Below are 57671 nucleotides of genomic sequence, written 5' to 3'. Positions count from 1 at the left end.
CGAGGCCGCAGCGATCCTCGGCCGGCACCACGCCGATCCGACGATCGCGGCTCAGGAGCTTCGTGGGCTGGGACCACGGGCGGCCGTGGTTACCGCAGGAGCTCGCGGTGCCGCCTACAGCACCGCCGAACACGCCCGGCTGGTCCCCGCACCACATGTCCACGCCATTGACACCACCGGCGCAGGCGACCACTTCCTCGGCACCCTCACCGCCCGACTCACCCAGAACACTCCGCTGGGGCAAGCCATCACCGACGCGGTCAACGCTGCGACGGCAGTGGTAGGTGGCGACTGAGGGCCAAGACCAGCCGCCGGCCTCGCCGATGCCCCGACCGTTTGGCGAGCCGGCTGCAGTCCGGCCTGCTGGGAGTTGTTCGAGGAGGACACGTGAGGGTGGCGGGCATAACCGATGAAGTGTCGGTCGACGACGCCGTCCGCGCCTCGGTGAGCTACGACCAGCTACGTGCCGGTGACGACGGCGTGTATTGGCTGGAGACCCGCCCCGACGCGGAGCAGGGGACGACGGTGACGGGCTGGCGGGCAAGCGATGGCAAGCGTGACGTCAGTCCGAAGAACTTCGATGTCGGCAGCGGAGTGCACGCGTACGGGGGCGGATCGTTCGTTGTCGCCGAGGGAACGTTGTGGTGCGTCGGCGGAGATCGCCTTTACCGGAGGCGCCGGGATGACGACGAACTCGAATTGGTCGGTCACGGGTGCTTCGGTGATCTGACGATCGGTGACGGCGAGTTGCTGGCCGTGCGGGAGTCGGAGCAGGGTGACCAGCTCGTGGCGGTGCCCCTCACCGGCGCTCCGCGGATGCGGACTCTGGTCTCGTCCCCGGCGTTTCTCGGCGCGCCTCGGCCAGGCCCGGGTCGGTTGGCTTGGACCGCCTGGAGCGAGCACGACATGCCGTGGGATGCCTGCGAGGTGTGGACCGCCGCCTATTCGCCGCACGGTGAGGTCGAGAATCCCGTGAAGCTGGCCGGTGGTCCGGAGGAATCGGCGGTGGAGCCGCGATGGGGACCCGACGGAGCGTTGTACTTCGTGTCGGACCGCAGTGGTTGGTGGAACCTCTACCGGTGGGACGGCCTCACGGTGGAGGCGGTGGCACCGATCGCGGGTGAATGCGCTGCGGAGCCCTGGGAGTTGGGCTACGCGTCGTACGGCTTCCTCGACGACGGTCGGATCGTCATGGTTGTGCAGGAGGGGCCGCGACACCGCCTTGTCGTCATCGAACCCGACGGCACTGTCCGTCCGGTCGACCTGCCGTACACGTCGATCAAGCCGTACCTCGCTCTCCGAGGGACGACGGTGGCGTTGATCGGTTCGTCGCCGACCGCAGCCCCGCAGGTCGCACTCGTGGACCTGGCTGATATCGATCCCCCTCAGGTGGAGGTTCTCGCCAGCCCGGAGCATGCCGCGCTCGACGGCGTGCGGGTATCCACGCCGACGGAGCTCCGCGTACGGGCGGCCGGTGGTCGGGAGGTCATTGCCCTGGTGTACGCGCCGACGAACTCGACTGCGGACTGGCTCGCACCGGTGATCGTTCGCGCGCATCCCGGGCCTACCGCCTCGTGTCTGCTGCGCCTGGACTGGCAGGCGCAGTTCTTCACCAGTCGTGGGTTCGCCGTCGTTGATGTCGATTACCTGGGTAGCACCGGGTACGGCCGGGCGTTCCGGGAGTCGCTCTACGGACGGTGGGGCCTGGACGACGTCGACGACTGCACTGCTGTGGCCGTTCACCTGCTATCTACAGGGCGGGCGTTGCCGGGGCAGGTGTTCATCCGCGGCGCCAGCGCCGGTGGATACACCGCTCTGCACGCGGTGGCACAGGACGGCCCGTTCGCCGCCGCCACCGCCGTGTCGGCGATCGTGGATCCTGACCGGTGGGCGCGGACGGTGCCCCGGTTCCAGCGGGCGCACGCCATGCGGCTACGCGGGGGCGCCGGTGCGGTCCGTGCCGCCGAGATCCAACGGTCGGTGCTGCTCATCCACGGCACCGCCGACGAGGTGGCCGAAGCCGATGATGTGCGGGAACTCGCCGAGGAGCTGACGTCTCTCGGCATGGCGCCCAGGGTGTTACTTCTTCCTGATGTCGGCCACTACGTGGCGTCGTCCCGTCGAGCGGGCGCGGCGTTGGAGGCAGAACTGGCCCACTACCGCGCGGTGGTGGCGGATGCCGCCAAAGATCAACAGGGGTTGCGCAGCGGCCAGCGGTAGCCGGTGGAGACGCGAGTGCCATGTACGCGGCCGGGATGTGGCGGGGTGCCGGTCGAGGTTCTGGGCGAGCGCTCCGTGCTCCTTCCGTGGCGACTGCCGCAGTGGGTATGGAGGCGAGGCACTAGTGTCCTGCGCCTGAAATTCGCCTTATAACTAGGTGTAGCGTCGTGGGATGCCGAGGACCGGACGCCCCACTGCACCGTTGACGCTGTCGGACGAGGAACGGGCGACGTTGCTGCGATGGGCCCGACGGGCGAAGTCGTCGCAGGTCCTGGCGATGCGGGCGAAGATCGTCCTGGCCTGCGCCGACGGGCTGTCCAACGTTGAGGTGGCGGCGAAACTGGCGGTGCATCTGTCCACCGTGGGCAAGTGGCGGCGCCGGTTCCTGGCCGAACGCCTGAACGGCATGATCGACGAACAACGGCCGGGCCGGCCCCCATCGATCACTCTTGACCAGGTGGAACAGGTCGTGGTCGACACCTTGGAGCAGACCCCGCGTGACGCCACCCACTGGTCACGAGCGTCGATGGCAGAGAAGTCCGGACTGTCGAAATCGACGATCGGCCGGATCTGGCGCGACTTCGGCCTCAAGCCACACCGGGCGGATACCTTCAAGTTGTCGACCGACCCGCAGTTCATCGAGAAGGTCGTCGACGTCGTCGGCCTCTACCACCACCCGCCCGAACGGGCGGTCGTGCTGTGCGTCGACGAGAAATCCCAGATCCAGGCACTCGACCGGTCCCAGCCAGTCCTGCCGATGATGCCGGGCATGCCCGAACGACGCACACACGACTACCACCGCAACGGCATCACCAGCCTGTTCGCCGCCTTCAACATCGCTGACGGCACCGTGATCAGCGAACTGCACCGCCAGCACCGGGCCACCGAGTTCAAACAGTTCCTGATCGCCATCGACAAGCAGGTACCCGCCGGCCTGGACGTGCACTTGGTCTGCGACAACTACGGCACGCACAAGACCCCGGCGATCCGGGCCTGGCTCGCCCGGCATCCCCGCTTCCACATGCACTTCACACCGACCGGATCCTCCTGGATCAACCAGGTCGAACGCTGGTTCGGCCTCCTCACCGACCAGAAGATCCGCCGCGGCGCCCACAAGAGCGTCCAGGCACTGGAAGCCGACATCCGCGCCTGGATCGCCGACTGGAACACCCACCCACGCCCGTTCATCTGGACCAAGACCGCCGAGGAGATCCTCGAATCACTCGCCCGATTTTGTAGCCGAATTTCAGGCGCAGGACACTAGTTGATCTTCGATGATGTGCGCGACGTGTGCTCGCCAGCGGATGCCAACCCGGGTCACCCGGTGCCGACGCGGGTCACCGCAGCCGCTCGTGGTCGCAAACGGGGGTTCGTGTGCTCGGGCTGTGGTCCTGGGCTGGGCGAACGGGGGTCCGGGTGCTGCGGGTCAACGTAGGCCACTCCCTGCCACCCCAGGTGAACCCGCAGGTCGCTAGACTAGGCGCTCGCGCCCTCGTAGCTCAGGGGATAGAGCATCGGTTTCCTAAACCGTGTGTCGCAGGTTCGAATCCTGCCGGGGGCACCTCGAAGATCAGCAGAAACGCCACTTGAGCAGCGGATACGTTCCCGCATCGATTGATCATCCTGTGCAGCCGGATGCCACCCTGAGCCGCCGTTTGTAGCCGTCCGTGCAGAGTACGTGCAATGATCTTGGCGACCTGGGGGTCCACGTATCCGCAGGTCACAGATTGTCCCCGGCGCTCGGGCGGCCCGCTTCGCCGTGGCTTGCCGACCGCTCGCGCTGCATGAGTCGGCGCTCCTCGACGAAGTGCTCTCCCAGACTGCCGAGCAGACGGGCGCGGGCAGCGTTCAACCGCTCCGCGTAGTCGGGGCTGAAGACCTCGGCGAGTGAGGTCCTCAGCGCACCACTCAGGGCGTACAGCGGGGACCAAACGGCAGCGTCCCCATCCGCAATGGCATCGAACGGCGTTGTACCTATGACGCTGTCCAACCAATCTGACAGTACGAGTGCCTGGTCCTGGCTGAGCTTGATCGTCAAGTTGTCCATCACCGCTTGAGAGTATTTCGAGAGCCGATGGCACCGGATCGTGCTCGGTCTAGACATGCGGCGCAAGCACTGCCTCGATCCGCTCGTTCATCCGGCTACGGTCCCCGTCGAGGCACTTGGCGTACACCTTGAGCAGCACGTCCACCGAGTGGCCGGCCCGCTGCGCCACCTTGGGTGCCGGCAGCCCGGCGTTGAGCCAGAGCGACACCCCAGCGTGCCGCAGGTCGTACGGGCGACCGGCCAGGGGAGAGGCGACCCGGTCCGGCGGAAGGCTCACCCGCCGCGCCTCTTCCCAGACCCGTGAGTACGTCGACGACGCCACCACGTTGCCCCGGTCACTGCGGAACAGCCGCCCGTCGACGCCCACGCCGAACCGGTCGACGTGCGCCCGCAGGATCGCTACCAATTCCGGCGGGATCGGCACCTCCCGCGCCTCCGTCTCGCCCCGGTGCTTTACCCCCGGTCATCGTGGACCTCGCCGCTGTCGGTGTACCGCCTCCCCGCCGGCGGCCGTGACTTCTCCACCGTCAGCAGTCCCCGGCCCGTTGCCGGAAGGCGGCAGTCCCGCTCCCGCAGGCCAAGTGCCTCACTCGGCCGCAGCGCCGCGAAGTACAGGCAGGCGTAGAAGGCGACCAGGCGCTCACCACGCCGGCCGTTCTTCCCCCGCTGGCCGACATACGTCACCCCGATCAGCAGTTCCCGCGCCTGGCGGATGTTCACCACGACGTACCGAGCCTCCCGAAGCCGATCACGCGCCGCACCGGACAGGTAGGTGCTCACCGGGGCGCGTTCTCCGGCAGGAGCTTGCTCGCGCGGATCAGGATCTGTGCCTGTTGGCCTCGCCGACCGGTCCGGCCGAGCCTGAGCCCTTCCACCCAGATCCACTCGTCGTGGGGTGGGCGGTGGGCCACCAGCCGTACCCCGGTCACCCACAACGTGACCGGTCCGTCCGACGGCATCAGTCGTTCCGCCGCACTGATCTCCAACACCGCACCGAGCCGTACCCGAATGTCAAACACCGCGTCCCCTCCTGACCGGCCCCGCGTTCCTGCGCGGCGGCGTGCTTGCTGTCGTTCGTGGCAGAAGTTGAAGGCCGGCGATCTGCACGAAGACCTCACGTCGCGCCAATGCCTCGCCGGTGGTCCGGTTGATCGAGTAGCCGGTGAGCCACACCCACCCGTCATACGTCGGTCTGTCGTCCACCGATGTCACCCGCAGCCACAACGCCCGTTCGCCGGCGAACTGCACCGACGCCCGGTGGTCGATCAACACCAGGTCACCCGGTGCGGGCACACCCGGCCGATGCGGGGACGGTGTGCGAGGCACCGGGGTGGGCGGGCCATTCACGGGACGGCGTTCGGGTCGTCGCCCCACACCAGCACCCACCCCGGGCCAGCCTCAGCACGACGCCATACGACCGGAACCCGCGCAGTCCAGGCAGGACCGCCGGGCCAGGGAACGCGTCCGCTCAGTCCCGCGCGCCGTGCCCCGGATGGCGGTGCGGGCAAGGGTGTACTTCCAGCCCACGCCCGAGCAGGATTGGCAGTTGGTCGATGCGCTCAGCCCCGTCATGCAGACAGGTTGTGGCACGAACCGCCCACCGACCCGGAAAATCCTTCCGGGGTCGCGGCATGATGAGGGGAGACAGTGGACCGATGCGCGGGAGAACGAACAACCTGACCATCGGCGAACGCGTCGCCTGGTACCGCTACCGACGCGGCCTGTCCCAGGAAGTCCTGGCCGGACTCATCGGCCGTACCGCCGACTGGTTGGGCAAGGTCGAGAACAACCGGATCGAGCTGGACCGGCTCTCCGTCATCAAGTCCCTCGCCGAAGTCCTGGACGTGCCCCTCGGTGACCTGCTCGGCGAACCCGCCCTGCTCGACTGGACCAGCGACAGCGGCACCGCCACCGTCCCCGCACTCCGCGCCGCCCTGATGAACTACCGCGCTCTCGGCCCCTTCACCAACGGCCCGGACCAGGAACCCCGAGCGTCGCCGCACTCAAGAAGGAGGTCGGCGCACTCTGGGACGCCTACCAGGACTCCCGCTTCGGGTACGTCACCGGCCGCCTACCTGACCTGCTCCACCGCGCCCAATCCGCCGCCGACCACCACCACGGCGACGACCAGGACCAGGCCCGCCGACTCCTCGGTCTGACGTACCAGCTCGCCGCGACCCAGCTGACCAAGCTCGGAGAGAGCGACCTCGCGTGGATCGCCGCCGACCGGGGTTTGGCCGCTGTTCGCCCCACCGGCGACCCGCTCATCACCGGCAGTCTGTTCCGGTCCGTCGGTCACGCCCTGCACGCCACCGGCCGGTACGCCGAAGCCGTCCGCCTCACCGAGGACGCCGCCGGCTACCTGGAGCCTCACCTCACGCAGGCCACACCGGAACTGCTCTCCGTCTACGGCACCCTGTTCCTGTCCGGCTCCATGGCCGCCGCCCGCGCCAACGACCCAGCCACCACCCGCACCTTCCTCGCCGCCGCCGACCGCGCCGCGAGCCAACTCGGAGCCTACGCCAACCACCTCTGGACCGCGTTTGGCCCGACCAACGTCGCCATCCACCGCGTCGCCACCGCCGCCGAACTGGGCGACCTGCAAGTCGCCATCGACCTCGGCCCGCGCGTCGACACCACCGGCCTACCCATGGAACGCCGGGTACGGCACGCCCTCGAAGTCGCCCGCGCCTACAGCTCCTGGAACCGCCTCGACGACGCCCAAGCCGCCCTGCTCGACGCCGAACAGATGGCACCCGAACAGGTCCGCCACCACTTCCTCAGCCGCCAACTCGCCCTCACCTGGATACGCCGACAACGCGGCAAGCCCACCGCCGAACTGGTCGGACTGGCCCAGCGCCTCAAGGTGCTCGACTGACCGCAACCCCGTCTACGCTGCCCAGGTGACGACCAACGAGATGCCACCCGTGGCAACCCCACGCGTCGCCGCAGGCGCCCTCTTCTTTGATGCTGAGGGCCGTGTGCTCCTCGTGCGCCCCAGCTACAAGGACCACTGGGACATCCCCGGCGGCTACGTCGAACCCGGCGAGTCACCCCGAGCCGCGTGCGTACGGGAGATCAGGGAAGAACTCGGCCTCACCACCGCCGTCGGCCCCATGCTCGTCGTCGACTGGGCACCCGCCGAGGGCGAAGGAGACAAGCTCCTCTTCATCTTCGACGCCGGATCTCTCACCACGAAGCAGGAACAGGCCATCCGCTTCGTCGACGGAGAACTCACCGAGTGGCGTTACGTGCCACCGGAGGACCTGGACCGGCACGGGCCGCCGCGACTGGCCCGCAGGCTCCGTACAGCAATCGCAGCGCGCGACGGCAGCAACACCACCTATGCGGAGCACGGCACTACACCGCCGGGCACCACGTTGCCGAAACGATCTCAGTAGGGATCAAGGGCCGCGCAAGCGCGGCCCACCCGCCGTGCTCGGCCTGCTGGCGGCCTCCGGCCGGCATCGGCCGACACGACGGGCAGCTTCGATCTACGCACTCTCAGGAGGCAGAATCCGCGCCGGGTCGGAACCCGGTGGAAAGAAGGCAAGGCCACTCGGGTCTCGGTCCGAGCCATGGTCTTCCTGCCAGCCGAAGGACCCAGTAACGACGTAGTCCATCGATGCCCCGGTCAGCAGCATTAGCACCCGACCACTACCCATGCTGCCGGTCTCAGAGAGGATCCGCTTCTCCTCCTCGACGGTAGCCACCCGGATGACGAGACCGTCGTAGTCGTCGCGGACCTTGATCGCTTTGACCGGCTTGAACAGAAGGTCTAACCGGGGCAGGTTGCCGCCTGTGCGGGTGCGAAACAGCAGCTGGCTGTGGCTGACCGTGTAGGCCCAGAGCGCGAAGCTGCGGGTTGACGAGAAGAGCGTTTCACCGGGAACAAGCTGGCGATCCTTGAACCATGCTCTCTCTTGCATAAGAGTAGATCTTGCCATGCGTGAGTACGCGGAGGGCGGACACCAGAGGCCGGACGATCGCGTGGGCGCTCACCGCCGCTGCGGGTGGGGGCGATTGGCTGCCGCGCCGCTTCGCGGCTTGCCACTGGGTACCGGGGTCCAGGCGCGCGGGGAGCCGGCGACACGGCAAGCCGCCCCCGGCCCGAGAGGCCGGGGGCGGTAAGCCGCACGCTCCCCGGACAGCCGCGCACCCTCCGCGCAGCCGTGCCAGCCACGTGCCAGTAGCCGGTGTTCCAGACGGTCCTCAGCGGTCATGATCGGGCACTACGACCCGGCCGCTGACCAGGCGATCCGGGCAGATCACGACAGCCGAGAACGATCTTCCAAACTGCGGTTGCCGAAAGACGACTGCACGCGTGTCGACTCGTCAGCGGCCCGGGAGAGAATCGTCCAGTGACGATCGTCGAGCCGCCGCAGGTAGTTACAGAGCAGGCAGTCTTGCAGCTCCTGCACTTGGCCTTCCTGGAGATCCGCTTCTACACGGCTCCGGTGGACGACGAGTCGCTGGAGACCTTGCTGAAGCGGCGTGAGCAGATCAACGAACTTGCCGACCTCTGCCATGGGCTACCCGGCTGTGTCGCCCCGGAGCGACGGCATCTGCTGGGCGACAACTTGAGGTACCTGTGGCGTACCTCCTCTGTCCGGAAGCAACGATGGATGCGTTCTCACTGGGATCATTTTGGCTACGACCACCGCTGGCTCACGGACTCGGATGTACCTCGTCGGGCGGACGCAGCAGTCGAAGACGCCGGACCGGGGGCCATGCAGAGTACGTGCAATGATCTTGACGCGTCCGGCAGATGACCGACACGGACGTCCAGGTCAAGGACACGCTCACCAACCCACCGCAGTCGCCTTCCTAAACCGTGTGTCGCAGGTTCGAATCCTGCCGGGGGACCAGCTGAGGTCCAGCGGGCAAAGTACCGATCGTCGATGAACTTCGACCGGCTGCGGGACAACCCCTGTCGGATCGCCGCCCACGGTGAACCTGCTGCCCGAACTCCGTCGACGCCGTCATGGCCGCGATGCGGGTCATGACGGCGTCGACGACGGCGGTGTTGCGGGCCGTTGAGCGGTCCGTGTTGTCGCGGGCGGATCAGAGGTATGGGTCGCTCGCGGCGTAGATGCCCAGAACGATCATGAGGGTGCCGGACACTGCCGTGAGGACCTGCCCGGCCCTCGGCGTCATGAGCTTGCGGGAGACCGCTCCGACTCCCACCAGCAGCCCCTGCCAGCCCGCCGAGGCGGCGAAGATGCCGGCTACGAAGAGCACGCCGGCACCCCAGGACATCGTGCCGCCGATGCCCACCGCCGCCGAGGCGAAGTAGCCGATGGTCAGTGGGTTCGCTGCGGTGAGGCCCAGGAGGAGCAGGTAGGCGCGCAGCCCGGTGGTCGGCATGCCACGATCCGTCGGCCCACCAGGGGTCGTCGATCCTTTCAGCCGACGCAGGGCGAGCAGTTCCCGCGCCCCCAGGAGTACCAGGACGGCACCGGCGATGATCCGCATCAGTGTCAGGAGCGACCCGACGGCGGCGGCGACGCCGCCGCCGACCGAGACCGCCAGTGCGGCGAAGACCAGGTCGGTCGTGGCGACGCCCAGCGCCGCCGCCAGGCCCACCCGTAGGCCCCGGGCCTGACCGGTGCGGATGACCAGCAGCCCGATGGCGCCCAGTGGCACCGCTACTGCCAGCCCGGCCAACAGCCCGGCCAGCAGGTATCCCATCATGACAGACATCGCAGCGTCCCCCGTCAGTGCGCGCGTTACGACACTGCGGGACACTACCAGGTATGGGCTATTCCATAAGCTCAGATATCCCGAATCTGACCTCGTCGCCGTCCGCCGGGCTCAGGTCCTCCCGGGTGTAGAACATCTCATAGACGTTGGTCGAATACAGTTGACCTGCCCTGGTCAGCTCGTATCGGTCGCCCTCCAGGCGTAGCCAGTCCTTGTCCACCAGCTCCTGGAGCTCGCTGCCGAAAACCGACTCCATCGGTACGCCGAAGCGCTGCAGGAACTCCGTCTGGGATACCTCACACATCTTCAGGCCACGGATCATGACCCGCCGCATCTCCTGCTCCTTGGTGAGCACCGTGGCGAAGTCAATGGGAATCCTGCCCTCGTCCACCATCTCGTAGTACCGCTTGAGGGGCTGGACGTTGACGTAGAGGCGGTCATGGATCACGCTCTTTGACGACACCCCGAAACCGATCATCGGCCAGGTGCGCCAGTAATATTCCAGGAAGCGGGACAGGTCGGGGCACCGGTCCGGGTGGAAGTACCCGGTGGAGCTGCGCCGACGGAACCCGGCGGCCTCCAACGCGTCGATGGCGTACTCGTACATCATGGCTTCCTCGGCCGGCGACGGCAGCTGCATCTTGCCCGAGCCGATCAGGGTGTGGAAGGCCGTCTTGGGCCAGATCTCCAGGCCGTACGCGGTGATGCAGGCCGGTTCCAGCTCGATGGCCCGGTCCACGCTGCGCTTCCAGTCGTCGAGGGACTGGTCCGGCAGCGGGAAGATCAGGTCGATGTTGGTGTGCCGGAACCCACCGTCGACCACCATGCGGTACGCGTTCTCGGCGGTCGCCACGTCGTGCGAGCGGTTGCAGATCTCCAGGAGCCGGTCGTCGAACGCCTGCACCCCCACGTTCACCCGGTTGAATCCGCCGGCCACCAGTGTCTCGACCTTGTGCGGGTCGACGGTCGACGGGTCGAATTCGAGGGCGATCTCACAGCCGTCGTTGAATTCGAACGTTTCCCGGCACGCGTCGAGCAGGCGGACCAGTTGCTCACCGGTCAGGATTCCGGGCGTCCCACCGCCGAAGTACACGGCGTCGATCGAGAATCCGGGAAAGGTGCGGTTGGTGGCGAAGTTGCGGATTTCCTTCTCCAGCGCGTCGACATACCGCGCGAAGTGTGACTCGTTCTTGTTGACATAGACGGTGTAGTCGCAGAACCCGCACTTCTTGATGCAGAACGGCACGTGCAGATAGAGCACCGCGCTCTGCCGCCGGAAGTAGTCGTCGTAGTCCACGTAGCGGTACTTGAAGGGGTAGGTGTGGATGTTGCGGCGGATGATCTGGCCCTCGGGCTGATACATCTGCGATTCCTCCGCTTCGCTCAGTAAATCGGCGTGAACGGTTGCGTGGCTACGTCGGGCAGCGCATTGCTGACCCGACCGTTCGGGACCACCGGCCTGCCGCACGACACGAAAAGGTCGTCGAAGACCTCGCGCCGCCGGTCCCGGTAGTCCGAGCCGGACCGGCCCACCAGCCGGACCATCTCCTCGGCGAGCATCAGCTGGTACCGGCAGGACTCCTCGTTGAGCACGTTGAGGTCCCCGCTCGCGACGAAGTTCTCCTGGCGGCAGCCGCCACCACACAGGTAGCGCGCCCAGCACTGGCCGCAGACGGGATGCTCGTCGACGGTGCGACGCCATTCCGGGTGCGGCACGGTGAGCCCGTCCTCGCCGGTCCCCACGTCGAACGCCTCGTCGCCGACGAGACGGTGGCAGGGACTGATGGTGCCGTCCGGCGAATGGGTGTAGTAGGTCCGCCCGCCGGAACAGAACGACAACGCGGTGAGACCCTCGATCATCATCTGGGCGGTGCGTTCGTACTCGAGCACCCCGGCGAAGCGGTTGTCGGGCGTGAAGAACGACGGGTAGGCGTGCAGGAAGTCGCGGAACTGCTCGATCATGCCGGGCCGCAGGAAGTGGTTGACGTAGGTGACCTGGCGTGGACTGCTGAGCACCTTGTCGCCCAGGGTCAGGGTGAGGGCGACGCTGCGCCCCTGCTGGTCGATCGGATAGACGCCGGGGTAGATCTGGAAGAAGTCGAACAGGTTGAGTTCCCACAGCTCGCGCACGCTGTCGAGCAGGGTCGGCGTCTCCGTCGCGATGGTCATCCGGGCCACGAGGATGACGTTGTCGCCCGCTTCCCTGCGTAGCGTCCACAGGTTGCGCATGATCCGGTCGTACGAGCCGCTGCCGTTCTTGGACGGACGGTTGCGGTCCTGCACCTCCCGGGGCCCGTCGAGGGAGACGGAGACGATGAACCGGTGCCGGCGGAACAGGTCGATGACGCCGGTGGGCATCAGCGTGAGGTTGGTGGAGATGCGGTGGACGAACGTCACCCCCCGCTCGTCGGCCACCCGCTCGGCCCGCTCGCAGATCTTGCTGATCAGGGCGAAGTTGGCCAGCGGCTCGCCGCCGAAGAACTCGAAGCGCACCCGCTGGCCGGGTGCCACGTTCTCGTCGATGAAGCGGAAGATCCACGCCACGGAGTGTTCGCCCATGGCTTCCTTCATCCGGCCGTAGTCGCCGCCCTCGGCGAAGCAGTACGTGCAGGCCAGGTTGCAGATGTTCGTCAGGTTCACGTTGACCGCGAAGTCCGCACCGTCGGCCAGCGAGCTGGCGCGCAGCGTCTCGGCGTTGCTGTCGGCGTCCGGGGTCAGCGTGAAAGCCTCCCAGGCGGAGTGTTCCTCGGCACGCAGGTGCTCGATCCCCTGTTCCAGGCGCTCACCCACCTCCCGTGGCATTCGGGCGATGCGGTGGTTGCCGGTGACCAGCACCGCGGACTCCTGCTCGTCGAGGTGCACGACGAAATAGTCGGTGCCGCTACGCACGGCGGGTCTCCTGGAGTCGGATCGCGGCCTCGGGGACGGCGTCGCTGGAGTGTTGGATCTCCAGGACCGTGCTGATGGGGAAGTGCGCCCGGTCGTACACCTCGTAGAGGTTGGCGTGGACGCCGGGGGGCAGCTGCACGCTGACGCCGCGGTCGTCCGAGGCGGACTTGCACGCGATGAAGCGGTACTGGGAACCCGGCAGGATGGGCACCCGCTTGACCTCGCGGCCGTGGGAGGCCCCGCCCAGCACGCGGACGGTCACCTCGTGCGCCGCGGACGCCTCACTGGACAACTCCACGTGTACGGCCTTGACGTCGCCGCGCCACTCGTGCTCGATGTGGTGCAGGTCGGCGGCGTCGACGTCGAGAATGTCGAGCGCGGTGTTGTCCGGTGCCGCCAGCAGCCGGAACGGCAGGGGCTTGGCGCACCCCTGGCAGTGGGCCTCCCCGGTGAGCCCGACGGGGGACGCGATCAGCCCGTACCGCTCGACCACCAGCAGACCGCAGTGCGGGCAGTAGGAGTTCGTCGCCTCGTTGTCGTAGACGTTGCCGAGGTAGCAGTAGCGGACCCCCTCCTCCAGCGCGATCTCCCGGGCCCGTTCCAGCCGCTCGACCGGGGTCCGGTCGACGTGGGTGTACTTGTAGTCGGGGTGGAAGCGGACGAAGTGCACGGGCACGTCGGGGCCGAGCCGGTCGAGCACCCAGCGGGACAGTTTCCGCGCGTCGCCCTCGGTGTCGTTGGCGTCGGTGACCAGCAGGCTGGAAACCTCGACGTGCTTGCCCCGGTCGAACACGTAGGCCGTGGCGTCCAGGACGGGCTGCAGCTGGCCCTTGGTCACCCGCTTGTAGAACGTGGGGTCCATCGACTTGAGCGAGATGCTGAAGATGTCGATGACCTCGCAGAGTTCCTTGGCCCCTTCGAGTGAGATGTAGAACGCCGACTTGAAAAGGTTGACCAGGCCGTGCTCGCGGGCGAGCCGGGCGGTGTCCAGGACGAATTCGTGCCAGACGACCGGGTCGTTGTAGGTCCAGGAGATGACCTGGATCCCTCTTTCGAGGGCGCTCTGCACGACCTGTTCCGGGGTGTAGTAATGCACCGACTGGTCCTCTACGAACCGCGCCTGCGAGGTCTGCCAGTTGTGGCAGTAGTCGCAGTTCATCATGCAGCCGATGTTTCCCATCGAAAGGATGCGGGCGCCGGGGGCGTAGTGGTAGACGGCCTCGGTTTCGATCGTCTCCTCGGTCATGGCGACCGACTTGCCGTAGTTGAGCGTCACCAGTTCACCGCCGCGGTTGGCGCGTACCCGGCAGAACCCGACCGCTCCTGGGCGGATGACGCAGTTTCGGGGGGAGAGGTGGCACTGGACCGTTCCGTCCGGGCGGGAACTGTAGAGAACGGCGGGATGGGTGTCCTGCTGCCAGCTCCATTGTTGCTGATCCTTTGGCACGGTGCGTCCTTCCGTGGCGGGATGGCGGGAATTCAGCGTGAACTGCGGTGAATGTGCGCAGGTGCCGAGGGCGCGGGCGGGGTGACCCGTGCCGGGAAGGTGTCAGGCTGTCGCGCGCCAAGATCTGTGATCATTGTATCGCTTACGGTGACGACCCCCGAACGAACGGTATGTCTTGACATGTGTTGGCGTCAATACTTTCGGCATAGGACGGTGACGTGAAGTGGTCTTGGCCGGAAGAGATGGGGCGTGCCTGATGCGCAGCGGAAGATCAGTTATCCGTTGCGTCGGTGGAGTTGTTCTTGGGGCAACGGATAACTGATCTTCCGGCTCTCGGCGTGGGACGGGTGACGACCGCCGCCGCCGTCCACTTCGTGGCCGCGGTGCCGCGCGTCCGGCCGCCGCTGCCGCGTCCCGGCGGCGGCGTCGGGGTCATCCGTTGGCCCGCGTGCCCGCAGGGGCAGGAGGAACTGCCCCTAAGGCGGCCGGCGGTCGCGTACCCCGCGGGCGGGTGCCCGGGGCAGGGTGGCCGGGTTGACTGTCGCCGACGTGAAAAGAGCGGTCATGACCTGGCGCGAGAACTACTGGGACGATGCCACGCAGAGCCCGGACTACTTCGAGTCCGTCGAGTTCGCCACCGTCCTCGACGGCGACTACGGCACCCGGATGTTCGGCCGGTGGATCGCGCAGATGCATCCGGACCGCCACGACCTGATCCGCAGCCTGGAGTACCTGCTGGTCACCTACCGGCACGGCGATGACGTGCAGGCGACGCTGGACACGTTCGAGCGCCAGCTTCCCCGGCCGTGGGACGACTGGGCGATGACCACGGCACTGACGGAGACCGCCCGCCGCAACCCGGACGTGCCGGTCGAACTCCGCGACGACGACGACTTCGCCGCCCTGGCCGAGCAGTTGCGCGACGACGCCCAGCTCTTCGCGCTCTGGCGGGAGGAGGTGCAGCAGGCCGCCGTCATGGCGCTGTCCGTCCCGGAGGTGATGCCCGCCTTCGTCACCTCCTGCCAGACCCTCGCGGCGGAGGCACACGGCTACGGGGACAGGGGCAAGGAGGAGGAGAGCGAGCAGGAGAGCGAGGACGAGGAGGAGGCCAGCTACGACTACTCCGGGTACGACCGGGCGTTCGGGCACATCGCGTCCGACGACGACCTGGTGGTGGCCCCCGGCCCGGAGAAGTCGGTCCGGTTCGCGGAGCCGCTGGTGCAGGGGGAGGACGCGCCGCAGTGGCAGCACGGCGAGTTCAAGATCGGGGTGGCCTTCACCCTGAACCCGGAGGCCAACTCCAACCTGGCCGGCCTCTACTCCTGGGCGCAGACGCAGGCCCTCGTCGGCCTGTGGGGGGTGGACGTGGACGAACTCGCCACCATGATCGGCTCGGCGATGGAGCGGATGCCCCGGATGTACCGGGACGACCGGATGACCATCCACGTCTTCCCGCAGTACGTCTTCATCACGGTCACGATCGACTCGGCGCTGAACGCGCACAACACCGGGATCATCGCCACCCTCACCGACGAGGGGGCGTACGCGCACTACGTGCAGTTCAAGGACCTGGTGATGTTCTACACCGACGAGAGCGACATGGACACCCCGATCTACAACGTGCTCAAGACGTTCGGGGACCCGTGGGCCGGTGGCACGGCCGAGAGCTACGTGGTACGCCACGGCCGGGGCCGCAAGGCGTACTTCACTGTCGACCCGGTGCGGACCAGCCACGAGCAGAGCGTGGCGGCGGTGGTCCGGCGCTGCTCCGGTGGGCTCGACGTCCGGGTGCTGTCGGCCCGGCCGCAGTAGGGTGACGACCGCCGGCGGTGGTGGGATGGTGCCCGAAGGGGCAGGCGGGACTGCCCGGAGGGCTTCCCGTGGGGTTGCGGCCGACCCGGGCGGGCCGCGTTCACTGGCCCCCATGGCTGCATCAGCGTCCCGGTCCCTGCGCGCCACGTCGGCGCTCGCTGTGGTGGCACTCCTGGTGGCCGGGGCGCCGCCGGCGGCGTACGCCGAGTTCTTCGCGGCACCGCGACCGGCCGGTGGCCCGGCGCTGCGGATCAGCGTGAGCGACGGCGCCGCCCCGCTGGTCGGCGAGCCGGCCGGGACGACCCTCGGGCTGACCCCCGGTGGCTCGGCGGTGGTCACCCGCACGGTGACCACCGCGACCATCCCGCCCCGCCCCGACGTGGTGCTGCTCGCCGACACGACCGGCAGCATGCAGGCGGCGCTGAACGACGTCCGGGTCAACGCGAAACGGATCATCGGCGACATCAGCGCCGTCCAACCCGACGCCCGCTTCGCGGTCGCCGAGTTCCGGGACGAGGGCGACGAGTTCGTCTTCCGGCTCAACCGGGACCTGACCGCCGTGCCGTCCGAGGTGCAGGACGCGGTGAACGTCTGGACCGCCGCCGGCGGCGGCGACGGCCCGGAGGCCGGCCTGAACGCCCTGTACGCCGTCGCCACCGGAGCGGTCGGCCTGCGGACCGAGAGCAGCCCGATCGTGGTGATCTTCGGGGACGCGCCGTCGCACGACCCGAGCGTCGGCCACGACCTCGCCGGGACGATCCAGGCGTTGACCACCCGGGGCGTGCGGGTGGTGGCCGTGGACGTCGGCAACCCGGGCAGCTACTCCCTCGACGAGTCCGGACAGTTCACCGAGATCACCCGGCAGACCGGGGGCGTGCTGCTCGACGCCGCCGGCCCGGCCGAGGTCTCCAACGCCATCCTGGCCGGCATCCGCGCCATCCAGGCCACCGTCAGCGCCCGGACCACCGACTGCGACCCGCAGCTCTCGGCCTCGGTCACCCCGGCCGAGCAGACCGTCGACAGTGGCGGCACCGTCGACCTCACCGTCTCCGTCGCGGTCGATGCCGCCGCCCGCAACGGGGAGTACGCCTGCCACCTGGAAGTCTCCGTGGACGGCATCGTGCAGGGCGAACCGGAACGCCTGGTGGTGAACGTCAGCGGGGCGGCGCCGGACGTACCGGTGCTGCACTCCGACGCCGCCGCGCTCGACCTCGGGGAGGCCCCCCTCGGCGTGCCCTCGGCGACCCGGACGGTGACCCTCACCAACAGCGGCGACTACCCGCTGACCGTGGCCGCCGCCCTCGCCGAACAGCCGTCCCCGGCGGTGTTCGCGGTCACCGCCTCGACCTGCGGCGGAACCCTGGCCGTCGCCCGGTCCTGCACGGTGGCCCTCACCGCCACCCCCCGGGCGATCGGGGCCGCGACGTCGGTGCTCAGCCTCGCCAGCGCCACCGACACCGGCGGGGTCGCCGCCCAGTCGCTGGCGCTGAGCGTCTCGGGTCGCAGCCCGACGTTGCAGTTCAACCCCGGCGTCGGTCGTCCCGGCCAGGTGGTCACCGCGCTCGGCCAGGGCTTTCCGGCGGGGGCCGAGGTGCTGGTCACCTGGGTCGACGGCACCGGCGCGGTGCCGGTGGTCGCCGACGCGTCCGGCCGGTTCGCGGTGCCGATGGTGGTCTTCGAGGAGGGGATCGCCGGTCCCCGGGCCGCGCTCGCCTCGGTGCCGGCGGTCGGCCAGGTGACCAGCGGTACGTTCCTGGTGCAGTCGGCGACCGCCCAGCCGGGCCCCTTCACCCGCCGTCGCTGACCGGCCCACCCGTCGGGGCGCACCGGTCCCGGGCCACGGCCGGTGCGCCCCGGGACCCGGGCCACCGCCGAGCCACCCCCGGCGGGATCGCCGAGGGCCCGTACCCCGGTCAGCCGACCAGCACCTGACCGGTGGCGATGATGCTGCCGGCCGGCAGGGGAGCGGGGTCGTTGCAGGTGTTGACCTTGTCGCCGTGCCGGGCCGCCGGCTTACCGTTGATCAGCACCAGGGCGCTGCCGGCGATGATCGTGCCCTGGTTGTTCGGTGGCGTCTGGAACGGCCCCCCGGTCGGCAGGTGCGGCGGGGAGTTCACCGCGACGCTGCCGACCACGGCGGCCGGCTTGCCCTCGATCAGCACGTCGGTGCTGCACCCGTTGGCGATGGTCCCGGCGAAGGGCATCGGGGTGGGTGTCGGCACCGGCCCGGTCGGCGAGGGCACCATGATGATGTGCGTGTCGGTGCCGACCACCTTGTCACCGAGCTTCGCGGCAGGTACGCCCACGATGGAACCCTCCCTTGGGCAGCGGAACCGGTCAGATCAGCCCCTCGCGGATGGCGTGCGCGACCGCCTGGGTGCGGTTGCGGACACCGAGCTGGGTGGTGATCTCGTGCACGATGTTCTTGATGCTGCGTTCCGAGTAGGACAGCTCCCGGGCGATCGTCGCGATGTCCGCCCCGGCGGCGATCATCCGGAGCACCGCGAGCTGGCGCGGTGACAGCGGCAGGATGGTCAGCCCCCGGGGGGCGAGCACCTGCCGCTGGGCCCGACCGACCCGGGTCAGCAGCGAGCTGAGCAGGTCGGTGGGGAGCCGCGCCTCGCCCCGGGCGGCAGCCCGGACCACGTCGCGCAGCAGGGTGGCGGTGCTCTCCGAACGGCGTACCAGACTGAGACCACCCGCCTCGATCGCCTGCAACCCGGCGGTGTCGTCGAGCTGCCCGACCACCAGCACCGGTCGGGGAGCCGGCCGGCCGGTCAACGCGTCGAGCTGGGCCAGCAGCCACCCGTCCACCGTGTCGGCGACGATCACCAGGATGTCCGGGGTGTCGTCGGGTTCGGCCAGCACCACCGGTCGCGCGCCGACCGGGTCGTCGGTCGCCGCAGTGCCGAGCTGGGCCATGACACCGGCCTGGGAGATCGGGTCGCGGGAACGGACCGCCGTACGGATCGGTGCCGGGCCCGGGACGGTGCCCGCCCGGTGGGCGCTGGCGGCCGGATCGGTGGTGTCCGGACCGGGGACCTGCCCGACGGTGGGGTGCGGGTCGCTCATCGGCTGGGGGAGGGGCTCGGGGTGGGCGCGACCGGCACGAGCTGTCCGGCGAAGTACGCGGCCGGGGTGCACGCCGTGGTGCCCGGGTTCGCGCACTTCACCGCGACGGTCACCGGCTGACCGGCGGAGAACCGCAACGGCTGGACGAAGTGGTAGTCCAGGTCGCGGAAGTTGTTCAGGCCGGTCTCCAGCAGCACGGTGTCGCCCCGCCGCACCTGGAGCAGCCCGGCGTCGCCGTGCGGATTCTGCAACACGATGTCGGTCACCCAGAGCACCTTCTTGTCGGCCGGCCGGTAGGTGGAGAGGGTGAACTCGTTGGCGGTGGTCGGCGACGCGCTGGTCGCCACCCGGAAGTCGGCGGCGGTCTCCGGGTCGGCGTTGTCCAGCGTCCCGCCCTGGGCACCCGGCCCGTTGCCGTTGCCCTTCCCGGTCTCGGTCGTCGGGCTCGGGGCCGCGCTCGGTTTCGGGCTGGCGCCGGCCGCGACGATGGCCACCTTCTCGGCCTTCTCGGCGGTCTCCGCCGCCTCGCTGGCCTGGGTCTTCACCTCGGCCACCTCCTGGGACAACTCCTTGGTCTCCACCTTGGCGGCCTCCTTCGCGGTGGACTGCACGGTGGGTTTGAGCACCGCGAACCAGAGCCCGACCAGGGCGACCGCCACCGCGGCGGCCACCAGCACCACCCGGGGCGACCAGGCCGGCAGGACGGACCGCTGCACCAGCAGTCCGTCGCTGGTGATCGGCTCGGCGTCGGGACGGGTCACCGCCACCTGGAACGGCAGGTTGCGGTCCGGGCCCAGCAGGAACCGCTTCCGGGGACGTACCCGCAGCTTCACGAACGTGGCCGTGCCCGGACGCAGCACCGGCGCGACCGGCAGCACCCGGAAGGTCAGCAGGCGGTCCGGATCGGCCGGCAGCACCTCGACCGTGGTCTCGACGTTGCCGGTGTTGTCGATCACCAGCTGGTGCCGGGCGGCGCGACGCGCCTGGGAGGTGCGGGGCACCAGCTCCGCCGCCAGCTCCACGAAGGGCTGCACGGTGACGGTGCCCTCCTCGACCACCGAACCCTCGGGATTCTCCCGCCCCCGGACCCGTACCCCGAAGGCGACGCTGCCGGCCGGCACGGTCGCCGCACGCGGCGGTGTGAACGTCACCCGGGCCTCCTGCTCGGTGCCGGGCAGCAGGTTCATCGTCGCCGGCTCGACCTCGGCCCACGGTGCGGCGTCGCCGACCACGTCCAGGGTGAACCGGTCGACGACGGCGGCGGTGCTACGCACCCGGACGGTGCAGCCGACCGTGCCGCCCGCGGCGACGGTGAGGTCGGTCTCGACAAGTCCCACAGCGACACTCATGCGGGCAGTCTCGCCGCGCGGATGGGCCGGCAGAACCACGAACGAGGAACACCAAGGGGCAGCCGTGGCTACCTGAACGGGCAACGGAAAGCCTGATCGGGCAACCGGCGACCCGGCGGGACAGCCCTCGCCCGGGTGGCCGGGGACCGGCAGGGCGGGCCGGGCGACCGGGAAGACGGCGGGGCGTCAGCGGGGCTCGCTGATCCCACCCCTGGGCCGGGGGCCCGGCGGGCCACCCGGACCGCCGGGGCGGCCACCGCCACTGTTGACGCTGACCTCACGCGGCGGCGGTGCCAGGTCGGTCTGCGGCTCGGGCACGAACGGCACGAGCAGTTGCAGGTGCAACCCGGTCCGGGCGGTCCCGCCGTGCGCCACCCAGGCGGAACCGGTGTCCCCCTCGCGCCGGGGCGCGGAGCGCACCACCACCGGCTGGTTCGCCCGGGCCACCGCACCGGTCAGGAACCGGGCCGGCAGGGCGGTGCAGCTCGCACAGCCGACCAGCAGTTCACCCAGCAGCCGGTGCTCCCGCTCGGTGTCGGTGGCCCAGGCGGTCAACAGGTAGCTGAACCGGTACCGGCGGCCCGGTGGGCGACGCCCCACCAGCTGACCGTTGGCGTCGCGCAACTCGTCCCAGGTCGCCGAGACGCCCGCCGAGTCCTCCTCGACGTCCAGCAGGAAGGCCGAGACCAGGTCACCCTCGCCGCGCCGCGCACACCGGTCCGGCGGGTCGAAGACGACCGGCACGTCCGACGGCAGGTAGTGGCCCAGCCAGGCCCGGACCGACAGGTCGACATCCCAGATCATCCACCCACCCTGCCCGCTGCCCGGACGGCACCGCGCCCGGCGGCCGGGCAGGCCGTCGGGGCGGATCGGTTGCCCTTGGGGGCAGAACTGCCTACCCCGGCGGCGGTCCGGCGGGCAGCCCTCGCGGCCGGCCGGCGTTGGCAAGCTCGGCCCCATCACACCGTCGTACAGGAGGTTCGATGCCGACGTATCTGTCGCCGGGCGTCTACGTGGAGGAGGTTTCCTCCGGGTCGAGGCCGATCGAAGCGGTCGGGACGGCCGTCGCCGCGTTCGTCGGCTTCGCCGAGAAGGGGCCGGTCGACGAGCCCACACTGATCACGAACTGGACGCAGTACACCCGCACCTTCGGGGGCTTCGTGGCGGGCAGTTTCCTGCCGCTGTCGGTCTACGGCTACTTCCTCAACGGCGGCGGCTCCGCGTACGTGGTCCGGGTGGGTGGTGGTGCCGGCGCGGACTCCGCCGCCGCCGAAGCCGCCGGTGAGTCGTACCCGGCCGCGGCCGTACCGGCGGCCGGCGACAACGGGCGGCTCTCCTTCACCGTGCGGGCCGCGCTGCCCGGCCCGGCCGGGCAGGACCTCTCGGTCGAGGTCGCCGACGCCTCCGAGGGCGGCGACGACGCGTTCAAGCTCGTCGTCAAGCAGGCCGGCAAGCCGGTCGAGACGCTGGACAACCTGACCACCAAGCGCGGTGCGGGCAACGTCGTCACCGCCGTCCGCCAGCAGTCCAAGCTGATCCAGATCGAGGAGGCGAAGGGCGCCACCCTCGCCCCGCCCCGACGCGGCGCCGAGGTCACCCTCGCCGCGCCCGCGCTGCCGGCCACCACGACCGGCACCGGTGACCTGCGGGTACGCGCCGAGGACTACGTCGGTGACGTCAGCGACCGGACCGGCTTCGCCGGGCTGGAGGCGATCGAGGACATCACCATGCTCTGCGTGCCCGACCTGGCCGCCGCCCACCAGCAGGGGGCCATCGACGACGAGGCGTTCAAGGCCGTCCAGTTGGCGATGATCGCGCACTGCGAGCTGATGGGTGACCGGGTGGCCATCCTGGACCCGCCGCCCGGCCTGCACCCGCAGCGCCTCAAGGAATGGCGGATGGACGTCGCCGGCTACGACTCCAAGTACGCGACCCTCTACTGGCCCTGGGTCAAGGTGATGGACCCGGCGCAGGGCCGGGCGGTCTTCATGCCGCCCAGCGGGCACGTCGCCGGGGTGTGGGCCCGCAACGACGACACCCGGGGCGTCCACAAGGCACCCGCCAACGAGATCATCCGGGGCGCGCTCGCCCTGGAGAGCGGGCTGACCAAGGGTGAACACGACCAGCTCAACCCGATCGGGGTCAACTGCATCCGGGCCTTCCCCGGGCAGGGCATCCGGATCTGGGGCGCACGGACCCTGTCCAGCGACGCCGAGTGGCGTTACCTCAACGTCCGGCGGCTGTTCAACTGGATCGAGAAGTCGATCCTGCTCGGCACCAACTGGGTGGTCTTCGAACCCAACGACCCCCGCCTCTGGGACGCGGTACGCCGGGTCATCACGATGTTCCTGCGCCGGGTCTGGCGCAGCGGCGCGCTGATGGGCGACACCTGGTCCGAGGCGTTCTTCGTCAAGTGCGACGCCGAGAACAACCCGCCGGAGAACCTCGACGCCGGCATCCTCACCGTCGACATCGGCATCGCCCCGGTCAAGCCGGCCGAGTTCGTGGTGTTCCGCCTCTCCCAGCTCTCCCAGGGCTCCGGCGACTGACCGGCCCGCGGCGAGCACCCGACCTGAGCGACGACGAGACCAGGAGAACCGAGCATGGCCGGTCAGGGCACCCAGGACCCGAAGCAGAACACCCAGATCATCAGTGCCGCCGTCTTCCGGCTGGAGGTGCCGGGCATGTCGGCGATCAACTTCGCCGAACTGGTCGGGATCAGCAGCGAGGTGGAGAACGCGGAGTACATGGCCGCCGGCACGACCGGGCCGATCTTCTCCCGGCACTTCGGTCGGACCAAGCCGCCGACGGTCACCCTCAAGCGGGGCCTCGACCTCAACGGCGACCTGTGGCTCTGGCACCAGAAGGTGCGCAACATGATGTACGACGCCTACCGGGACTGCGCGTTGAAGCTCTACGGCCCCGGTGACGACCTCAACGGCGACGCCCGGCTGACGTACATGATGACCAACGCCTGGCCGTCGCGGGTGGAGGTCAGCGGGGTCAAGGCCGGAGCCACCGACATCGTCTACCAGACTGTCACGCTGATGTGCGACGACCTGTTCGACTTCAATGCGCGCATCTAGCCTCGCCGAGCCCGCCGCCGGACCGGCGGCGGGCCTGCGGACCGAGTACCCGTTCGTGCTGCCGCGCGGGCTGGTCGACGACCGGGGCGGGGTGCACCGCGAGGGCACCATGCGGCTGGCCACCGCCCGCGACGAGATCACCCCCCAGGGCGATCCCCGGGTACGCCACAATCCGGCGTTCCTCACCGTGCTGCTGCTCGCCCGAACGGTCACCCGCATCGGCGGGGTGCAGGCCGTCGACGTCGACGTGATCGAGCACCTCTTCGCCTCCGACCTGGCCTTCCTCCAGGACCTCTACCGGCGGGTCAACCAGCAGGGGCACACCGGGGCCGAAGTGGCCTGCCCCAGCTGCGGGGGGCGCTTCGCGGTGGACCTGGCCGGCGGCCGACCGGGCGACTCCTGACCCACCCGGCAGCCCGACGCCGCACACCCGTACCGGAATCTGAAGGAGGTGGGCATGGCCTGGTCGTTACGGCCCGGACAGCCGTTCTGGCCACGTCGTCGCCGGACGGTCGGGGCACCTGTTCCGGTCACGTCGCCGGTGCCGCTCGCGTCGCCGGTGCCCACCGACCGGTACCCGGTCCTGCCAAGCCTGCCTTTGCTGACCGTGGCACCCGCCGCGGCGATGGTGACCATCCCGCAACCGGGGACCGCCACGGACGACCCGTCGTGGCCCCCGACCTCCGCTCGCCGCCCGTTTCCCGGCCCGGTCCCGGTGGTCTCCGCGCGGTCCGTCGGGCCGGCTGCGGTCACCGACCCGACCCCGATCCGGTACGACACCGGTGCGGCCCACCGCCCGCCGACCGCTCCGACCCGGTGGGGCAGCCACGGTCCCGCCCTCGACCGTGCTCTGACTCCCGATCACGGTTCGGCCCTCGACCGTGGTCTGGCTCCCGATCACGGTTCGGCCCCCGGTCATGGTCTGGCTCCCGATCACGGTTCGGCCCCCGGCCGTGGTGTGACTTCCGGCCACGGTTCGGCCCTCGACCGTGGGCCGGCGGTGGTGCCGGGGGCGATTCCGGGTCCGGCGGGAGACAGCTTTTCGTCGCCGGACGTGGGATGGAACGTGGCCGGTGGTCCGGCCGTAGACGAGGGTTCGACGGTGGGGCACGGCCCGAGCGGGACGGCGGGCAGGCCCGGCGGAGAGGGCGCCTTCCCGGCACCGGGTCCGCCGGCTGGGCCGGAGAATCCGCAGGGACCAACGTCCGCCGGGCGATCCGACGAGGCCGGCGTGGATGCCGCAGCCGCCCGGACGGCAGCGCAGTTCGCCGCCGCCGGTCTGCCCACCGCGCAGGTCTGGCCGCCACCGGGATTCGAGGTCGCCTACCTGGCGGCGGAGGCCACCCGGGCCGCCGAGGAGTCCCGGGCATCGGGCGGCAGCGGGCGTGCCCGGCCGGCGCAGCCGGACACCGGCCGGGGGGCGGCCACCACCGCCCCCGGTCACGACGGTCGGAGCGACCCGGAGGGGACCCCGCCGTCGGCCGGTGAGGTGCGCCCGGTCGAGGTGGCCTTCGCCGGACGCCGGGGCCGCACCGCCCGACCGACGACCGCGCGACCGGGCCAGGAACCGGCCTCCCCGGCGGAACAGGGATCAGCCGATTCGGGTGGCACTACCGCCCCGCCCACCGCCGCCCCGGGGCGACCCGTCGGGCCCGCCACCCAGGAAGCCGGGTCCGCCACCCGGGACCAGCCCGACCCGGGCGGCCGGGTCGGCCCGGACGATGCCACCGGCAGTGGCCGCGACGCTCCCGCCGACCGTGGGCGGGACGGCTCGCCGCACGTCGGGCAGGACCGGCCGGCGGGCGGTGGGCAGGACCGGCCGCCGGGCGTCGGGCAGGGCCGGCCGGCGGGCGTCGGGCAGGGCCGGCCGGCGGGCGTCGGGCAGGACCGTCCGGAGTATCCGGCGCAGGCTACCGGGCCGGCGGACCACCGGGGCGGGACCCTCGACGAGGCGGGTGCCGTGGTCGGATCGGAAGCCGCACCGCTGGCGCACCCGCCCGGCGGAACACCGGACGGCGTGACCTCGCCGGTCGCAGGTGCCACGGCACCGACCCGGGGCACGGAGCCGGCCGGACGACCGGGGTCCGAGAACCTGCCGGTCGCGGACCCTGCCGGGCGGCCGGCGTCCGGGAGTCGGCTACTCGCGGACGCTGACCATTGGTCGGCGTCCGGGAGTCGGCCACTCACGGACCTTGCGGAGCGGCCGGCATCGGAGGGACGGCCAGGACCGGCGGGGCCCGACATCGTGGACGACCGGCCGGGTCCGGCGGCAGCGCACGACACCGGGGACTATCGGCCCGCCCCACCGGTGGGGCGCGACACCCACCGCCCCGAGCCGGTGTCCCCGCCGTCGTCCTTCTTCCTCACCCGGCGTCCGGAGCAGTCCACGCCGGCCGGCCCTCCGTCGGGTGTGGACCGGGAGCACGGCGGGGCCGGGCAGGGACCGCCGGCCGGCCCGGGACAGGCGGAAACGGTGCCGTCGGTCGTCCCGCACCCACCCGCACCGTCGGCCGAGCGGGTCGACCGGCCGACGGTCGTACCAGCCGTGGACGCGCAGGTCCCGGCGTACCCCATCGGGGTCGTCACGGCCGTGCCGACGGTGGCGGCCGACCGGCCGGGCCCGGCACCGAGCACCGGGCAGGGGCCCGGGTCGCTGGCGCACCGCGCGGGTCCGCCGCCCACTGCGGTGGGCGACCCGGAGCTGCCGGAGCAGGTGCCGGCCGCCCTGGTGGACGGCTTCCGGCAGCGGTACGGCGTGGACGTCGCGGCGGTGCCGGTGTGGCGGGGCGCGGCGGCCACGGAGGTGGTGCAGCAGGCTGGGGCGCGGGCCGCGACCCGGGGTGGTGAAGTCCTGTTGCCGGCCTCGGCCGGGCCGCTGGATGCGCCGCCCGCCCGCGCGCTGCTCGCCCACGAGCTGGCCCACGTGGTGCAGCAGCGGGCGTTCGGTGCGACACCACCGGCCGAGTCGACAGGCGTCGGCCGGGACCTGGAGGCGCGTGCGCTCGCCGCCGAGCACGCCTTCGGCGACGGCGGCGGGCCGGGCGTCGGAGGTCCGCTGCCACCTGCCGCGCCGACGCCTGCGGGTGCCGCGCCGACACCTGCGGGTGCTGCCGGCACCTGGGGGATCACCCCCGGCGGTGGGCTGACCTGGCAGGCGAAGCCCGGTGCGGGGGGCGTGCCCCCGGCCGCACTGACCGGCCCGCCGGCCGCACTGACCGGCCCGTCGGTTGCGCTGACCGGCCCGTCGGCTGCGGCCCACCCGCTCCAGCGGGCGTCGATGGACACCCCGGCCACCCTCGACGACCTGCGGGCGTTGGTGCGGGGCGAACTCGACCAGCAGCAGGACCAGGCCGCCGATCCGCCAGCCGGGCCGCCGTCGGACGCCCTGCGGGCCGAGGTGGCCGCCGCGACCGCAGCGCCCGCGATCGACCGCAGCGCGGGCCGGATCGCCGAGGTACGCGACGCGGTGGAGCGGCTCCGGGCCGAGCTGCGCACGGTGGCCGACCGGGGGCGGGTCACTGCCGCCCGCCTGGACCAGGAGGCCGACCGGGTGCCGGACCGGTCGCCGGGCCGGCCGGTCGACCTGGAGAACCCCGACGACCTGGAGGAACTGGCCGGCCGCCTGTACGGGCGGTTACGGGGGCGACTCCGGCAGGAGCTGCTGGTCGACCGGGAGCGCAGCGGGCGGCTGACCCAGTTCCGCTGAGCACACCAGGTGACACGAGGCACGGCAGGCGGCAGGACGCACGGCAGGTGGCACGAGGCACGGCAGGTGGCACGAGGCACGGCAGGTGGCACGACCGCACGGACGCAGGTCCAGGACGAGGCGACGAGGAGGGCGAAACGATGGCAGGCGGTCTTTCCACCGCGGCCCGCTTGATGGGCGGCTTCTTCGAGGTCACCGGCGTCAACCACCGGTACCTCGTGGTCATCGACGACGAGCGGTACAACCTCGGCTCCTGGTCCCGGGTCTCCGGGCTGGGGGTGACCTGGCAGGTGTGCGAGTACCGGGCCGGGGACAGCAACGACGTCTTCACGTACGTGGGGGAGCCGACCTACAGCCGGATCAGGCTCAGCCGGGCGGTGTGCTTCGACTCGCAGGTCGTCCAGGAGTGGCTCTGCCAGCAGGCCAACCGGTACCGCCCGCTCAGCGGCACGATCCAACTCGTCGACAGCGTCGGCCTGAAGATCGTCGGCTGGGACCTGAAGCACTTCTTCCCGGTCGGCTGGTCGGTGTCGGAACTCGACCCGAGCCACAGCGGGGTGGCGGTCGAGACCCTGGAGTTGGCGCACACCGGCTTCCTGCACGACGACGTGAAGTTCTCGCTCTGATGGCCGCCATCTCCGCAGGTCAGCTCGGCGGGATGCTGGGCGACCCGAGCCAGACCGCGCAGGGGCTCGCCTCCGGTGGCCTGCTGCAGATGTTCCGCGACGGGCCGGGGGTCAAGCGGACCCTCAAGCTCGGCCTGGCGATGCGTTTCCAGGTGACCATCGGGGACGTCCCGATCGGGCTGTGGCGGTCCTGCCGGGGGCTGCGGGCCGACTTCCGGCCCGAGGTGGTCCGGGTGACCGGGGACTACGTCGGCCAGTACCACCTGCCCGGCGAGGTCAGCTACGCCCCGGTCGTGCTGGAACGGGCGGTGCACCGGGAGAGTTCCGCGCAACTGCAACAGTGGCTGGTCGGGGTGCTGCGCTCGTGGCAGGACGGCACCGGCGACGACACCCGGACCACCGCCCGGATCACCCTGCTCGACGCCGACGGCGAACCGGTCAACAGTTGGCTGCTCTACGGCGTACGGCCGTCGTCGTGGACCGGCCCGGACCTCTCCTCGGACAGCAACCAGGTCGCGGTGGAACGGCTGGAGCTGGTGCACGAGGGGTTCTTCCCCGACCTGCAGGCCAAGGCGGAGACGGCCACCCTGTCGTCGCCGACGCTCGGCCGGGTCACGTTCTCCTACAACCCGGCCAAGATGGGCATCACCCGTTCCTCCCGGGCCAGTCAGCTCGTCGGTCGGGGCCGGGGCGTGGAGCTGACCTCCGACACCGCGTTGCGGGTGATGGCCGGCGAGGTGCTGCTGGTCGGTGCCGGGGTGGCCCAGGACGTGCAGAAGCTGATCGCCTTCTCCGGCCCGCCGAGCGTCGACGAGCAGAGCCGCAGCGCGTCCAGCATCGAGCTGCCCCGGTTGACGTTCACCTGGGGAAAGCTGTCGATGGCCGTCAACCTGAGCACGCTCAACGTCAACCTGACCCGGTTCGACGGTGAGGGGCAGCCGGTGCGGGCGCAGGCCACCCTGGACCTGATCGTGATCGAAGGGGAGATCTTCCCCAAGCGGGGTGGCCCGGTGCCGACCCGGTCGGTGCGGACCGACCCGGCGCAGTGGCGGCAGCGGGCCGTGGCCAGCGGGCTCGACGACCCGATGCGGGCGCAGGCCAGGGGCGCGTCCGTCGGGGCGCGGCGGTAGTGGGGGCGAGACGATGACCGCGATCGACCGGCACGGTCTGCTCTGGGGTACGGCGACCCTGCGCCCCCGGGTCACCGTCGGCACCGCCGGCCGGGCGCTGCCGACGGCCGCCGCCGACCAGCTGGTACGGGTGGTGGTGGACACCCAGGCCGCCCTGCCGGACATGTTCGAGCTGACCTTCGCCGACCTCGACGGCAGTGTGCTGCGTACGGCCGGGTTGGAGCTGGGCACCGCCGTGCAGGTCTTCGGCCCGACCGGGGACGGCTCGGCCGAGCACCGGTTGATCAGCGGCGAGGTGACCGCCGTGGAGGGGCACTTCGTGGACGTCAGCGCCCACGTGGTGGTACGCGGTTACACCCACGACCACCGGCTGCACCGGGTACGGCGGACGCGTACCTTCCTCAACCAGTCGGATGCCGACGTCGCCCGGCAGGTGGCGACCGCCGCGAAACTGTCGGTCGGCACGATCGACGCCACCACCGGCCGGTTGGCCCACCTCTCCCAGGTCGCCCAGACCGACTGGGAGTTCCTCAGCGCCCGCGCCCGGGAGATCGGCTACGAGATCGGCGCGGACGGGGACCGGTTCCACTTCCGCCGGGCGGCCACCGCCCGCCGGGCCGGCAGCCCGGTGCCGTTGACCTTCCGGGGCAACCTGCGCCGCTTCCTGCCCCGGGTCAGCGCCGGCAACCTCGCCCCCGAGGTCGAGGTGCGCGCCTGGGACCCGGTCGCCGCGACGGTGGTGGCGAGCCGTACCGCGACGACCGCCGACGGGGTGAGCCTGGCCGGCCGGACGCCGACCGCCGCCGCCGACACCTTCGTCCCCCGGGGCGCGGCGGCACCGCCACGGGCCGGCAACAGCGCGGTCGGTGACGTCGGGCCGGCCCCCGGACCCCGCGCGCACGTCCTGGTCGGCCGGGGGCTGCCCGTGCCCGGTCGGGCCGACGGCGCGGTCACCCAGGTCGCGAAGGGGCTCGCCGCCAGCGTCGGTGGCGGGTTCGCCGAGGCGGAGGGGGAGGCGCTGGGCGACGCCCGGTTGGTCGCCGGCAAGGCCGTCAAGGTCGACGGGGTGCCCGCACCCTTCGCCGGCACCTGGACGCTCAGCGCCGCCCGGCACGTCTTCGACGAGACCGGGGAGGGCTACCGCACCGAGTTCACCGTCGGCGGTGCCGAGGACCGTTCGCTGCTCGGGCTGACGAACGTCGGCGGGACCGGCGTCGGCGGTGATCCGGCCCGGATCGACGGGGTGGTCTGCGGGGTGGTCAGCAACGTCAAGGACCCGCAGAACCTGGGCCGGGTCACCCTGGCGCTGCCGTGGCTGTCGCCGGACCACGAGACCGACTGGGCGCCGGTGGGGCAGCTCTTCGCCGGCCCGGCCGGGGGCGCGTTCTTCGTGCCGGAGCCGGGTGACCAGGTGCTCGTCGCGTTCGAGTTCGGCGACGTACGCCGCCCGTACGTGCTCGGCAGCCTGCCCAGCCGGCACACCGGGTACGGCCTCGACGGCGGCCAGTCGTCGTCGACGAAGCCCGGGGCGACCGGGGTGAAGTCGGTGGGGCAGACCAGTTCGGTGATCCGGCGCGGCCTGCTGTCACCCGCCGGCAGCCGGTTGGTCTTCCACGACGAGGTGCCGCCCGGCGGCAAGGGTCAGCCGACCGCCGCCGACGTGGTGCTCGGCACCAAGGGCGACAAGCTGTCGCTGGCGATGGACCAGGTGGCCGGCACGGTGACCCTGCGCTGCGCCCCCGACAAACCCGGCAAGCTGGTCATCGAGTGCACCGGGCAGACCGCCGTGGAGATCAAGGCGGGGCCGGGCGGCAGCCTCACCCTCGACGGCGGCACCAGCCTGAAGCTCAAGGGCAAGACGGTCGACATCAGCGGTACGCAGGTCAACATCAGCGGCACCGCGTCGACCGCCATCAAGGGCAAACCCATCCAGCTCAACTGAGGAGTGCCATGCAGGCCGACGTCATCGGCACCGGGTGTGCCTTTCCGCTGCGGGTCCAGCCCAACGGCCGACTCGCCATGATCAGTGGTACCGCCCTGCTGGAGCAGGCGATGTGCGTGATCCTGGCGACCTACCCGGGTGAGCGTCCGATGCGCCCGGAGTTCGGCTCCCGGCTGCGGGACTTCGTCTTCGAGCCGGTCACCGGGCATACCCGGCGGGCGGTGGCGGTGGAGGTGCGCGCCGCGTTGGAACGCTGGGAGACCCGGGTCGAGATCGACGACGTCACCGTCACCGAGGACCCGGCCGGTGGCGATGGGCTGCTGCACATCGAGGTCCGTTACCGGGTACGCGACACCGACGAGCCCGGCACCCTCGGGCTCAACCTGCAGACCCTGCCCGGGGACCGGGAACTGACCGGGTCGGGGGTGCTCGGCTGATGGCACTGCCCGCCCCCGACCTCGACGACCGGGGCTTCGACGACCTGGTCGGTGACGCCCGCCGGTTGATCGCCGACCGCTGCCCGGAGTGGACGGACCTGCACCCCGCCGATCCGGGGATCACCCTGATCGAGACGTTCGCCTCCCTGACCGACCAGCTCATCTACCGGCTCAACCGGGTGCCCGACCGGCTCTACGTGAAGTTCCTGGAGCTGATCGGGGTACGCCTGGTGCCGCCCACGGCCGCCCGGACCACCCTGACGTTCTGGTTGTCCACGCCGGCCCGCGCCACCCAGCTCGTCCCGGCGGGGACCCGGGCGGTGACCGTCGCCGACGGCGGGGACCCGCTGGTCTTCGCCACCCTCGCCGACCTCGCCGTGCCGCCGTGCGTGCTGACCCAGCTGCGGGTCCGGACCGCCGACGGGGTCACCGACCAGACCGGCGCCCTGGAACTGGGTGGGCCGGTGGTGGCGTTCTCCCCGGTGCCGCAGCCCGGCGACGAACTGCTGATCGGGCTGGACCGGCCGGTGGGTGGCTGCGCGGTGCGGCTGGAGTTCGAGGGCCGGGTCGACGGTGTCGGGGTCAACCCGCTGCACCCGCCGCTGCGCTGGGAGGCGCGCGGTGCCGACGGTTGGCTCGACTGTGAGGTCGGGTTGGACGAGACCGGTGCGTTGAACCGGCCCGGCGCGATCCTGCTGCACGTGCCCGACGGGCACCAGGCCAGCCTGGTCGACGGGGTGCTGGCCGGCTGGCTGCGGGCCCGGGTGGTGACCCCGCAGGAGGGGCAGCCCGGCTACAGCGCCTCCCCGGTGGTCCTCGGGCTGGCCGCGAACACCGTCGGTGGCACCACCGAGGCGGTGCACGCCGACCTGGTGGACGACGAGGAGCTCGGCGACTCCGAGGGGGTGCCCGGCCAGCGGTTCACGCTGACCCGCCGGCCGGTGCTGGCCGGCTTCGGCGACCCGGTGCTGGAGGTCAGTTCCGACGACGGCTGGCAGCGGTGGTCGCCGGTCGAGCACTTCGCCGGTAGCGGCCCCGGGGACCGGCACTTCCTGCTCGACGGGGTGGCCGGTGAGGTGGTGTTCGGCCCGGCCGTCCGGCAACCCGACGGCACGTTGCGCCGCTACGGCGCGGTGCCACCCCGGGGCGGTCGGCTGCGGCTGCGCCGGTACGCGGTCGGCGGCGGCAGCCGGGGCAACGTCGGCGTCGGCGCGATCACCGCGCTACGTGCCTCGATCCCGTACGTGGCGGGGGTGGAGAACCGGCACCCGGCCAGCGGCGGGGTGGACGGCGAGACCCTGGACGAGGCGCGTCGCCGGGGCCCGTTGACCCTGCGCAGCCGCAGTCGCGCGGTGACCGCCGAGGACCACGAGGTGCTGGCCCGGGAGGCCGCCCCGGAGTTGGCCCGGGTCCGCTGCGTGCCGAGCAACGGGGACGGGCCGCCGGTGGCGCGGCTGCTGGTGGTGCCGGCAGCCCCCGCCGAGGAGGGGCGGCTGCGGCTGGAGGACCTGATCCCGGCCGAGTCGAGCCTCGCCCGGGTGGCCGGCCGGTTGGACGAGACGCGGCTGATCGGCACCCGGGTGGTCGTCGAGCCACCCCGCTACCGGGGGGTGACCGTGGTGGCCCGGGTCGTCGCCCGGCCCCGGGTCGTCGTCGAGCGGGTCCGGGAGGAGGGCCTGGCCGCCCTGTACGGCTTCCTCAGCCCGCTGGCCGGCGGTGGCCCGGACGGTCGGGGCTGGCCGTTCGGGCGTCCGGTGCAGGCCGGTGAACTCTTCGCCGTGCTGCAGCGGGTACGCGGGGTGGAGCTGGTGGAGGACCTGCGGCTGTTCACCGCCAACCCGGTGACCGGTGAGCGGGGCACCGAGGCCGGCCGGATCGACCTGGAACCGGACAGCCTGGTCTTCTCCTTCGACCACCAGCTCCGGGTGGAGGAGCACTGATGCGCGGCCCGGTCGACGTGGCGATGCCGTACCCGATCGCCGGTTTCCTGCCCGCCCTGTTGCAGGAGGACGACCTGCTGGTGCGCTGGACCGAGGGGCTGGACCAGGTGCTCGCGCCGGTGGTGTCCACGCTGGACTGTCTCGACGCGTACCTGGACCCGTGGTTGGCCCCGCCGGATTTCCTGCTCTGGCTCGGTGCCTGGGTGGGTGCCCACCTCGACGAGAACTGGCCGGTGGAGCGGCAACGCGCGATGGTGGCCGGCGCGGTCGCCGCGCACCGGCTGCGGGGGACGGTCGCCGGGCTGCAGATGGCCCTGGAGCTGGCCACCGGGGGTGAGGTGGAGGTCCTCGACTCGACCGGGGTGTCCTGGTCGACCCGGCCGGAGCCGTCGCCGGCCGCGCTGCCGCCGGCCCGGGTGCACGTACGGGTGTGGGTGGCCGAGCCCGGGAGGGTCGCCGGGCACGCCCTCGACGAGTTGTGCCGCGCGGTCGTACCGGCGCACGTGACGACGACCCTGGAGGTGCTCGACCGTGATCATCTGTCGTGAGTGCGGGAACCACAACGGTGACGCGGACACCTTCTGTGGTTCCTGCGGCAGCTTCCTGGAGTGGACCGGCGAGAAGACCGCGCCGAAGATCCCGGTCGAGACGGTACGGGAGGCCGAGCAGGAGTTCCGGCAGAAGCCCACGCTGTTGCAGCGCATCGCCGGGGTGATCGCTCCGGCCCCGGGTGGCTCCCCGGTCGACGAGGGTGTGGTGCGGGTCGGTGACGGGACGGGCCGGGGGTCGGCCGGTGGCCCGCCGGGTCTGCGTCCCGGCCCGCCCGGGGTGCGTCCGGGGCCGCCTGGTGCGGGTCCGCCCGGGGTGCGTCCCGGTCCGCCGGGGACGACACCGCCCGGGGTGCGTCCCGGGCCACCCGGCCTGAGTCCGCCCGGAGCGCATCCCGGTCCGCCGGGGACGACACCGCCCGGAGTGCGTCCCGGTCCGTCGGGGACGACACCGCCGGGGGGCCGCTCCGGTCCGCCCGGGTCGGGTCCGCCCGGGTCGCGGCCGGGTCCGCCGGGGTCGGGTCCGCCGGTCGTGCGCTCCGCCCCGCCGGGAGCCGGCGCTCCCGGGGCGCGGCCCGTACCCCCGGGGTCACGCCCGCCGGGGGGCCTGCCGCCGGGTGGTGCCGGCGGGTCGGCCGCGCAGGTCGTGGCGGGCGACGGGCCGGCGGCGGTGACGGTGCCGCCGCGCCGGCTGCCTCCGCCACCGCCGGGCGTGCCGGCGGCCCGGCTGCCGGACCGGGCGGCCCGTCCCGGCCCGCCGACGTCCGGCCCGGCGGGACTACCCGGTGGTCCGCCCGCCCCGCCGGCGGTCGACGGGTCGGCCGGCACCGGCGCGGCGTCCACCGACGCGTCGTCGGCGCAGGACGGCACCCCGGACACCACCGCGACGCAGGTCGCGGTGCCGCCGCGTCGGCTGCCGCCACCGCCACCCGGGGTGGCGGGTGCCCGCTTGCCGACCGCCCCGGCCCGCCGTGACCCGCGCGCCGCGCCGCACACCAGTGCCCTGGTCGCGGCCGAGGGACCGGCCGACCCCGCGCCGCCCGGGTCGACCACCACCGGCGGGCGGGTCGGCGCGCGGCGGGCGACCACCGCCGCGGCGACGACCGGACCCGAAGAGGTCAGTCCGCAGGCGGTACGCCCCCGGGCGGCGACCGTCAGCCACCAGCCGCCCACCCGACGCCTGCAACCCGGTGACCTGGTCTGCGGCGAGTGCGGTGAGGGCAACGTGCCGACCCGCCGGTTCTGTAGCCGGTGCGGGGACTCGCTGCGTACCGCCGAGGTGGCCCGCCGCCGCTGGTGGCAGCGCCTGCTGCCGCGACGGGGCCCCCGGGTCACCGCCGCCGGGGCCCGCCCCGGCACCCCCGGCGGTGGCGGGGCGGGTGGGGTCGGCGGCGTGCTGCACTCCATCTACCAGCGGTCGAACGCGGTCGCCGCGGTGCTGCTCTTCGCGATCGGGGTGGCCTACCTGATCTATCCGCCGCTGCGGGAACGGATCAACGGTGCGGTCTCCGGGCCGGTGACCGGGGCGCGGGACTGGGCCGACCGGAAGATCAACCCACGGTTCGTGGCCGTCCGGCCGGTCGAGGTGACCGGCGGCGCGTCGGTACGGGACCACGGGCCGGCGCTCAGCGTCGACCAGTACCGCAACACGCACTGGCAGGTGCGCTGGGACGCCGAGAAGCCGCCGACGGTCACCCTGCGCTTCGCGGCCGAGGTCGACCTCCAGCGGCTCATCGTGACCGCCGGCACGGCCGAGGACTACACCGCGTCGCACCGGCCGAAGACCCTGCACCTGGTCTATTCCACCAACCGGTCGGACACCCTGGCCATCGAGGACACCGGGGAACCGCAGACGCTGACCCTCGACGGGGCCGACGGGGTCACCAGCGTGCAGATCCAGGTCACCGACGTGCACCGGGCCGAGAAGGGTACCGACGTGACGGTCAGCGAATTCGAGTTCTTCGCCCGGGAGTGAGCGTGCCGGGCAGCGGGTGACGCCGGGGCGCGGCCCCGGGGAGCGGCACCTGACAACCACCACCACCGTCGGCCAACGGGCCCGACGGTCCCACGTCGGAGGTGTATCCGTGACAGAAGTCGCCATCGCCCTGAACACCACCGCGAACATGATCGGGTTCGCGCAGGGGCAGGCCAAGGGGCTGACAGACGGGGTGTTCCAGGTCAGCGGGTTCAGCAACGCCGGCTTCCCGACGGAAGTGCCGCTGAACCAGTTGATCTCACCGGCGCCGATCGCCAACGGCCAGCTCGTCATGGTCCGGGGCGGCCAGTCCCGGCAACACGTCTACTGGCTGCGTTACCTGCGCCGGGGCATCGGCGTCACGGACAAGAAGCGGGTCTGTGTGGAGCTGCTGGTGCGCTTCACGACCTTCGACTACGTGCCGAAGAACGGTGACGACGGCCCCACCGCGCAGGAACGGGCGGTCCTGCGCGACTACCCGTGCTGGGGGATCACCGACCTGAGCGTGTCGCTGATGCCGACCGGCCGGGGGCGCAACCCGTTCAACAAGTTCAACGAGTCCGGCAGCCTGACCTTCGACGCGGCCGTCGCCCACGACGGTATGCCCCACCTGCGGATCAACTACCGGGTGCAGCACCAGGCGAAGAACCTGCTCGGCGCACCCCTCGGGTTGAGCCACAACGACGCCGGCGCGTTCCTGGTGCACAGCAACGGCAGCTTCGAGATCAACCACGGTGAGGGGCGTACCGACAAGCACTTCCGGATCACCCCGCTCAGCGGCAGCGTGCACCAGCGCCCGACCCGGGTCGACCAGGTCGGCCAGGCGGGCACCACCACCGTGCTCAACGCCCAGCGCATCGAGCTGGGCGGGATCGACCACGGTGGCCGGATGCTCGACCCGCACGAGCACCGGGGCATGCAGGTGATCGGCTTCGAGCGGATGAACGGCCCGAACACCATCACCGTCCTCAACAACGGCCAGCAGCCGGTCGTCGCCTCGGCGGCGGAGGCCGACGGGCACGAGGCGGCGCTGCGACTGGAGTACGTCCGCGACGGTGCCGTGCTGGGCCGGAAGGTCCGCACCAAGATCAGGGCGTTGCTGCTGCTGCGGTTCACCCTGGTGCCCTACCTCACCGCACCGGACAACCAGGGCAACCGGCAGATCGTCTACGTGAACGGGGTGCGGTACACCGCTTTCCGCGACGTCTCCCTGCGGGTGCTGGAGGTGGGGCGCGGCGAGGCGGCGGTGGTCGGGGAGAAAGGCGAACGGTACGACGTCGACGCGGTCAAGAACCGGCACCACGAGGAGTCGACGCTGTTCTTCGGGCCGTACGTCGAGGAGGTCGAGGGGCAGGTCGGCGTGCAGCTCAGGATCGACTGGGCCGCCGAACACGCCGGTGCCGAGGGCCGCTCCCGCAGCCACCGCAACAAGGGTCAGTTCCGGCTCGGGGTCAACCAGTCGGGCAGCCCGGTGCTGCGCCTGCTGGACGCCGACAGCAACAAGTACTTCACCGTCACGGGCTGAGCGGGAGACGAGCGATGAACTATCCAGAGACCTTCGACACCACCGGCCCGGCCGGCCTGGACGACTCGTACGCCTATCTGAGCTGGGCGGTCGTCAGTGCACACCGGATCATCGCCGAGCAGCCGGAGACCGGCTGGGAGCTGCTGCCCGACCTGCTCGGGCAGGGCTGGGGCGACCCGGACTGGTACCAGCGCAACGGTTGGCTGGCCGACTTCTACGACACCGTCTACCACCAGGCCAGTTCCCTCGCGCCGGTGCAGGTCTTCGCCGTCGACGAGCTGGGTGAGCCGGTGGCGGAGATGGCCCGGATGATCGACTCGGTGACCCAGCACTGGGTGGCCGCCGCCCATCAGGCCGCCGAGCAGGACCAGCAGAGCTACGACGGGCAGGCTGACGACCAGCACCCGTACGACGGGCAGGCCCACGACGGGTCGGGCTACGACGGCCAGGGCGAGGAACAGCCGGGCTACCACCAGCAGGGCTACGACGGGCCGAGCTACGAGGGGCAGGGCTACGACGGGCAGGGCTACGACGGGCCGGGCGACGAGCTGCCGGGTCCTGACGGGCCGCACTACGACGGGTCGGGCGGGTCGGCGTACCCCGTCGAGCAGCCGGAGCCGGACGCGTCGTCGCCGGAACCGCTGGCCGACCTCGACCCGGCTGCCGCCCGGGAGGTGCTCGACCGCGTGCTGGACGACGAGGTGGACGATCTCTCCGAGGCCGACCAGCGGGTCCTGGCCACGGTGCTGATCGACGAGAAGTTCCAGTACCTGGCCCGCGAGTACGACCTGGTGTGACCGCCGACGCCGGGTCGGCACCCCGCCTGCCGGCCCGGCGTCCGCCCCACCCCACGGACCCACCGGTCACCGCCACGACCCCGGACCCCCGACCGGGCGGACAGAGGGAAACCACGCCGTGACCACCATCGAGTACGAGCCCGAGGAACTCTCCGGCAACCGGTTCACCGTGACCGGCTTCCGCGACGCCGCCCTGCCGGTCGGGGAGTTCCTCGCCGACGAGTTGTGGCCGGACGAGCAGGACGGCGCGGTGTGGCTGGACCGGGGCACCCTGACCCGGCGGCACTGCTACTGGCTGCGGTACCGCTACCGGGGCCCGGGTCCGGGCCACCCGAAGCTGGTGGCGGTGGAGTTGGTGATCCGGTTCAACACCTTCCCCTACCAGGTCCGACCCGGCACCGACCGGTATTCACCCCGGTCGACGCTGCCGGTGCCGGGCCTGTGGGGCATCGAGGATCTCAGCATCTCGTTACGGGACACCGGGGCCGGTGGCCGGAACCCGTTCAACAAGTTCAACGACGCCGGTCAGCTGGTCTTCGAGCCGGAGATCGGGTTCGTTCCCGCCGCCGGCACGGGCGTCGCGGTGCCGGCGATCCGGGTCGTGCACCGGGTGCGGCACGTGGCCAACCCGATCGTCGGGGACGGGTACGCCCCCGGGCACGAGGAGACCGGGGCGCTGACCGTGCACAGCGACGGCGGGATCACCCTGGAGCCGGCGTCCGGGACGTCCGGGTGCTCGTCGTGGCGACTCGTCCCGGTCAGCGGGTCGGTGCACGACCGGCCGATCGTCGGGGCCGAGCCGCCACCCGGGCGCAGCCTCACCGTCTACCGGGCGACCGGCGTCACGGCCCCGCCGCCGGTCACCGCGATGCGGATGTCGACCGGTCGGGCCCGCCGGGGCGCGGTCGAGGTGCAGGGATTCGAGCGGGTCGCCGGCCCCGACCAGATCGGGGTCTGGCACACCGGCCACCCCCGCTGGTACAGCGCGTCGATGGGCGGCGACATCCGCGACGACGGGATGATCGTGGAGTACGCCCGCGCCGGTGACCGGGGTGACGACCGCCGGGCCGGCCGGGTCCGGGCCCGCCTGGCGCTGCACCTGCGCACCTGCTGCTACCTGATCGAGCAGAACGAGTTCGCCGACGCCGTCGTCTTCCACCACGGCCGCCGGCACCCCGGGTTCGTCGACGTGTCGCTGCGTCCCCTGCCCGACGACGGCGACCCGGCCGGGGCCGCCGCCCGCACCGGGCCGGTCGGGTCGCGGCTGCGGTTCGTCCCCGAGTGGTACGAGGGCACCGACGACGACGTGCCGGGGTTGCTGGTCCGCTGGTCCGAGGAGGCGGTGGGCCCGGCCGCCGGCCCCGCCGTGCCGGTCGGTGGCGCGTTCCTGATCACCGTGGACGCCTCCGGCGGGCCGGTGGTCCGCTTCGCCGACGAGCAGACCTACCAGCATCTGACCGTGTTGAGCTGAGCGGAGACAAACTGTGCCTGGTCGGATACGGCTGACCGGATACCGGCCCGACGAGCCGGTGGGCGACGCCTTCACGGTGACCGGGTTCGGCGGCGCGGGCTTCCCGGAGCAGGCGACGCTGCGGGAGTTGATCTCCCCGGCGCAGCCCCACCTCGCCGGCACCGGCATGGTCCGTGGCGACCAGCAACGGCAGCACTCCTACTGGTTGCGTTACCTGCGCCGTCGATCCGGCCCGGCCGGCCCGAAGCGGGTCTGTGTGGACCTGCTGGTCCGGTTCACCACCTTCGACTACGTGGTGGCCGACGTCGGGGTGGGGGCGCTGGTGCTCCGACAGAGCGCGCTGTCGCACTTCCCCTGCTGGGGGATCACCGACCTGAGCGTGTCGCCCCATGCCGTCGGGGCCGGCCGTAACCCGTTCAACAAGTTCAACGAGGTCGGCTCGCTGGTCTTCACCGCCCGGCTGGAGGCCGCCCACGGCACGGTGCCGGCGATCCGGATCGGCTACCGGGTGCACCACGAGCAGACCACGGTCGGTGGGGTCCAGCTGACCCCGGAACACGACGAGGTGGGTTCGTTCCTGGTGCACAGCGACGGGCTCTTCGAGGTGGCCGACCAGTCGCTGGCCACCCGTACCCACTTCCTCGTCACCCCGGTCAACGCGGGGGTGCACGACCGGCCTGCGGTGCCGGTGCACGCCGCCCGCCGGCCCGGCGGTGGCCGCCCGGCGTGGCACGCGACCGGGCTCACCGCCGCGCCGGCCGAGCTGCCGCAGGCCCACCCCACGCCCTACGTCGACGACACCGTCACGGTGACCGGTTTCCACGACCTGGACGGTCCACAGACCCTGGCGGTACGCGACGCCGCCGGTCAGGCACGGTCGGCGATGCTGGACACCGCAGCCGCGGACCCCGGTGCGGTGCTGCTGACCTACCACGGTGGGCCCGCCCTCCGGGGCACGGTCCGGCTGCTGCTGGGGCTCCGGTGCACCATGCACCGCTACCTGGTCGCCCCGGTCGGCGTCGACCGCAGCGTCACCCACCGGACCGACGGGGACGATGTCGGCATCGACGCCCACTACGGTGACGACCCGACGGCCAACCGGGAGTCGTGGCCGGTGCTGTGGCACCGGGGGCGTCGGCACGTCGGCTTCCGGCAGGTCACGCTGCTGGTGGCCGGGGTCGACGGCGGACCCGGCCGGGGCGGCCCCGACGCCGTACGCAACAGCACCGGATCCCCGGTGCGGCTGGCCCTCACCCCCCGGTGGGAGCCGGGGGGTGACGACCGGGGGCCGGAGCTGCGGATCAGGTGGCACGCGTCGCACCAGGACGACGCCCCGGTCGAGGGCCTGCTGGCGCTCCGGACCGACGACGGCGGCCGGCCGACCCTGACCCCGCTGGACGACGAGAGCCGCCGCCACTTCACCGTCACGGGCTGACCGGCAGGTCCTCGTCGACCACCGGACGGACCCGCCGGGACAGCTCGGTGATCTCCCGCCGGTACGCCGACTGCTGGGCGGCGTCGACGCCACCGGCCGGGCCGAGCGCGACCAGCAACCGCAGCGCCCGGACCTGACCGAGCAGGTGCCCGGTCTCCCGGTGGGTGGCCAGCGCCTCCTCGGCGGTCCGCGCCGAGGTCACCGGGTCGGTGTTCCGCATCGCCTCGGCGGCGGCCACCAGGGCGTGCCCCTCCCAGACCCGGTAGCCGGCGGCGCGGGCCACCGTCCGGGCCTGCCGGGCCAACGCGACCGCCTCCGTCGGGTCGGTGTCGCCGAAGACCTCGGCCAGCCCGATGAGCGCCTCGACCTCCTCACCCCGGGCACCACCGGCCCGGGCGAGTTCGAGTGCCCGCCGGTGTTCGATGGCCGCCGCCGGGTCACCGTTGCGCTGGTGGATCGCGCCGCGCACGTTGCGGGCGGCAGCCTGCTGGGCGGTGTCGCCGATCAGGTCGGCGAGGGCCAGCGCCTCGTCGGCCAGCTTCGTCGCCGGGCCCAGGTCGCCGGTCTGCACCCGCAGCGCCGCCAACCGGCGCAGGCTCTCCGTCTCGGTGGGCCGGTAGCCCGTCCGCCGGCTGAGATCCAGCGCCTCCCGCAGGTGGTCGAGAGCCTCGCCGTGCTGGCCGAGGGCGTGCTGGACCTCGCCCAGGTTGCTCAGGCTGATCCCGGCGCTCATCCACATCCCGGTGCTGCGGGTCAGCGCCAGGGACTGCCGGAAGACCTCGGCCGCCTCGCGGAGCCGCCCCATGTCCCGGTAGATCACCCCGAGGTTGCCGAGGCTGGTGCTGAGCCGTTCGGGGCCGCCCAGGCGTTCGTGGATGCTCACCGCCAGCCGGGTCAACTCGGCACCCTCGGCCAGCCGGCCGGCCCGCAGGTGCAGCAGCCCACAGGTGCCGTACGCCGCCGCCAACCCCTCGGGCCAGGCCGCCCGGTGGGCCGCGTCGATCATCGCGGTGGCGTGGGACAGACCCACCGCGTACTCGCCACGGCGTAGATGCAGGCTGGCCAGCCCGAGCCGGCTCGCGGCCTCACCGGCATGGTCGCCGACCTGCTGTGCGGCGTGCAGTGCGCTGGTCGCGGCGACCAGGCCGTCGCTGTGCGGGCGGAACTGGTAGTAGCCGCGCAGCGCGTCCGGGATCCGCCAGGCGGCCGGGTCGGCCCCGTTCTCGGCGGCGTGCGCGATCACCCGCATCAGGTTGGTGTGCTCCTCCTCCAGCCAGGCCATCGCCCCGGCTGAGCTGGGAAACGGGGACCCATCGGGGTGCGGTTCGGCCCCGTCGGGCGGCAACCGCACCAGGTGGGGATAGATCGTGGCGGCGGCGGCGTCGGTGCGCTGCCGGTACCAGCCGTAGAGGCGTCGGACGGCGGACCGCAGTTGCGCGGCGGGGTCCTCGGCGGTGGCCCGCTCCAGGGCGTAGAGCCGCAGCAGGTCGTGGAAGGCGTACCGGCCGGGGGTGACCTGCTGGACGAGGTGCGCGGCGGCGAGCCGGTCCAGCTCGTGTGCGGCGGTCGGCTCACCGATCCCGGCCAGGGCGGCGGCGGCGGTCACCGTGACGTCCGTCCCCGGCGCGGTGCCCAGCAGCCGGAACAGCCGGCGGGCCGGGGCGGGCAGCGCGGCGTACGACAGGTCGAACGCCGCCCGGACGGCCGCCTGGTCGTCTCCCTCGACACGGAGGCCGGCGAGTTGGTTACCGGCGGTCAGCCGGGCGGTGTGCGCGCTGATCGACTGTTGGGGCTGGTCGATCAGGTTGGCGGCGGCGATCCGCAGGGCCAGCGGCAGCCGGGCGCAGACCGTCGCCAGTTCGGCGATCTCACCTGAGCGGGCCACCCGGTCGGGCGGGATGATCCGGGTGAGCAGGGTGCCGGCCTCGTCCACGGTGAGGACGTCGAGGTCGAGCCGGCGTGCTCCGTCCACGGCGACGAGCCCGCTGAGCCGGTCCCGGCTGGTGACCAGCGCCAGGCAGCCGGCGGCCCCCGGCAGGAGCGGGCGGACCTGGTCGGCGCTGGCGGCGTTGTCCAGCAGCACCAGCATCCGGCGACCGTCCAGCATGGTGCGGAACAGCGCGGCGGCCTGCCCGGGGTCGACCGGCACCTGGTCGGCCGGCACCCCGAGCGCGTGCAGGAACCCGGCGAGGGCCTCCGACTCGCGGACCGGGCTGGCCGTCGAGTAGCCACGCAGGTTGACGTAGAGCTGCCCGTCGGGGAAGTGCCGGCGGACCCGGTGCGCCCAGTGCACCGCCAGGGCGGTCTTGCCGACCCCGGCCATCCCGGTGATGGTGGAGATGACCACCGGCCCCCGGGCCGCCGTCGCCCCGACCAGCAGCGCGTCGAGGGCGGCCAGTTGGGTGCTGCGCCCGGTGAAGTACGCGACGTCGGGCGGCAGCTGCGCCGGTGACCGGTGGCGCGACGGTGGGGTCGGCTGCGCCACCTCGGGCCGGCGCGGTGCCACCTCGGTCAGGCGGGGTGCCGACGCGGTGCCGGTCACCGGCCCGCCCGGGTGGGTGACCATCCGGGGCAGGTCCTGGCGCAGGATGCGCAGCTGTGCCTCCCGCAGTTCCGGGCCGGGCTCCACGCCGAGCTGTTCGGCGAGGCGGTCGCGCAGGTCGCGGTGCAGGGCCAACGCGCGGGCCTGCTGGCCGCAGGCGGCCAGGGCGAGCATCAGCCGGGCGTGCACCTGCTCGTGCAGCGGTTCGTGGCTGGCCACCGCGTGCAGTTCCCGGACCGCCCGGTCGGGCAGGCCCAGGTCGACGGCGAGCGTGGCGTAGGTGACGGCGGTGGCGATGCGACGTCGGTTCAGGGCGGCGGCGGTCGGGTGCTGGGTCAGGCTCGGCGCCGCGTCGGCCAGCACCGGCCCCCGCCACAGCGCCAGTGCCCCGGCCAGCCGGTCCAGGCTCGGCAGGTCGCCCGCGACGCTGCCCTCGGCGCGTTCGATCGCGGCGGCGAACCGGCTCAGGTCGAGCTGGGCGGGGTCGACCCTCAACCGGTAGCCGCCGCCGACGTGGGTGATGGTGGCGGCGGGGCCGCCGGGCTGGTCCAGCACCCGACGTAACCGGGCGACGTAGGTGTGGACGAGGTTGAGGCAGCTGTCCGGCGGGTCGTGACCCCAGAGCACGTCGACGATCTCGTGGCGGGACACGATCGCGTCCGGGTGCAGGGCGAGCAGGCCGAGCAGCATCCGTTGGCGGTTGGAGCCGAGCGTGACCGGTTCGACGCCGACCTGGATGCGCAGCGGCCCCAGCACGTCGATGCGCAGGGTCGGTGCCGGCGTGGCGACGGGTGGCGCCGGGCCGGGTGGCTTCAGCTGCGGCGGACCGACGGCGGCGGCGATCCGCCGGAGGGACTCGGCCCGGGGGTTGCGGACCCGGCCCTGCTCGATGTCGCGCACCGCCCGGACGCTGATTCCCGCCCGTTCGGCCAGCTGCTCCTGGGTCAGTCCGGCACCCAGTCGTCGTCGTCGGATCTCACCACCGCTGTCGGCCATCAACGGGCCTCCCTGTCATGGCTGCGCGCCTGTCCCACCAGCGCTGCCAGCACATGATTCTGCCGGTTGACCGGTCGGATGACCATGATCTTCGCCACTGAATCACCGGGCTACCCGCAGGTCAAACCTGCCGATGGGGCAGGGCCGCCCGCCCTTCGGGGCAACGGTTCTGCCGGTTCTGCCGGTGCCCCCATCACTCACTTGTGGACGCACGGGCATTTGAGCAGCTCAAAACGTTGTCACCCGGCAAGGATGTCTATCTGCCGGCGTCCAGCCGGCCTCCAGTGCGCGACCGACCGCCGTCTCTACCGTGGACGACGGGCACCGGCACCACCCGCTGGCCGGTGTCCATCTCGGCGAAGCGACTCCCACCCGGTCACGGAACCGCTCGGCACCGGCCTCCGGACCACCGATCTGCCCCTGCTGAGCGTCAGCCTGGCAGCCGACGCCCGCCTCAGCCCGGAAGCTAAGGAACCGCCATGAACGGACGTGCCCAGACCTACATCCGTACCCCCGACCCGATCTCCACGGCCGGGATCACCGCGGCGCTGCGTGGCCGGGCCGAGATCGAGGTCGTACCCGCGCAGATGATCACCGCCGAGACCGTCGGTGTGGTCGCCGCCGACACCCTCGACCGGGACACGCTCGACGTGCTCAGGGCCGTACGCCGGTTGGGCTGCCGGCGCTTCGTGCTGGTCGCCGCCGTCGAGTCGGACTCGGCGCTGATCCCCGCCGTGGAGCTGGGGGTACGCGCCCTCGCCTCACGCACCGAGGCGACCGGCCACCGGTTGGCCCAACTCGTGGTCAGCACCGCCTCCGGCGGGGCGGCGATGCCCCCGGAGGTGCTCGGTCTGCTGGTCAAGCAGGTGACCCGGCTCCAGCAGACGGTGCTCGCCCCGCGCGGCATCGACGTCAACGGGCTCTCGGTGCGGGAGAGCGAGATCCTGCGGCTGGTGGCGGACGGGATGGACACCCGGGAGGTGGCGACCCGGCTGAGCTACTCGGAGCGGACCGTCAAGAACGTGCTGCACGACATCACCAGCCGGTTCCAGCTGCGCAACCGCACCCACGCGGTAGCCTACGCGGTCCGGGAGGGGCTGATCTGACCGCCGAGGAGGACCCGACGTGCCGCACGCACGCACCGACGAACGTCAGGTGACCCGGGACGACCTGGGCGCCTGGCTGATCAAGGGCAATGCGGACCTGGTCGACCTCGCCGGCCGGTTCGCCCGGGACCCCCGGGTGACGGGCTGGTGCGTACGCCCCGGCTACCGGGCCCGGCTGATGCGGGCCGGTCAGCCCGTGGTGTTCTGGGCCAGCGGCAGCCGGGGACGGTTGCCGTACGGCGTCTGGGGGATCGGCCGGCTCACCGGCGAGCCGGTGCCCGGCGGGGAGGCCCGCGCGCCCTGGACGGTGCCCATGGACCTGACCGTCCTGCCCGAGCCACGACGGCTGCACCGGGACCGGTTGCGCGCCGACCCCCGACTGGCCGGGCTGGAGGTGTTCCGCCAGCCACAGGCGGCCAACCCGTCGTACCTGACCCGGGCGCAGTTCACCGCCCTCGCCGACCACCTGCCCGAGGCGGCCGACGTGGTGTCCGGCGCTACCAGCGCACCGGCAACGTGGTGACGACCCCACCCACCTCCCGCTCCGCGATGGGGAACGGCCCGTCGGCGGCGAGGCGCAGGCCGGGCAACCGGGCCCGCAGCCGCTCCAGCCCCACCGCCAGGATCGCCCGGCCGAGCCGTCGACCCGGGCAGTAGTGGCGGCCCCCGCCGAACCCGACGAACTTCGGGCCGCTGCGGTGCGGCAGGAGCGCCTCCGGCTGCTGGTAGACCTCCGGGTCGTGCAGTGCCGAGATCCAGGCGAGGAGCACGGCCGTGCCCCGGGGCACGGTGCCGGAGGGCAGCACGAGGTCGGTGGTCGCGGTCCGCAGCGCGGCCACGTTGCCGGCGTACACCAGGCGGAGCAGCTCGTCGGCCAGCGCCGTGGGGTCGGTGCCGTGCCGGACGAAGGTCCGCCAGTCCGCCGCGTCGTCCCCCAGGAGCCGTAGCATCGCCCGGCCGAGCACGGTCGCCGGGGCCTCGACCCCCGCCGACAGCATCAGCCTGGTCAGGCTGACCAGCTCGTCCGTCGGGAGCCGGGTGGCGGTGTCCGGTGGGTCGACCAGGTCGGCCAGCAGCGCGGCGTCCGACCCGCCCGTGACGACCCCACGCACGTATGCGCCGAACTCGGCGACGAGCCGGGCCCGTTCCTGCGGCGTGCCGGGATGCGAGTGGGTGTACGCCCCCGACCAGCGGCGGATCCTGTCGCAGTCCTCGGGCGGAATGCCGAGCAGCCGCGTGATCGTCAGCAGCGGGAGCCGGTCGGTGTACCCGACGACGAGGTCACCGTCGCGGCGACCGTCGGCGGTCATCGCGTCCACGAGGGAGTCGGCCACCTGCCGGACCACCGGCAGGTGGGCGGCGACCCGCGCGTGGTCCATCGCCCGGGTGGCGACCCGGTGCACCGCCGTGTGGGACCGCTCGGACTGGTTGATGAGCAGGTCCGGGTCGTAGAGAAAGTTGGGTTCGCCGCTGCGCCGGGGAGCGTCGGCGAGTAGGTGGTTGCGGGACAGCGCGGGGCTGCTGACGGCGGCGGCGACGTCGGCGTGCCGGACGAGCAGGATCGCGCTGTCGCCGCTGGGCAGCCGGACGCGGCCGAACGGGCACTGCCCGCGTCGACGGGCGAAGTCGGCGGCGGGAGCGAGCCCCGACGCGGGCGGCAGCGGGAATGCGGGGAGGTCGTCGTCCATCAGCGCTCCTTCGATCGGCGGACGTGGGTGTGGGCACCCCCCGACGCGGGCACCGGCCCCGCCGGGGGTCCGGTGGCGCTGACGCCGCCGGTACGCAGAGGCGCCGGTCCGCCGCCGGGGTCACCGCCCGACCAGTCGGGCCAGGTGGGTGAGGCCGGATCTGGTCGCCGCCGCCGGCAGGCCGAAGTCGATCAGGCAGGCGACCTCGTCCACGCCCGCCTCGGCGAGCCGGCGCAGGGTACGGGCGCAGGTCGGCACCGAGCCGAAGAGCCCTCGTTCGGCCAGGAACCGGTCGAGCACCCGGCCGATGAGGAAGTCCGCCTCGTCGTCGGTGATCGTGGAGTCGTGGAAAGGGGAGCCGGGCAGCATCCCCGCCACGAGGTCGAGCGAGGACCGCAGGTAGCGGGTCATCGGCTCCCGGGCCAGGGCGGACACGCCCTGGTCGTCCGGCCCGACCAGGGTGTGCAGCATGAGGGTGACCCGGCCCTGCCCGGGGTGCAGCTGCCGGTACCGCTCGATCTTGGTGTGCAGCTCGTCGAGGCTCTGGGTGAGCAGGTGGGTGAGGACGCCGACGCCGAGCCGCCCGGCGAGTTCGAAGGTGGCCAGGTCACCGGCGCTGGTGATCCAGACCGGCAGGTCGGCCTGCACCGGCTTGGGGAAGACCTCGACGTCGACGCGACCGCCGACGCCGTCGGGACGTGGCGTGGTGCCGCCCCGCCACAGGGAACGCACCTCGTCGATCAGCTCCGGCAACGCCGACCTGCGGTGCGGGTACCGGTCGGGGGCGAGGACGAAGTCGACGGCGTGCCAACCGGAGGCGAACGCGACCCCGGCCCGGCCGTGGGAGATCCGGTCCACGACCGCCCACTCCTCGGCCACCCGCAACGGGTCGTGCAGGGGGAGCACGACGCTGCCGGCGCGGACACCGACCCGCCGGGTGACCGCCGCGACGGCGGCACCGGTCACCGCCGGGTTCGGGTAGGGGCCGCCGAATTCGTGGAAGTGCCGCTCCGGCGTCCAGACCGCCGCGAAGCCGTGGTCGTCGGCGAACCGTGCGCTGTCGAGCAGCAGGTCATGGGCGTCGTCGGCGCTGGCGGAGAAGAAGAACAGGCTCAGGTCCACGGGGGCGGCTCCTCCTGCGGCCGGACCAGGGTCGCCTGCGGCGCGGTGAGGCTGCGGTCCAGCACCACCAGGACCCGGTCGATCAGGGCGTCGGCCCGTCGGCGTGCCCCGGCCGCCGCCGGGAACTGGAACGTGACGTGGGTCTGCTCGCCGTCGGCGATCATGACGTGCAGGGCGTTGCGGGCGACCCCGTTGAACGCCGACCAGTCCACCGTGGTGGCGACGCCGGCGAAGACCGGGCCGGGGGCGATCCGCCGGTAGCTGACCGAGACGGCGGCGGTGGCCAGGAACGGCCGTGTCCCGGGCCGGCACATCGCCAACGGGACCGTCCGGTGGGCGTACAGCTCCCGCAGGCCGGCGCGGACGGTCGTCAGCGCCGCCGCGTACGAGCCGGTCGGTGGCGTGGGGAGGGTGAGCGGAAGCTCGTTGACGTACATGCCGATCCGGTCCGCCTCGGCCGGCGTACGCACCGACAGCTCGATCGCGATCGAGGTGGGCCCGTCGTCGGGGGCGAGGCAGTTGGCGAGCACCGTGAGCAGCAGCTCGAACCGGGTCGCGTCCAGTGCGACGGCCGCCTCGGCCAGCCTCGTACGGGTCCGGGGGGTCAGCGCGCGGACGACCGTGTCGCCGGGGCGTACCCCGCCGTCGCGGGGCAGCTCGACCGGGCGTGGCGGGTTCCGCCACCAGTATTCGGTGGCCGCGACGACCAGGTGCTCCGGCGGCATCGTGTACCCGGGTCCGGCCGGCTGCGCCGCCACCGCCGGTGCGTCGGGGCCGTAGCGGTCGGCCAGGTCCCGCAGCAGGATGTCCTTGGACCGGCCGTCGACGATCAGGTGGTGGGCGGCCAGGACGAGCACCCCACCTCCGTTCCCCAGGGGGAACCACCAGACCCGGGCCAGCGGCCCGGCCGACAGGTCGAACCGGGTGCGGCAGGCCCGCTCGACCCGCTCGCGGACGGTCCCGTCGGCGGCGGGTTCGACCGCGAGCGTCAGCGGGTGCTCGCCGACCGCCAGCCAGGGCAGGCCGTCGAGGTTGTGGCAGCCGGCGGTCAGCAGCGGATGCCGCGCGGCCAGCGCCGCGCAGGCCCGCGCCAGCCGGCCCACGTCGACCGGGCCGCGCAGGTGGGCGGTGACCGCGACCGTGTACGCCGACCCGAGCGCGACCAGCTGCTCGTTGAACCAGATGCCCCGTTGCAGCGGCGAGGTCGGCACGAACTGCGTCACGGTGACCCGGACATCCGGTCGGCGATCCAGGCGGCCTGCGCGGCCAGGCCCGGCCGGGCGTACAGCGCCGACACCGGCGTGGCGACCGCGAACTGGTCGGAGACGAGACGGGCCAGCCGCAACGCCGACATCGAGTTGCCGCCCAGGGCGAGGAAGTCGTCGTCGCGGCCCACGGCGGCCACGCCCAGCACGGTCGCCCAGATGTCGGCCAGTCGTCGTTCGACCACGGTCACCGGGGCGGCGGCGGGCGTCGATCCGGCCGGCGGGAAGAGGTCCCGCAGCGACCGGGTGACCACCTTGCCGCCGTCGTTGCGCGGCAACGCGTCCACACAGACGATCCGCTGCGGGATCTCCGCGCCGGACAGCCGGCCGGCGAGGAAGGCCCGCAGGTCCGCCGGTACGGCACCGGTACGGGTCACCAGCACGGCGGCGGGCCGTTCGCCCAACACCGGATCGGCGAGGGCGAGCACCGCGCAGTCCCGGACGTCGGGGTGCCCGTGCAGCGCCTGTTCGACCGCGAACGGCGAGACCTTCGTGCCGCCGGAGTGGATGGTCGACGCGGCGCGGCCGGTGAGGTGCAGGTAGCCCTCGTCGTCGAGCCGGCCGCGGTCACCGGTGCGGGTCCAACCGTCGCGGAACGTCGCGGCGTCACCACCGTCGAGGTAGCGGCGCGGTGGGGCGTCGGAGCCGATCCAGACCTGACCCACCTCGCCCGCAGCGACCTCCCGGCCGGCGTCGTCGGTGATCCGCACGGTGCCCCGACCGACCGCGTCCGGGCGTCGACTGTCGAACACCATCGTCGTGCGGGCCGGCGCCGCCTCGGTCGAGCTGTAGGTGTTGACGATGGTGGCGTACGGCAGGACGTCGCCGAGGGCCCGCGCGACGGCGGCGGGCAGCACGTCGCCTGTCGTTCCCACGAGCACCAGCGACGACAGGTCACGACGGTCGGGTTCGCCGGAGTCCAGCAGCTCCCGGGCCATCGACGGGACGAGGAAGAGGGTGCCGACCCGGAACTCCTCGACGGCGGCGCAGACCTCGGCGGCGTCGAACCGGGGCACGACGAGCGCGGCGGGTTCGGCGGCCAGGCCGGTGAGGAGCATGGTCTGGGCGGCGTTCGTCCCGATGGGGAAGGCGTGCAGGAAATAGCGGGAGTGCGCGAGTTGCCGCCGGCCGGGTGCGGTGTCGTGCCCGTGGGTGAGGTTGCCGTGGGTGGCGACGACCGCCCTGGCCGACCCTTCGGTCCCCGAGGTGAAGATGATCTGGGCTGCGCCGTCCGGGGTCGCCCGGTCGGGCACGGCGTCGGTTGCGGTCCCGGCCGGCCCGCGCTGCCAGCCGCCCAGCTCCGGGGGGACGGCGCAGCCTTCCCGGATGATCCCGACCGCCCCGGCGACGCTGACCCGCTCGACGAGCTGTCCCGGCGGGAGCCGGGCCGACAGCGGCACCGCCACCCCACCGGCCCGCAGCACGCCACAGAACGCGGTGGCGTACCCGAACCACTCCCGCTCGTCGAAGAGCAACGCCACCCGCTGGCCGACCCGTAGCCCGTCGTCGACGAGCGCGGCGGCGAGCGCGTCCGCCGACCGGTCCCACTGCGCGAACGTCAGCGTCGCGCCGTCGGGGTGGCACAGGGCGGCGGCGTCCGGTGTGTCCGCCGCCCGCTGCCGCAGCAGGCCGGGCACGGTTGGTCCGCCGGTCATCGGGGGTCCGGTGCCCGGTCGGCGGCGACCGCCGCGATCCGCCCGATCGTGCCGGCCCGCACGATCTCCTCCAGGGTGAGCCGGATGCCCAGCCGTCGCTCGATCCGGAACGCGACCTGGGTGGTCAGCAGCGAATGCCAGCCCACGTCGGTCAGGTCGTCGTCCAGGCCGACCCCGTCGACGCCGACCAGTTCCTCGACGATCGCGGCGATGGCGCGTTCGGTCGGGGTGTGCGGTGGTCGGGACCCGGCCGGTACCGCCAACCGTCGCCGGTCGACCTTCCCGGCGGCGGTGAGCGGCAGGGCGTCCACCACCACGACCAGGTCCGGCACCAGGTGGGCGGGGACGGCGCGGGCCAGGGCCGCCCGCAGCGCCGTACCGGAGGGTCGGTAGCCCGGCGTCGGTACGACGTGTGCCACGAGCGAGACCGGGCCGGCGTCCGCCGCGACGGCGGAGACGGCCGCCGAGCGGGCCCCGGGCAGCCGCAGCAGCGCGGCCTCGACGCCGGCCGGCTCGACCCGGAAGCCCCGGACCTTCACCTGCGCGTCCAGCCGACCGAGCAGGTGGACGAGGCCGTCGGGGTCCCGGCGGCCCCGGTCCCCGGTGCGGTAGGACGAGTCGCCGTCGACCTGCCCGAACCGGGCGGCGGTGAGTTCGGGGGCGTTGAGGTAGCCGCGGGCGACGCCACGGCCGACGATGACGATCTCGCCCGGCTGCCCGTCGGCGACGACCCGGCCGTCGGGGTCGACGACGAGGACGTCGTATCCGGCTATCGGCCGGCCGATCGGGATGCGCTCGCCGTCGGTGTCCGCCCGGCTGACCCGGTGCAGGGTGCTGGCCACGGTGGCCTCGGTGGGGCCGTAACCGTTGACCAGTTCGCACCGGTCGATCCAGCGCCGCGCCGTGGCCGGTGCCAACGGACTGCCCACACTGAGCAGGGTCCGTAGCCGGGGGAGATCGTCGTCCGGCAGGGAGTCGAGCACGGCGGCGGGCAGGACCGCGTGGGTGACGGCCCGCTCCGCGAGCAGCCGCGCCAGCGGCGCACCGACCAGTGCATCCCGGTCGACGACCTCCAGCCGGCAGGCGGCACCGAGGCCGAGGAGGAGTTCGAAGATCCAGCCGTCCGCCACCGGGCTGGCATGGAGCAGGACGCGGGCGTCGTCGCCGAGGTCACCGAACCAGCGCTGCTGCGCGGCCATGAGGTTGGCGACCGCGTCGTGGCCGATCATGACCAGCTTCGGCGTGCCGGTCGTGCCGGCGGTGGGGATGACGTACGCCAGCCCGGTCGGGTCGCCGGCAGCGGACCGGCCTCCCGGTCGCGGTGGCCCGGCGGCCGGCCGCGTCGGGTCCACCTGGCGCATGCCGGGGGCCCGGTGCAGCACGGACGTCGACACGAGCACCGTGGCGTCCGCCGCCGTCGCGACCGACTGGTTCCAGGCCGGCGGGCTGGCCGGATCGAGGGGTAGCAGGACGCCCCCGCTGCGCCAGGTGGCGAGGGCCGCCGTGACGAGGGGAACGCCGCGTTCCAGGACGACCGCCACCACCGTCGCCGGCCCGACGCCGGCCCCGGACAGCGTGTCGGCGAGCACGTCCGCCCGCTGGTCCAGCTCGGCGTACGTGACCTCCCCGGTCCGGTCGGCCAGGGCCACCCGGTGCGGGAACCGGCGGGCGAGTGTGGACACCCGGTCGCTCACCGGGACGACGTCCCTGTCGCGCAACGGCGACCCCCTCGTCGACTCACCTGACCATGGACAATGATCTATCCGTGAGGCTGTCACGACGGTGCGGGCCGGTCAAGGTGCACGCGCCGTCCCCCTCTTCGACGACGCCGCCTACGCCGACCTGGTCGGCGGCTCGACCGTCAGCTGGTGCTCCGGCGACCCGAACGACCACCGGCGTGCCTGCGCCGGGTTCCCCATGATCACTGCCGAGCCCTGACCGGCCCTTGACCTCACGTCCGGTTCAGGTTGTCGGATGGGGACATGCGCGCTGTTCGCCTCCACCGGTTCGGTCCCGCCACCAATCTCGTCCTCGACGACCTGCCCGACCTAGCACCGGCCCCCGGGCAGGTGCGCATCGCGGTGGCGGCCAGCGGGGTCCACCTGCTCGACACCGCGCTGCGCCGGGGCGAGGCGGGCGGCCCGCTCCCGCTGCCGGCGTTGCCGACCGTGCCGGGTCGCGAGGTCGCCGGCACGGTCGACCTGGTCGGGGCCGGGGTGGACGAGGTGTGGCGGGGGCGGCGGGTCGTCGCCCACCTGGGCATGGTCCCCGGCGGGTACGCCGAGCAGGCGGTCACCGCGGTCGAGTCGCTGCACGTCGTACCGGAGGGGACGGGGTTCGCCGACGCGGTGGCCCTGGTCGGGACGGGCCGGACCGCCCTCGGTGTCTTCGAGCTGGAGCCGCCGACGGCGGACGACGTGGTGCTGGTGCTGTCGGCGGCCGGTGGGATGGGCTGGCTGCTGGTGCAGGCGGCCCGGACGGTCGGCGCGACGGTGGTCGCTGCGGCCCGGGGTGCCCGACGCACGGCCCGGCTCGGTGAGCTGGGCGCGGACGTCGTGGTGGTCGACTACGACCGGCCTGACTGGACGGACCTGGTCCGGGCACGGACCGGTGGGCCGACCCTGGTGTACGACGGGGTGGGCGGGGCACTGGGCCGGGCCGCCCTGGAGTCGACGGCGTCGGGCGGCCGGTTCGTGATGTTCGGGTGGTCGGCGGGGGAACCGACCCGGGTCGGCACGGCGGACCTGGTGGAGCGCAGCCTGACCGCCGGCTGGCTCGGGCAACGGCTGCGCAGCCGGCCGGGCGGGATCGCGGGGCTCGCGGCCCGGTCGGTGGAGCTGGGTGGTCGTGGCTGGTGGCGTCCGCTGGTGTCGACGTACCCGTTGGCGGAGGCGGCCGTCGCGCACGCCGACCTGGAGGGGCGGCGGGCGTTGGGCAAGGTGGTGCTGACCGTCGGCGGGTGATCCGGGGCGCGGTCCCCGCCACCGGTGGCCGGGACGCCGCCGGTTTCCACGGCTGCCCGCCGGCCCGGCGGGCTGCCGGCAGCGCTCGGGGTTCCCGGCGGACCTCCGCCGGGAACCCCGACCCGACGCGCGGCCGGCGGCACCAGCCGTCGGCCGTCGGCAGTTCCCGCCCGTCGGCTGCGCCCACGGTCGACTGTCGTCCCGGGCGGTGACGGTCAGCCGGGGAGCTGGTCGACCCGGGTGAGGACCTGGTCGATCAGGCCGTAATCCCGGGCCTGCTCGGCGGTGAACCACCGGTCCCGGTCCCAGTCGGCCTGGATCTCGTCGAGGGTGCGCCCGCTGTGCTCGGCGATCAGCTCCTGCATGGTCCGCTTCACGTGCAGCATGTTCTCCGCCTGGATGGTGATGTCGGCGGCGGTGCCACCCATCCCCCCGGACGGCTGGTGCATCATGACCCGCGCGTGCGGCAGGGCGAACCGCTTACCTGCCGCCCCGGCGCAGAGCAGGAACTGCCCCATCGACCCGGCCAACCCCAACGCCAGGGTCGCCACGTCGTTGCGGACGTACCGCATGGTGTCGTAGACGGCCATGCCGGCGCTGACCGAACCGCCCGGTGAGTTGATGTAGAGATAGATGTCCCGCTTGCTGTCCTCGGCGGCGAGCAGCAGGATCTGCGCACAGATCTGGTTGGCCGAGGCGTCGGTGACCTCGGTGCCCAGGAAGATGATCCGTTCCCGCAGCAGCCGCTCGAAGACCTGGTCGCCGAAGGCCGGCTGCCCGCCGTCCAGCATGCGCACGTCGTACCCGATCATGGTGACCACCCTCCGCGTTGCCGGCGGGCGACCTCGCTCCGCCCGGGGACCGGCGGGTCCAGCCTGCGCCGTCGGGCGGCCACCGCCCCAGCCTTTCTGCCCCCGGCAGATCCGCCTTCGGCAGAACCCGGCCGGCCTACCCGACCAGCAGCCGCCGCCGGCCCGTGCCGACCCGCCGCCGTCCCGGCACCCTGGCGGTACGCGCAGCGGGGCGCCCGGTCGACACGACGGCGACCACCCGGACGGACACGCCGACGGTCGTCGTCCCGAACCCGAATCCGCCGACGGTCGTCGTCGCGGGCCCGAATCCGCCGACGGTCGTCATCCCGGTCCCGCCCATGGCCGTCACCCCGGTCCCGGCCCCGTCGACGGTTGCCGTCCCGGCCCCGCCGACGGTCGTCCCCCAGGGCCCGGCCCTGCCCACGGTCGTCATTCCGGGTCCGGTTCGGCCCTGGCGGGCGGTCGGCACCCGGTCCAGTCGGGCGAGGCTCCCGCCCGGCGGCACGGGGACCCGACGCTCGACCCGCCGCAGCTCGTCGCGGGCCTCTTCGAGCAGGTCGGACAGGTTGATGCCGAGTGCCCGGCAGATCGCCGCCAGCACCTCGGAGGAGGCTTCCTTGCGCCCGCGCTCGACCTCGGACAGGTAGGGCAGGGACACCCCGGCGGCGGCGGCCACCTCGCGCAACGTGCGGCCCTGGCGCAGCCGTACCCGGCGCAGCACCCCGCCGATCACCCGACGCAGCAGCGACATGCGGGCCTCCTCGTGGCCGGTGTCCCGGAACCCTCCCATCATGCCCCGTCGGCGGCCCCGGTGGGTCACGGCAAGCCGACCGCACCGGCGGGCGCGGGAGCCTGCGGCACCGGCCCTCCCGCACCGGCCGGCCCGGCTACCGCCGACTAATTCCGGCGGGTACGAGGTGACGGGGTGCTCACCGTTGGTGCAGGTCGACGTCCCGGCGGGTCGACCTGCCTGGTAACCGCTATGTTGTGCTCGTGCAGGCGACCCAGGGGGAGCAGGACCGACCGTGATCCATTTCCCGGCGCAGCGGCGCGGTCCGCTCAGCGCGTTGAGTCTCCGCCTGGCCGCCGCCCTCGGTCTGGTCCTGCTCACCGTTGCGGTGGTCTATCTCGACCGCGACGGCTACCGCGACGTGGACGAGAACGGGCTGACCCTGCTCGACTGCTTCTACTACACGGTGGTCACCCTCTCCACCACCGGGTACGGCGACATCACCCCGTTCGAGCAGTCGGCCCGGCTGGTGAACGTCCTGTTCATCACCCCGGCCCGGGTGATCTTCCTGATCATCCTGGTCGGCACCACCCTGGAAGTCCTGACCGAGCAGTACCGGACCGGCCGTCGGCTGGGTCGGTGGAGGAGAACCGTGAAGGACCACGTCATCATCTGCGGCTACGGCACCAAGGGCCGCAGTGCGGTCTCCGCCCTGCTGGAGAACGGGCTGGACAAGTCCCGGATCGTGGTGGTGGAACGCAACGGCACCGCCCTGCGGCAGGCCACCTCGGCCGGGCTGGTCGCCATCGAGGGCTCCGCCACCCGCTCGTCGGTGCTGGAGGAGGCGCACGTCCGCAACGCCAAGGCCGTCATCATCGCCACCGACAGCGACGACGCCTCGGTGCTGGTGGCGCTGACCACCCGGCAGCTCACCGCCGGTCAGGTACGCATCATCGCGGCGGTCCGGGAGGCCGAGAACGCCCCGCTGCTGCGGCAGAGCGGGGCGCACCACGTGATCGTGTCCTCGGCGACCGCCGGTCGACTGCTCGGTCTCTCCACCTCCGCGCCGCCGCTGATCGACGTGGTGGAGGATCTGCTCACCCCGGGGCAGGGGATGGCCCTGGCGATGCGTTCCGCCGAGCGGCACGAGGTGGGCAAGTCCCCCCGTGAGCTGGAGTCCCTGGTCATCGCCCTGGTACGCCGGGGCAAGGTGGTCACCCTGGCGGACCGGGCCGGCGCGGTGATTGAGACCGGCGACATGCTCGTGCACGTCCGCGACGACCGACCCACCGCCACCACCACCAGCTCCTGACCCCGGCTGGCCCGCCCCGCACCCCGGCTGGTCCGCCCCGCACCCCGGCTGGCCGCGCCTGACGCTGGCTGTCCCGCCCCGCACCCCGGCTGGTCCGCGCCGGACGCTGGCTGTCCCGCCCCGCATCCCGGCTGGTCCGCGCCGGACGCGGCTGGTCTTCCGAACCGACGAGTGGCCGGCCCCCTGCGCGGGGAACGGCCACTTCGACGTGTCGACGGGCGACTAGCTGATCGTCCAGGTGTCGCCGGTGTGGAGGAGGTTGGTGAGTTGTTGTTCGGGGGTGTCGGTGGTGGTGTTTTTGGCGGTGGTGATTTGGTGTTGGA

Annotated in this window: 51 protein-coding genes and 1 tRNA gene (1 of these 52 running past the window's edge); 29 read left to right on the top strand and 23 right to left on the bottom strand. The window is 72.5% G+C overall.

The window, feature by feature from the left end:
* From AB0B63_RS27425 to AB0B63_RS27410, 4 genes are all read left to right on the top strand, one after another.
* Window positions 1-295 carry the final stretch of a PfkB family carbohydrate kinase gene (locus tag AB0B63_RS27425; protein ID WP_357023791.1) on the top strand. The gene continues 587 nt to the left of window position 1, outside the view, so only the last 295 of its 882 coding nucleotides appear in the window; its start codon lies beyond the left edge, outside the window; it ends in the stop codon at window positions 293-295.
* A 740-nt stretch (window positions 296-1035) separates the two neighbouring features.
* Complete coding sequence (locus AB0B63_RS27420; RefSeq protein WP_357023836.1) at window positions 1036-2220, top strand: prolyl oligopeptidase family serine peptidase; 1185 nt, start codon at window positions 1036-1038, stop codon at window positions 2218-2220.
* A 172-nt stretch (window positions 2221-2392) separates the two neighbouring features.
* Window positions 2393-3484 carry an IS630 family transposase gene (locus AB0B63_RS27415; RefSeq protein ID WP_357023788.1) on the top strand — a complete coding sequence of 364 codons (1092 nt, stop codon included), beginning with the start codon at window positions 2393-2395 and terminating at the stop codon, window positions 3482-3484.
* Between the two features lie 224 nt (window positions 3485-3708).
* A tRNA-Arg gene (locus AB0B63_RS27410) sits at window positions 3709-3781 on the top strand.
* Window positions 3782-3940: 159 nt separating this feature from the next.
* Here AB0B63_RS27410 and AB0B63_RS27405 read toward each other — a convergent pair.
* The 5 genes from AB0B63_RS27405 to AB0B63_RS27385 are packed head-to-tail and all read right to left on the bottom strand — an operon-like array spanning window position 3941 to window position 5539.
* Window positions 3941-4270: a hypothetical protein gene (locus tag AB0B63_RS27405; RefSeq protein ID WP_357023785.1), complete on the bottom strand. Its 330-nt coding sequence runs from the start codon at window positions 4268-4270 to the stop codon at window positions 3941-3943.
* A 46-nt stretch (window positions 4271-4316) separates the two neighbouring features.
* Window positions 4317-4691, bottom strand: a complete 375-nt coding sequence (locus AB0B63_RS27400; protein WP_357023782.1) for a hypothetical protein — start codon at window positions 4689-4691, stop codon at window positions 4317-4319.
* Window positions 4692-4720: 29 nt separating this feature from the next.
* Entirely contained in the window at window positions 4721-5047 is a 327-nt protein-coding gene (locus tag AB0B63_RS27395; RefSeq protein WP_357023779.1) for a hypothetical protein, read from the bottom strand.
* The gene (locus AB0B63_RS27390) at window positions 5044-5286 is read right to left on the bottom strand and encodes a hypothetical protein (protein WP_357023776.1); all 243 of its coding nucleotides are present in this window, start codon (window positions 5284-5286) and stop codon (window positions 5044-5046) included. Before AB0B63_RS27390 ends, AB0B63_RS27395 begins: the two co-directional genes overlap by 4 nt.
* The gene (locus AB0B63_RS27385) at window positions 5279-5539 is read right to left on the bottom strand and encodes a hypothetical protein (RefSeq protein ID WP_357023773.1); all 261 of its coding nucleotides are present in this window, start codon (window positions 5537-5539) and stop codon (window positions 5279-5281) included. Before AB0B63_RS27385 ends, AB0B63_RS27390 begins: the two co-directional genes overlap by 8 nt.
* A gap of 383 nt (window positions 5540-5922) precedes the next feature.
* Between AB0B63_RS27385 and AB0B63_RS27380 the strand changes: the two genes are divergently transcribed.
* From AB0B63_RS27380 to AB0B63_RS27370, 3 genes are all read left to right on the top strand, one after another.
* Window positions 5923-6426, top strand: a complete 504-nt coding sequence (locus tag AB0B63_RS27380; RefSeq protein ID WP_357023770.1) for a helix-turn-helix domain-containing protein — start codon at window positions 5923-5925, stop codon at window positions 6424-6426.
* 74 nt (window positions 6427-6500) lie between these two features.
* Window positions 6501-7145: an XRE family transcriptional regulator gene (locus AB0B63_RS27375; protein ID WP_357023767.1), complete on the top strand. Its 645-nt coding sequence runs from the start codon at window positions 6501-6503 to the stop codon at window positions 7143-7145.
* 25 nt (window positions 7146-7170) lie between these two features.
* Complete coding sequence (locus tag AB0B63_RS27370; protein ID WP_357023764.1) at window positions 7171-7668, top strand: NUDIX hydrolase; 498 nt, start codon at window positions 7171-7173, stop codon at window positions 7666-7668.
* Between the two features lie 93 nt (window positions 7669-7761).
* On the opposite strand, the gene AB0B63_RS27365 is transcribed toward AB0B63_RS27370, so the two are convergent.
* On the bottom strand, window positions 7762-8196 hold the full coding sequence (locus AB0B63_RS27365) for a hypothetical protein (protein WP_357023761.1): 435 nt from the start codon (window positions 8194-8196) through the stop codon (window positions 7762-7764).
* A gap of 432 nt (window positions 8197-8628) precedes the next feature.
* On the opposite strand from AB0B63_RS27365, the gene AB0B63_RS27360 reads away from it, so the two are divergent.
* A complete protein-coding gene (locus AB0B63_RS27360; RefSeq protein ID WP_357023758.1) occupies window positions 8629-9039 on the top strand; it encodes a hypothetical protein in 411 nt (136 codons plus the stop codon).
* Window positions 9040-9331: 292 nt separating this feature from the next.
* On the opposite strand, the gene AB0B63_RS27355 is transcribed toward AB0B63_RS27360, so the two are convergent.
* The 4 genes from AB0B63_RS27355 to amrS are packed head-to-tail and all read right to left on the bottom strand — an operon-like array spanning window position 9332 to window position 14306.
* Window positions 9332-9970 (bottom strand): LysE family transporter, encoded by a 639-nt coding sequence (locus AB0B63_RS27355; RefSeq protein ID WP_357023755.1) that lies wholly within the window; start codon window positions 9968-9970, stop codon window positions 9332-9334.
* A gap of 58 nt (window positions 9971-10028) precedes the next feature.
* Complete coding sequence (locus AB0B63_RS27350) at window positions 10029-11333, bottom strand: coproporphyrinogen-III oxidase family protein (RefSeq protein WP_208565735.1); 1305 nt, start codon at window positions 11331-11333, stop codon at window positions 10029-10031.
* Window positions 11334-11353: 20 nt separating this feature from the next.
* Window positions 11354-12859 (bottom strand): radical SAM protein, encoded by a 1506-nt coding sequence (locus AB0B63_RS27345; protein ID WP_357023751.1) that lies wholly within the window; start codon window positions 12857-12859, stop codon window positions 11354-11356.
* Window positions 12852-14306, bottom strand: coding sequence for an AmmeMemoRadiSam system radical SAM enzyme (gene amrS / locus AB0B63_RS27340; protein ID WP_208565737.1), 1455 nt, complete (start codon window positions 14304-14306; stop codon window positions 12852-12854). Before amrS ends, AB0B63_RS27345 begins: the two co-directional genes overlap by 8 nt.
* Window positions 14307-14870: 564 nt before the next feature.
* Between amrS and AB0B63_RS27335 the strand changes: the two genes are divergently transcribed.
* Together AB0B63_RS27335 and AB0B63_RS27330 are read left to right on the top strand one after the other, a co-directional pair.
* Window positions 14871-16118 carry a hypothetical protein gene (locus tag AB0B63_RS27335; protein ID WP_208565738.1) on the top strand — a complete coding sequence of 416 codons (1248 nt, stop codon included), beginning with the start codon at window positions 14871-14873 and terminating at the stop codon, window positions 16116-16118.
* A gap of 112 nt (window positions 16119-16230) precedes the next feature.
* Window positions 16231-17922 carry a choice-of-anchor D domain-containing protein gene (locus tag AB0B63_RS27330; RefSeq protein ID WP_357023747.1) on the top strand — a complete coding sequence of 564 codons (1692 nt, stop codon included), beginning with the start codon at window positions 16231-16233 and terminating at the stop codon, window positions 17920-17922.
* Between the two features lie 109 nt (window positions 17923-18031).
* Here AB0B63_RS27330 and AB0B63_RS27325 read toward each other — a convergent pair whose 3' ends face one another.
* The 4 genes from AB0B63_RS27325 to AB0B63_RS27310 form a co-directional block, all read right to left on the bottom strand.
* The gene (locus AB0B63_RS27325) at window positions 18032-18424 is read right to left on the bottom strand and encodes a PAAR domain-containing protein (RefSeq protein WP_208565740.1); all 393 of its coding nucleotides are present in this window, start codon (window positions 18422-18424) and stop codon (window positions 18032-18034) included.
* Between the two features lie 31 nt (window positions 18425-18455).
* Window positions 18456-19190: a response regulator transcription factor gene (locus tag AB0B63_RS27320; protein ID WP_357023743.1), complete on the bottom strand. Its 735-nt coding sequence runs from the start codon at window positions 19188-19190 to the stop codon at window positions 18456-18458.
* The gene (locus AB0B63_RS27315; RefSeq protein WP_357023740.1) at window positions 19187-20539 is read right to left on the bottom strand and encodes a hypothetical protein; all 1353 of its coding nucleotides are present in this window, start codon (window positions 20537-20539) and stop codon (window positions 19187-19189) included. The genes AB0B63_RS27320 and AB0B63_RS27315 overlap by 4 nt, the downstream gene beginning before the upstream one ends.
* Window positions 20540-20725: 186 nt before the next feature.
* Window positions 20726-21343 carry a Pvc16 family protein gene (locus tag AB0B63_RS27310; protein WP_357023737.1) on the bottom strand — a complete coding sequence of 206 codons (618 nt, stop codon included), beginning with the start codon at window positions 21341-21343 and terminating at the stop codon, window positions 20726-20728.
* A gap of 179 nt (window positions 21344-21522) precedes the next feature.
* On the opposite strand from AB0B63_RS27310, the gene AB0B63_RS27305 reads away from it, so the two are divergent.
* The 3 genes from AB0B63_RS27305 to AB0B63_RS27295 are packed head-to-tail and all read left to right on the top strand — an operon-like array spanning window position 21523 to window position 24028.
* Entirely contained in the window at window positions 21523-23088 is a 1566-nt protein-coding gene (locus tag AB0B63_RS27305; protein ID WP_208565744.1) for a phage tail sheath subtilisin-like domain-containing protein, read from the top strand.
* A gap of 54 nt (window positions 23089-23142) precedes the next feature.
* Window positions 23143-23625, top strand: coding sequence for a phage tail protein (locus tag AB0B63_RS27300; RefSeq protein WP_088643766.1), 483 nt, complete (start codon window positions 23143-23145; stop codon window positions 23623-23625).
* Window positions 23612-24028, top strand: coding sequence for a hypothetical protein (locus AB0B63_RS27295; protein ID WP_208565745.1), 417 nt, complete (start codon window positions 23612-23614; stop codon window positions 24026-24028). Before AB0B63_RS27300 ends, AB0B63_RS27295 begins: the two co-directional genes overlap by 14 nt.
* A 1188-nt stretch (window positions 24029-25216) precedes the next feature.
* Here the strand turns inward: AB0B63_RS27295 and AB0B63_RS27290 are convergent.
* On the bottom strand, window positions 25217-25555 hold the full coding sequence (locus AB0B63_RS27290; protein WP_357023733.1) for a hypothetical protein: 339 nt from the start codon (window positions 25553-25555) through the stop codon (window positions 25217-25219).
* Between the two features lie 378 nt (window positions 25556-25933).
* Here AB0B63_RS27290 and AB0B63_RS27285 point away from each other — a divergent pair, with 378 nt between their 5' ends.
* From AB0B63_RS27285 to AB0B63_RS27230, 12 genes are all read left to right on the top strand, one after another.
* Window positions 25934-27331, top strand: a complete 1398-nt coding sequence (locus AB0B63_RS27285; protein ID WP_357023728.1) for a DUF4157 domain-containing protein — start codon at window positions 25934-25936, stop codon at window positions 27329-27331.
* A gap of 140 nt (window positions 27332-27471) precedes the next feature.
* Window positions 27472-27957 (top strand): phage tail protein, encoded by a 486-nt coding sequence (locus AB0B63_RS27280; RefSeq protein ID WP_088643770.1) that lies wholly within the window; start codon window positions 27472-27474, stop codon window positions 27955-27957.
* A complete protein-coding gene (locus tag AB0B63_RS27275; RefSeq protein WP_357023725.1) occupies window positions 27957-29087 on the top strand; it encodes a phage tail protein in 1131 nt (376 codons plus the stop codon). The genes AB0B63_RS27280 and AB0B63_RS27275 overlap by 1 nt, the downstream gene beginning before the upstream one ends.
* A gap of 13 nt (window positions 29088-29100) precedes the next feature.
* Window positions 29101-31029 (top strand): phage baseplate assembly protein V, encoded by a 1929-nt coding sequence (locus AB0B63_RS27270; protein WP_357023722.1) that lies wholly within the window; start codon window positions 29101-29103, stop codon window positions 31027-31029.
* Window positions 31030-31037: 8 nt separating this feature from the next.
* Entirely contained in the window at window positions 31038-31466 is a 429-nt protein-coding gene (locus AB0B63_RS27265) for a GPW/gp25 family protein (protein WP_357023719.1), read from the top strand.
* Window positions 31466-33406, top strand: a complete 1941-nt coding sequence (locus AB0B63_RS27260) for a putative baseplate assembly protein (protein ID WP_208565751.1) — start codon at window positions 31466-31468, stop codon at window positions 33404-33406. The genes AB0B63_RS27265 and AB0B63_RS27260 overlap by 1 nt, the downstream gene beginning before the upstream one ends.
* Window positions 33406-33954: a phage tail protein gene (locus AB0B63_RS27255; protein WP_208565752.1), complete on the top strand. Its 549-nt coding sequence runs from the start codon at window positions 33406-33408 to the stop codon at window positions 33952-33954. Before AB0B63_RS27260 ends, AB0B63_RS27255 begins: the two co-directional genes overlap by 1 nt.
* A 646-nt stretch (window positions 33955-34600) precedes the next feature.
* Entirely contained in the window at window positions 34601-35929 is a 1329-nt protein-coding gene (locus AB0B63_RS27250) for a hypothetical protein (protein ID WP_357023714.1), read from the top strand.
* Window positions 35930-36038: 109 nt separating this feature from the next.
* Window positions 36039-37454, top strand: a complete 1416-nt coding sequence (locus AB0B63_RS27245) for a hypothetical protein (protein WP_357023711.1) — start codon at window positions 36039-36041, stop codon at window positions 37452-37454.
* A 14-nt stretch (window positions 37455-37468) separates the two neighbouring features.
* The gene (locus tag AB0B63_RS27240; protein WP_357023708.1) at window positions 37469-38251 is read left to right on the top strand and encodes a hypothetical protein; all 783 of its coding nucleotides are present in this window, start codon (window positions 37469-37471) and stop codon (window positions 38249-38251) included.
* A gap of 118 nt (window positions 38252-38369) precedes the next feature.
* Window positions 38370-39722 carry a hypothetical protein gene (locus AB0B63_RS27235; RefSeq protein WP_357023705.1) on the top strand — a complete coding sequence of 451 codons (1353 nt, stop codon included), beginning with the start codon at window positions 38370-38372 and terminating at the stop codon, window positions 39720-39722.
* Between the two features lie 13 nt (window positions 39723-39735).
* Window positions 39736-41157: a hypothetical protein gene (locus AB0B63_RS27230; protein ID WP_357023702.1), complete on the top strand. Its 1422-nt coding sequence runs from the start codon at window positions 39736-39738 to the stop codon at window positions 41155-41157.
* On the opposite strand, the gene AB0B63_RS27225 is transcribed toward AB0B63_RS27230, so the two are convergent.
* Window positions 41147-44695 carry a BTAD domain-containing putative transcriptional regulator gene (locus AB0B63_RS27225; protein WP_357023699.1) on the bottom strand — a complete coding sequence of 1183 codons (3549 nt, stop codon included), beginning with the start codon at window positions 44693-44695 and terminating at the stop codon, window positions 41147-41149. The genes AB0B63_RS27230 and AB0B63_RS27225 overlap by 11 nt on opposite strands.
* Window positions 44696-45174: 479 nt before the next feature.
* On the opposite strand from AB0B63_RS27225, the gene AB0B63_RS27220 reads away from it, so the two are divergent.
* Both AB0B63_RS27220 and AB0B63_RS27215 read left to right on the top strand, forming a co-directional pair.
* A complete protein-coding gene (locus tag AB0B63_RS27220) occupies window positions 45175-45801 on the top strand; it encodes a response regulator transcription factor (RefSeq protein ID WP_208565759.1) in 627 nt (208 codons plus the stop codon).
* Between the two features lie 19 nt (window positions 45802-45820).
* Window positions 45821-46324, top strand: a complete 504-nt coding sequence (locus AB0B63_RS27215) for a hypothetical protein (RefSeq protein ID WP_357023696.1) — start codon at window positions 45821-45823, stop codon at window positions 46322-46324.
* On the opposite strand, the gene AB0B63_RS27210 is transcribed toward AB0B63_RS27215, so the two are convergent.
* The 5 genes from AB0B63_RS27210 to AB0B63_RS27190 all read right to left on the bottom strand — a co-directional run bounded on the left by AB0B63_RS27210 (window position 46299) and on the right by AB0B63_RS27190 (window position 53225).
* Complete coding sequence (locus AB0B63_RS27210) at window positions 46299-47489, bottom strand: cytochrome P450 (RefSeq protein ID WP_357023693.1); 1191 nt, start codon at window positions 47487-47489, stop codon at window positions 46299-46301. The two genes, AB0B63_RS27215 and AB0B63_RS27210, sit on opposite strands and share 26 nt — an antisense overlap.
* 120 nt (window positions 47490-47609) lie before the next feature.
* Entirely contained in the window at window positions 47610-48611 is a 1002-nt protein-coding gene (locus AB0B63_RS27205; RefSeq protein WP_357023690.1) for a MupA/Atu3671 family FMN-dependent luciferase-like monooxygenase, read from the bottom strand.
* Window positions 48602-49834 carry a condensation domain-containing protein gene (locus AB0B63_RS27200; RefSeq protein WP_357023687.1) on the bottom strand — a complete coding sequence of 411 codons (1233 nt, stop codon included), beginning with the start codon at window positions 49832-49834 and terminating at the stop codon, window positions 48602-48604. Before AB0B63_RS27200 ends, AB0B63_RS27205 begins: the two co-directional genes overlap by 10 nt.
* A complete protein-coding gene (locus tag AB0B63_RS27195) occupies window positions 49831-51531 on the bottom strand; it encodes an AMP-binding protein (RefSeq protein WP_357023684.1) in 1701 nt (566 codons plus the stop codon). Before AB0B63_RS27195 ends, AB0B63_RS27200 begins: the two co-directional genes overlap by 4 nt.
* Complete coding sequence (locus AB0B63_RS27190; RefSeq protein WP_357023681.1) at window positions 51528-53225, bottom strand: non-ribosomal peptide synthetase; 1698 nt, start codon at window positions 53223-53225, stop codon at window positions 51528-51530. The genes AB0B63_RS27195 and AB0B63_RS27190 overlap by 4 nt, the downstream gene beginning before the upstream one ends.
* A 288-nt stretch (window positions 53226-53513) precedes the next feature.
* On the opposite strand from AB0B63_RS27190, the gene AB0B63_RS27185 reads away from it, so the two are divergent.
* Complete coding sequence (locus AB0B63_RS27185) at window positions 53514-54494, top strand: zinc-binding dehydrogenase (RefSeq protein ID WP_357023678.1); 981 nt, start codon at window positions 53514-53516, stop codon at window positions 54492-54494.
* Window positions 54495-54709: 215 nt separating this feature from the next.
* On the opposite strand, the gene AB0B63_RS27180 is transcribed toward AB0B63_RS27185, so the two are convergent.
* Together AB0B63_RS27180 and AB0B63_RS27175 are read right to left on the bottom strand one after the other, a co-directional pair.
* Window positions 54710-55306, bottom strand: a complete 597-nt coding sequence (locus tag AB0B63_RS27180; protein ID WP_357023675.1) for an ATP-dependent Clp protease proteolytic subunit — start codon at window positions 55304-55306, stop codon at window positions 54710-54712.
* Between the two features lie 136 nt (window positions 55307-55442).
* Window positions 55443-56057, bottom strand: coding sequence for a helix-turn-helix transcriptional regulator (locus tag AB0B63_RS27175; RefSeq protein WP_357023672.1), 615 nt, complete (start codon window positions 56055-56057; stop codon window positions 55443-55445).
* 274 nt (window positions 56058-56331) lie between these two features.
* Between AB0B63_RS27175 and AB0B63_RS27170 the strand changes: the two genes are divergently transcribed.
* Entirely contained in the window at window positions 56332-57348 is a 1017-nt protein-coding gene (locus AB0B63_RS27170) for a potassium channel family protein (protein WP_208565768.1), read from the top strand.
* The last annotated feature ends 323 nt before the right edge of the window (window positions 57349-57671 follow it).

The organism is Micromonospora sp. NPDC049081, assembly GCF_040648835.1.
Classification (GTDB): Bacteria; Actinomycetota; Actinomycetes; order Mycobacteriales; family Micromonosporaceae; genus Micromonospora; species Micromonospora antibiotica.
Note: the sequence above shows the minus strand (reverse complement) of the source record. Positions and strands in the feature narration are given on the sequence as shown.

Coding starts and splice junctions, on each gene's coding strand:
- AB0B63_RS27330 (WP_357023747.1), top strand. CDS start 16,231: ATGGCTGCATCAGCGTCCCGGTCCCTGCGCGCCACGTCGGCGCTCGCT.
- AB0B63_RS27415 (WP_357023788.1), top strand. CDS start 2,393: ATGCCGAGGACCGGACGCCCCACTGCACCGTTGACGCTGTCGGACGAG.
- AB0B63_RS27195 (WP_357023684.1), bottom strand. CDS start 51,531: ATGACCGGCGGACCAACCGTGCCCGGCCTGCTGCGGCAGCGGGCGGCG.
- AB0B63_RS27225 (WP_357023699.1), bottom strand. CDS start 44,695: ATGGCCGACAGCGGTGGTGAGATCCGACGACGACGACTGGGTGCCGGA.
- AB0B63_RS27275 (WP_357023725.1), top strand. CDS start 27,957: ATGGCCGCCATCTCCGCAGGTCAGCTCGGCGGGATGCTGGGCGACCCG.
- AB0B63_RS27320 (WP_357023743.1), bottom strand. CDS start 19,190: ATGAGCGACCCGCACCCCACCGTCGGGCAGGTCCCCGGTCCGGACACC.
- AB0B63_RS27260 (WP_208565751.1), top strand. CDS start 31,466: ATGGCACTGCCCGCCCCCGACCTCGACGACCGGGGCTTCGACGACCTG.
- AB0B63_RS27255 (WP_208565752.1), top strand. CDS start 33,406: ATGCGCGGCCCGGTCGACGTGGCGATGCCGTACCCGATCGCCGGTTTC.
- AB0B63_RS27305 (WP_208565744.1), top strand. CDS start 21,523: ATGCCGACGTATCTGTCGCCGGGCGTCTACGTGGAGGAGGTTTCCTCC.
- AB0B63_RS27300 (WP_088643766.1), top strand. CDS start 23,143: ATGGCCGGTCAGGGCACCCAGGACCCGAAGCAGAACACCCAGATCATC.
- AB0B63_RS27355 (WP_357023755.1), bottom strand. CDS start 9,970: ATGTCTGTCATGATGGGATACCTGCTGGCCGGGCTGTTGGCCGGGCTG.
- AB0B63_RS27295 (WP_208565745.1), top strand. CDS start 23,612: ATGCGCGCATCTAGCCTCGCCGAGCCCGCCGCCGGACCGGCGGCGGGC.
- AB0B63_RS27270 (WP_357023722.1), top strand. CDS start 29,101: ATGACCGCGATCGACCGGCACGGTCTGCTCTGGGGTACGGCGACCCTG.
- AB0B63_RS27180 (WP_357023675.1), bottom strand. CDS start 55,306: ATGATCGGGTACGACGTGCGCATGCTGGACGGCGGGCAGCCGGCCTTC.
- AB0B63_RS27315 (WP_357023740.1), bottom strand. CDS start 20,539: ATGAGTGTCGCTGTGGGACTTGTCGAGACCGACCTCACCGTCGCCGCG.
- AB0B63_RS27335 (WP_208565738.1), top strand. CDS start 14,871: ATGACCTGGCGCGAGAACTACTGGGACGATGCCACGCAGAGCCCGGAC.
- AB0B63_RS27220 (WP_208565759.1), top strand. CDS start 45,175: ATGAACGGACGTGCCCAGACCTACATCCGTACCCCCGACCCGATCTCC.
- AB0B63_RS27210 (WP_357023693.1), bottom strand. CDS start 47,489: ATGGACGACGACCTCCCCGCATTCCCGCTGCCGCCCGCGTCGGGGCTC.
- AB0B63_RS27380 (WP_357023770.1), top strand. CDS start 5,923: ATGCGCGGGAGAACGAACAACCTGACCATCGGCGAACGCGTCGCCTGG.
- AB0B63_RS27265 (WP_357023719.1), top strand. CDS start 31,038: ATGCAGGCCGACGTCATCGGCACCGGGTGTGCCTTTCCGCTGCGGGTC.
- AB0B63_RS27280 (WP_088643770.1), top strand. CDS start 27,472: ATGGCAGGCGGTCTTTCCACCGCGGCCCGCTTGATGGGCGGCTTCTTC.
- AB0B63_RS27310 (WP_357023737.1), bottom strand. CDS start 21,343: ATGATCTGGGATGTCGACCTGTCGGTCCGGGCCTGGCTGGGCCACTAC.
- AB0B63_RS27185 (WP_357023678.1), top strand. CDS start 53,514: ATGCGCGCTGTTCGCCTCCACCGGTTCGGTCCCGCCACCAATCTCGTC.
- AB0B63_RS27350 (WP_208565735.1), bottom strand. CDS start 11,333: ATGTATCAGCCCGAGGGCCAGATCATCCGCCGCAACATCCACACCTAC.
- AB0B63_RS27365 (WP_357023761.1), bottom strand. CDS start 8,196: ATGCAAGAGAGAGCATGGTTCAAGGATCGCCAGCTTGTTCCCGGTGAA.
- AB0B63_RS27240 (WP_357023708.1), top strand. CDS start 37,469: ATGAACTATCCAGAGACCTTCGACACCACCGGCCCGGCCGGCCTGGAC.
- AB0B63_RS27175 (WP_357023672.1), bottom strand. CDS start 56,057: ATGTCGCTGCTGCGTCGGGTGATCGGCGGGGTGCTGCGCCGGGTACGG.